This is a genomic window from Desulfoconvexum algidum (assembly GCF_055382125.1).
In genome coordinates this window covers 1614382-1671621 of record NZ_AP042394.1, presented here as the reverse complement: position 1 = coordinate 1671621, position 57240 = coordinate 1614382, and the positions used below count along the sequence as shown (strand labels likewise).

Sequence of the window (57240 nt, the reverse complement as noted above, 5' to 3'; positions counted from 1 at the left end):
CATGAAATTTTGCCCCAAAAAATCTAAAAACGGGGAATAGCGATCCACCATCTTGGGTTCATGGTCGTGCATGTCTGCAAACAATTTTATAATATAGGTTTTGATGGAAAAATGGGGAAAAACGATTTGACCTGGAAGATCCCGGGATGCCGATTGCATTTGAATCAAGAATAGGGCCATATTTTCCCCGATCTCGGCCGAACCAAGCCAGCCGGGTCGCGCAAGCCCGGTACTGTCCAAAAAAGGGGAGATCTGAAAACAATTCTCCTTGAAAAAGGGGAGGAACTCGCCTCGCTGGGTTCGTTGTCCCCCCAATGCCTGGACAAGACCCTGGCCGTTTAAATGGTCAATTACGCGCGATACCCTCTCCCGGACAATAAATTTTTCCCTGGGAAATTTTTCCAGTAAAAAAAGCCGCCCTGAAACCGTTTCAATAACGGCCCGGGAAAGGGAACGCGCAGGACTTCCCTGTATATCAAAATCTTGGCAAACCTGCTTAAAGCAAATTCCCCACTGGTCTTTGAGCCATTGAAGAAACTCCCTGTCGTTTGTCTCAAATAATTCGTTCAATGGCCGCTTCTAATTGCTCTTTTGGCAACGCTCCCACCAGGGTTTCCACCACCCTCCCGTTCTTGACTAGCAGCATGGTGGGAATACTGGAAATGGAAAAGCGAGATCCAACCCCTGTATTTTCATCAATGTTCACCTTTGCAATCTTTACCCGGGCCTGGTATTTTTTAGCCAGAGCCTCCAGAACAGGCGCCACACTCTTGCAGGGTCCGCACCAGGGTGCCCAGCAATCAACCAGCACCGGCACCCCGGATTTCATCACCGCTTGTTCAAAGGTGGCATCGGTCACTGCCACCACCTCGCCCAGATCTTCCAGGGACAAGCGGGTCCCGCATCGTCCACAGGTTGGTTTTTCCTTTACCCGGGCGACGGGTACCCGGTTTTTTGCCCGGCAGGAGGGGCAAACAATAATAATGGCATCAGACATAGACGTTCCCCCTTTAAATCATGGCCGCAATACTTTTTCCATATTCCTGGCATGCCTTCATCCCGCCTTCTACCCAGCTGGCCTTGAGCATCAGGGGGCCTGCGGCAACCATGTTCATGCCATAAAGATTGGCCATGGTATCAAAAATTCTTCCCGGCGCTTCCCCACTCCAGCCGAAGGCACCAAATGCCCCGCCGGGTTTTCCTTTCAATTCTGCTCTTTCTGCAATAAACAAAAACTGTTTCATGGAGGTAATCATTTCCCCATGATAGGTCGCCGATCCAAAAACATACCCATCGTATCCCTTTAGGTCTTCTTCGTTTTTTATCTCATTTATTTTTTTGACATCAGCCTCATGCCCTGCAATGCGAATGCCTTCTCCAATAAGATTGGCAATCCCCTTTGTTTCATCGGATCTGGTTGCAAAAACGATTAAAAATTTTCCCATGAACCCTCCTTAGAATAAGATGCCCAGACGATTTTAAAAAAACGTCTCACAAATGATGATTAAAATAATATTCTTGAATCTGCCATTTTAATGGTCTTTGTTCCGGTCATGAACATGGCTTTTTTTAGTGTTGCATGAACATGTTCCAGGTGAAGCTTGACACCAAGGGTTCCGCCGCCGACAGCAGCCCGGATAATATCACGACCCAGGAGCACGACATCGGCCCCAAGGGCCAGCATTTTTAATACATCATACCCGGTTCTCACCCCGCCGTCCACCGTAATGGTAACATTTGGCCCCACCTGTTCACGGATCAGGGGCAGAACCTCTGCAGTTCCAGGCGTGGCATCCAGCACCCGGCCCCCGTGATTGGAAACCCCAATAACCGAGACCCCTGCGTCCACACATTTTTGGGCCTCATCCGGCCGCATGATTCCCTTGGCAATAAAGGGCAGAGATGAAAAGCGCACCAGGTCTTCAATATCCTTTACACTTTTTTTGAATACCGGCTGGCCATGCCGCGCCATAACGGTGGAACCGGCGCCATCCAGATCCACTCCAACGGCCTTGCATCCATAGGATTCGGCCCGTTTTATCAGTTCTTTAAGCACCTCCTGGGATCTGGGTTTAAATATGGGAATGCCATATCCGCCGCAGTCTTGCATGGCCGCAAGGGAGGGATGATTCTCCTGGGTATAAAACCAGGTATCTCCCCTCAACCCGATGGTGCCCGCCTCTTTGGACCCCAAAAGGACGGATTTACAAAAACTGATTTCATCAAGTGCATCATTATACTTTTCCGCCCCGGCCGTGGAAGAGGCCAGCACCGGAAAATCAAGGTCCATCCCGAGAAAAGAACAGCGGGTATCCGGCTCAAAATGCTCCCCGACCACGGACATATTAAACCGAACATTGGCAAGAGCTGTCCCATTGGCCCGAAAAGACTGACCGGATCCAGCACCCCCAAGACCAATGGGCTTTCCATAGGCTTCCTTCTGGCAAATTTTATCAAAATTTCCGTCACATGAGGGATAGACCGCACAGATGCCCTTCATTTTTGTTCTGGCAGCGTCCCGGACCGCATCCAGGGTCTTCGGGATAGATTGTTTGTCCATGATCATCCGCTCATCGGATTGACAGGTATCGCAAACACTGGGTTTTTCTTTACTTGTAAATTCAGAATGACAAACAGAGCAATACCACAGGCTCATTGGTTTTCTCCTTTAAAATTTGGATCCGGTTGAACATCTCATCAAAAGAAACAGATCTGGCTTAAAGATATCATTCATTTACTCTTTGGCAAAGCGATATTCAACCAGAAGCCTATCTTTTAATACCCCCAGTCGTCCATGGAATCAACCTTTTTTCGTTTTGTAAATAATCTCCAAGGATATCTTTTCTTCATCGCTTCATCCATAGCCCATAGTAAGCATATAGCATAGCAAAAAACAGGCCATTTTTTATTTTTCCCATAAAATAAAGCAGTCCCCAGGTTGAATGACTTTAACCTTGCCAAAACGGTACAAAATATGCAAAATAATAAAGTATCGGATAATACGATCAGACGATACAATTTGGACAACAAGATGGTAAGATTCTATAAACTGTTGCTCCATGGATTCTGAACGTTCAAACCACTTGTTGATACACAGACCTTAAACTAAGGAGATCATAATGGCCACGGAAAAACCCACACTTTATGCGCTGAGCACCTGCAGCCATTGCAAGTCAACAAAAAAGTTATTAACCGAATGTAATGTTGAATATGACTATATACAAGTAGATGACCTGGAGGGAGAAGAACGCAAAGCCATTTTGGCAGATATCAAAGCCTTAAATCCACGCTGCTCTTTTCCCACCATCAAAATCAATGAAACGGTGATTGTCGGATACAAGGAAAAAGAAATTAAAGCAGCATTGGGGATAAAAAATGAAAGTTGAACAGCTTTATGCGGCATTAAAAAAATCACAGGAAGCTCGCGGTATCTATTTTAATAAAGACAAAGACCTGGTATTTGAACTGCTGGAAGCGCTGTTACTCAACAAGGAGCGTTACGGGTATATGGCCTGCCCCTGCCGTCTGGCCTGCGGGAACAAAGAACGAGACAAGGATATTGTCTGTCCCTGTGATTACAGGGAACCGGACTTAGAAGAGTTCGGCACCTGTTATTGCGCCCTGTATGTATCAGCAGCCCTGAACAACAATGAAAGACAGGCCCAATACGTTCCGGAAAGAAGACCCCCTGAAAAAATATTTTAAGATCAATATTTTAATGTCTAGGAGATAACCATGAACGAAAATGAGAATGTGTGTACACCTGTATTAAATACCGGCCTCCGGGGAATTGAGGTGGCAAGCTCCAAGATATGTGATGTAAGGGGCAAGGAAGGCAAACTCATCTACCGGGGTTATTTAATTGAAGGCTTGGCCAAAAAGGCAAGCTTCGAAGAAATCTGTTTTTTACTCCTCTATGAACGGTTGCCCCAAAAAAAAGAATTGGCGGATTTTGATCAGAGTTTAAAAAACAAACGCCGGGTCGCGGAAAATATATTCCCCTTTTTAAAATCCCTGCCCCGGGACATGAACCCCATGGATGTTCTCCAGATGGCAACCCCCCTGCTCATCCAAACCGATGCGACCGCAGGAAAAGAGGGCATGAAAAACACCCTTTACAGCGCAGAAAACCTCATTGCAGGGTTGCCCACCATTACAGCGGCCTGGGACCGCATCCGGAACAACAAGGAGCCCATTGCACCGGACAATAGCCTGAACCATGCTGCCAATTTTTTGTATATGCTCAATGGAGAAGCGCCGGACAAGGAGACCGCCCATTTTTTTGATGTAAGCCTGGTCCTCCATGCCGAGCATTCCTTTAATGCATCCACATTTACGGCCCGTCAGGTGGCGTCCACTAAAGCCCATATATATGCCTCCATATCCGCGGCCATCGGCTCCCTTTCCGGAGCCCTCCACGGCGGGGCCAATGTCCGGGTCATGAAGATGTTAAAGGAAATAAATACCATTGATAGAATTGACAGCTACATTAATGATATTCTGGATAAAGGGGGGCTTATCATGGGCCTTGGCCATGCCGTATATCAGACCGATGACCCCCGGGCCAAGATTATCGACCCCATGTCCAAACGCATGGGGGAATTATCCGGGGATACCCGATGGTATGAGTTGACAAAGGAACTTGAAGTCAGGGGGAAAAAAGCCTTCATGGAACAAAAAAACAGGGAAATCTTTTGCAATGTAGACTTTTACTCCGCCTCCCTGTTTTATGCCATGGGCATTACAACGGATCTGTTTTCCCCCTTGTTTGCCATCTCCCGGGTCAGTGGATGGAGTGCCCACGTCATTGAGGAACAATTTGCCATGGCAGCACCAAAACCCTCCCTTTATAGGCCGGGAGCCGCCTATGTGGGGGATTATTGCGGACCGGATGAATGCGTTTATACAGAAATTGAGGAACGGTAAATCTTAATCTCCAAATTTTATAACTACTTTTATAACTATTCTTATACAAAGGGGAAAAAATGAAGAAATGGCAGTGCAGCGTTTGTAAATATATTCATACGGGAGAGACGCCTCCTGAAAAATGTCCGGTGTGCGGGGTCGGCAGTGAAAAATTTGTACTCATTGACGCCGGGGATGACGCCCCTGCCCCGGTAGCTGAAAAACCTGCAGCTCCGGCAGCAACAGCGCCCTCTAAACCTTCGACACCAGCGCCTGCAAAACCCGAGAACTTGTATGAACGAATCATCGGCTTCATGATCAAGCACCATGCCCATCCGGTATCAGTCCATTTTCCCAACGGCATCCTGCCGGTTGCGGTCGTCTTGTTTCTTCTGGCCTGGGTGTTTAATACAGAACTTTTTGCCAAAGCCGGATTTATCAATCTGGTCTTTGTGATCCTGGCCCTGCCTTTTGTTTTGTTTTCAGGCATCATTGAATGGAAAAAGAAATATAACCAGGCCCTTACCACGATTTTTAAAATAAAAATCATGGCAGCCGCCCTCACGACAACGGCCTGCATTATATCCGTGGTCTGGTATCTGATGAATCCTGATGTGCTGTCCTCTTCCAATGCCTGGATTTTTATTCTGGTCAATGTGATCATGCTGGCATCTGCCGGCATTGCAGGGCTCATCGGCGGGAAACTGGTCTTCAAGGACTAGGTCCCACGGATCAGATCTCAAGGACAAGCCCAACAGGACAATGATCCGATCCCAGGATCTCATTATCGATAAAGGCCTCTTTAACAAGGCCTTTGTCGATGAGATCCTGGGTCACAAAGAAATAATCGATGCGCCACCCGGCATTGTTCTTCCGGGCACTGAACCGATAGGACCACCAGGAATATTTGATGGTGTCCGGATGAAAATGACGAAAGGTGTCCACATATCCCATCGCCACCATTTTATCTAAGACATCCCGTTCAACCCTCAAAAACCCCGACCGTTTTGAATTGGGCTTGGGGTTTTTCAGGTCAATATCATTGTGGGCCGTATTAAAATCTCCTGTGATGATAAGGCTTTTGCCTTCATCCCGCAGCCCTTGGGCATATTCCAGAAACCAGTCATAAAAGTCCAATTTATAGGCAAGCCTTTCATCACTCATCTGGCCGTTGGGAAAATAGATGTTAAAAAGGGTAAAGGTATCATAATCCATCTGGATCACCCGGCCCTCTCCATCAAACCTGGGATTTGCAAAATTGGTAATCACCTTTGCCGGAACCTGTCTTGAATAGGCGGCCACCCCGCTGTACCCTTTTTTCACCGTGGAATAATTCCAGAAGGATTCAAAGGAAGGTAGATTTATCATTTCATCGGTGCGCTGGTCCGCTTGAAGTTTGGTTTCCTGGAGCATTAAAATATCCGGGGCCATGGTTTTTATGGACTCGAAAAAATCTTTTTTCACCACAGCCCGCAGGCCGTTCACATTCCAGGAAATCAGTTTTATGGTTTGTTTTGGTGTCATGGGGGATACGTCCTTGTTTAAAAATTAAGGGGATAGATCATGATCCCTTTCGGAGCATGATCCTGGCATCGGCGATGACACACCGCTCCTTTGTGCAGATAACCGGGTTGAGATCAATGGACTGAAAATTTTCCGCCAGGTCCATTATTAAAGATGAAAATTTTACCAGAAGATCGGTAAGCCGCTCCATGTTCACCCCGGGTTTTTTGCGGTACCCCTTGAACAGCTGTTTCGCCTTGAGGGAATTTACCATGGAAGCCACATCCCCAGGGGTTACCGGGGCCATTCGGATGGCAGTATCATTATAAATTTCCACAGAGGTCCCGCCCAGACCCAGGACTATCACCGGCCCGAACTGAAAATCGTTTTTAGCACCAATGATTATTTCAAGGCCTTGCACCATTTCCTCCACAAGGATCTGTTCACACCCCTGGAGGGTTTTGAGCCGGGTCATCTCCTGTTCAAGCCTTCGTTCATCATAAATGCCCGTGACAACGGCATCAAATTCAGTTTTATGGAGAATTTTTTCCGATACAGCCTTGGCCACCACCGGCCCCGGGGAATGTTTTAAAAATTGCCTGGCAACATCAATGGAATCGGTTAAAACAAAACTGGGGACATCAAATCCCTGGTTTGCCATGATCTGTTTGGCATCGGGTTCCAATACCCACCCACGGTTCTTTGAATTTTCAAGAAGACCCTTGTCCAATTGACTTAATTTGGTCTTACTTAACCTGGTCTTACTTAACTTGGTCTTACTTAACATGGTCTTACTTAACATGGTCTGCACCTCTTTAACGCCTTTGCCATGAGCACGGCACCTTCCACTGAAGATGCCACGGGAATGTTGTTGAGCTCAAACCCTTCGATGATGATCTTGTATTTGTCTTCATTGGGAACATAGGCAATCATGGGTTTGCCTTCGTTCCTGGCCACCTGGGAAAGCTTGGCACCGATATCAGCTGAGATACCCGGAGAATAGGGCAGCAGCAGGGCCAATATGCAATCAATGTTTTCATCCCGGGCCAGATGGCGCACCGCCGTCTCGATATCGCTGTCCACACAGGACCCGGTCAAATCCATGGGATTGGTCAAAGAGGCAATATTTTTGATTTCAAGGGAGAGGTTCTCCCTTATATTTCCAACGGTTTGAGAAGAAATCCCGGGAATATTCACCCCCTGTGCAGCACAGGCATCTGCCGCCACTACCCCGTGGCCGCCGCTCAGGGAAACAATTCCCACATCCCCCCGGATTCCCTTGGGATAACAGCTTAGGGCCTCGCAAAAGGAGGTCAGTTCATATTCATTGTCAGCTTCAGCCACACAATATTGTTTCATGATTTCGGAAAAAACCCGGTAATCTCCGGCCAAAGAAGCGGTATGGCTGGAGACAGCAGCCATTCCCTTTGGACTTTTGCCTGCCTTTAACACCACAATGGGTTTGGAGCAGCGTTCCGCCCGACGGATAAATTCGCGTCCCTCTCCTTGCTCAAATCCTTCAATGTAAAAGGCAATCACCCGGGTTCCAAGGTCAGCCTCAAACCAATCCATCATGTCAATTTCCCGGAGAACGGCCTTGTTGCCGATACTCACCCCCAAAGAAATACCAATTCCCTGGCCTGCAAATTTTACCATCTGGTCCACAAGCACACCGCCGCTCTGGGAAACAAAACCGACATTCCCTCGTTCGGGCCGGACAATGCGTTCCCCGGGAAGAAAAAAGGTATCCACAACATCCGGGGCATAAATTCCCAGGCAATTGGGCCCCACAAAGGGGAAATCTGCCTCTTTTGCAATGTCGGTCACCCGTCTTTGAAGCTCGTGGTTACCGGATTCGGCGAAGCCACCGGAAACGATCACGGCCCCTTTCACCCCATTTTTAATGCAGTCTTCAACCACCCCGGGAACAAACTGGGCCCGGACGGCAATGACAGCCATGTCCAAAGACCCTTCAATATCCCCCAGTTGCCGATACAAGGGTTCCCTGTTCAACAGCCCCCCCTTGGGATTTACGGCATAGGTCTTGACTGGGTACCGCAAATGGTTTTTTGTATAAATAACATTGGCAGGATGGCTGTCATGGGTAGTGGAAACACCTATTACCGCCATTGAGGTGGGTCTGAAAAGGTATTTAAGATCCATTGTTCTCCCTCATTTGATTTTTTTTGTAACCCCTATTTCACCAGCAGGCGATAACAGGTCCATGAAACGGGTTGATCAAAGAAAGGTTATGGGCGGTAAAATGCCATCCGGCAGAAACCTTCCCTTAAAAGAACAGGGGAATTGACTGAATTGCCAATCCCCCTGCAATATTGGATCAATGATCCGATTAATTATCCTGGTCAGCCAGGTAATCGTCATACATGGTTTCAAGACCCAGTTTGTGCTTGGATTCTTCCTGAACAAGGATCAAAAAAAGTTTTTTGGCATCTTCATTGTCTGTCTGTCCGGCAAGATCCGTATAAAGTTTAACCGCAATTTCTTCTTTTTTCATGGCAAGTTTAAGGATTTCAGGCATGGGCATGCCTTCTTCATATTCTTTTTCCACCATGTAATCAGAAATTTTGAGATCTGTGATTGTCTTGAATTCATAGGCATCAATTTTTTCTTTATTACCGGAAATATCAGATAAAAGGGCCACATGTTTTTCTTCTTCCTTTGAAAAACGTTCAAAGGTTTCCTTGAGGGGAGCACGGGTTGCCTGCTTTGCCAGGGACGCATAAAATTCAACCGCTTCTTTTTCTCTGTCAGTGGCAAAGGTTAGTATTTCATCAACTGATCCGAATTTCATGTTTCTTTTCCTCCTGATTGGGTTTAATTAATATTTATCTTCTCAATAAATTATTACAAATAATTTCATAACACCAGTAATAGCACTCATGCAAAAACAAATTGTATACCAAATTTTAAAAAAATTAAAGACCCCGGAGAATAGATTTTTATTGTTTCTCAAAAATATGGGGCTGGGCTGCGCCTGATCTCTTAAATTCAAATTCAAATCCCAGTTCGGAATGAATTTTATACCCCTTCTTCATCCTTTGACTCATAAGCAGATATTTCATCCCAGACAACCTCTTCACACGCCGCTGCTTCCTTTGCCAACGCATCATATAAGATTTGTTCTTCTTGTGAATCCCAGGGGATATCATCATAGGGGGATACAAATTCAATCTGACTGATCTTAAGCCCCTCCTCTTCAATGGCAGCCTCAATTCTTGGAATGGCCCCCCGGACATCCGGGGCTTTTAAAAACAAATAGACAAAACCGCCCACACAGTCTTCATAGGCTGCCGGATCTAAAATATCAAATTCAACGCTTGTCCAATAAAGGTTCATCATTTTCTCCATTTACAGGGTTTAATTAAATTTGCGGGCGATATTTAAGCTGAACACCCTTTAAAAAATTGCGAAGCACCTGGTCTTTGCAGGCGCGGTAATGCCTGTTCTCAGGTTTCCTGAAAAACGCACTCAATTCGGGCTTGCTGATACGCACATCTGTCATATTCATGATGTCGATAATATCCTCTGCCTTCAGATCCAATGCAATTCTTAGTTTTCTAAAAATAATATTATTGGTTAACACCTGTTCAGGCTCGGGCTGGGGGCCTTCTTTTTTCCCCCGTCTATCAATGATAAACCCATTTAAAAAAACGGCCAGCTGAACATCGCCGCATTCCTGAAATGCCGGGTCATCCTCTTTTTTCAGCCAGTCGCTGATCTGACTCCGGGTCACCGGAAGCTCTGCCAGGCCAAACACAGCCATCATTTTTGAATCGCTATAATCAAAGGTATAGCGGATACGGCGAAGGATATCATTATTGGTCATACTCTTTTCCTTATCTATACTTAATAAATTATGTCACCCTTTATATCACACGGACGAAGGTGCGTGTTAAATAAAAAACCCGTGCCCTTAAAAGAAGCCTTTGATTTTTCAATAAATTGACCCGTGGTATAAGAGGAGACCACCTTTCTCCAAAACATTCGGGCATCCTTATTCTTTAGGGTGACGGCGACTTCCCAAGGGCCAGGATGCTTGTCAAAACTATATTCGGCCAATTTTCTCCCCTGCCCGCTTCGTCCATGCTGTTTTTGAATATAGAACTCTGCCATGGCAAAACCATCACCATTGAACCGCAAGTGTTGATTGACCTGAGCAAAGCCAACGATCGATTCTGATTCCTTGAGAACATAAATTACTCGCGCTTCTGCCATGAAGTCGTCTTGTAAATTCTTGATCCCCCCTTCACACCAGGCATCAAAGTTATAAATGGTATAAAATTTTCGCATCCACCCCAGATACTCTCTGAAAATCGGAATTATGTCTTGGATGGTTTCCAGCCGGGCAATCATGATCTCCTATTTTTTTTCCCCCTGGGGTTGCCTTTTTTGGAAGATTGGGGAGAACGGGATCCAGGCCTGGGCGAATTTTTACCCGTCTTTTTGCTATTCCGGGTAGATCGGGATTTTGTTTTACCGCCCGGCGCTTTATCACCGGGTGTTTTATCCCTTTCTGTTTTGGCCCGATCTGTTTTGGCCCGATCTGTTTTGGCCCGATCTGTTTTGGCAGTGACCGCTTTACCACGCTGCTTTGTAATTTTTCTTTGATCGACAATCTCTCGAATGGCCTTGTCTGCCTTTTTTTCACTGGAAGGATTGTTGGGTCGCAATAGCACAAAATCAGGAACCACGCCCCCAATGGTAAACCCACTTACCTCTTCCCTGGGAATCTTTTGCTTGAGCAGGGCTTCAATGGCCTTTAAATGAGCCCTTTCTTCAGGACTGACAAGGGAGACGGCAATGCCACTGACCCCTGCCCGCCCGGTCCGGCCGATGCGGTGGATATAATCTTCGGGAACTTGGGGCATATCGTAATTTACCACATGGGGCAGATTGCTGATATCAAGCCCCCTTGCCGCCACATCTGTTGCCACCAGGGTACGGATTTCCCCGTTCTTGAACTCTTTGAGGGTGCGGGTTCTAAAGGACTGGCTCTTATTGCCATGGAGGGCAGCAGCAGATATTCCTTTTTCAAGCAGCCTCTCGGTGAGCTTGTTTGCCCCGAATTTTGTGCGGACAAAAACCAATATCTGACTCCAGCGTCCCTGGGTTATCAGATGGATGAGCAGGTCCCGTTTATGGGATTTGTTCACCAGGTGAACCTTCTGGACTATGGATTCTGCTGCTGTATTGCTGGGGGTTACCTCTATATAGTCCGGTTCCGCCAGCATTCGTTTGGCAAGATCCCGGATCTGTTGGGTATAGGTGGCGGAGAACAGCATGGTTCTGCGGTCTTCCGGAACCAGTTCCAGAACCTCGGAAATTTCCTTACTGAATCCCAGGTCCAGCATTCTATCTGCCTCATCAAAGACCAAAAATTTTATCTGGGATAAATTCAGATCCCTATGACCGGCAAGATCCAAAAGCCGGCCCGGTGTGGCCACAAGGATATCAATCCCCCGCTTGAGCCGATCTATCTGGGGGTCGATGTTAACCCCGCCGTAAACAACAGTGCACCGAATAGACACCCGCCGTCCATAAGCCTTGATACTATCCCCCACCTGGAGAGCAAGTTCCCTGGTGGGCGCCAGGATAAGGGCCCGGGGGTGTTTCCTTTTGTTATTGCCCCGGCTCAACAATTCAACCAGGGGCAGGGCAAATGCATCCGTTTTTCCCGTTCCTGTCTGAGCCCGGGCAAGAATATCCCTGCCCTCAAGAATTGCCGGAATAACCCGGGTCTGAATGGGAGTGGGAGTGGTATACCCCTTGGACTTAACGGCATTAAGCAATTCGACCCGAAGGCCAAGTTCATCAAATGACATGAATTATCTTCTCTTAAATTTTATGGTTTCTCCTGCACTGGAACTTATACCATAATTAGGCAAGAATGTCCCATCATTTCCAGGACATTTAAGGTAATCGCATGTAAATCGCGGATGAAAAGCAACGAATCCCCGCCACCCCGGGAGAAATTCCCCCAGGGTATCGGTAACGGCTGTTAGATCAAAGCACTGTTGAGCATGAGATGGCAAAAAAGATTTGCCCAGTCAACGATGAGCGCATTGGGCAAGTTAGATTTTTTTTTTCTTCAGGGCAATGGTAATGCAAACCACAGCGCCTCCCCAGGTAACGCCCAGACCAAGAACCATCATAACGATTGCAGATGTTGTCATGTTTTGTCTCCTCTTTTTTTTTACGCTAATTATTTCCGGGCTTTTTTCAAGCTGTCTGCCTGAAAAATAAAACTTAAAACCAGAATGATGATTACCAAAAACCACCCGAAAAATAAGAGTGACTTCATGGGATATCCGCCATAGGGAGTTTTAATGTCCCCCACAAGGTTGGCAATACTCATATACCCAAGAACGGCAGGAGTGATGATTTTAATGCAGAAAACCCACCAGGCACCAACCCTAAAATCCGATATCTTGTTAATATGGTCCTGAATGACCTCCAGCCGACACACCCAGGTGAGGAAAATAATTTCAACCAACCCTGTAGCCAGGACCCCAAAATTATTAATAAACCGGTCCACGATATCCAGGACCAGCAGACCGCTGTGGGTTGCAAATATAACCCCTGAAGCAAGACCAACCAGACAATAAATCGTCACTGCCTTTTTCCTGTTAATATCAAATTTTTCCATGAGAGACGCCACTGAAACCTCACAGATGGAAACCATGGAACTGAGTCCGGCAAAAATCAGGGCAAGAAAAAAAAGAGTGCCAAACAAAACAGGACCGGGAAGGCTGTTAATGGCCCTGGGGATGGTCACAAAGGCCAGTCCCACACCCGAGCTGACCACCTTGTCAACGCCAACCCCCTGGTTCAGTGCCATGTTACCCAGCACGGAAAACACCAATACCCCGCACAGGATGCTGAATCCGCAATTTACAAAGGCGGTGATAAAGGCATTATTAGTAATGTCAGACTCCTTTGGCAGGTAACTTGAATAGGTCAGCATGATGGCGAATCCAATACTCAAAGAGAAAAATATCTGGCCATAGGCAGCCATCCAGACCTTGAAATTAAGAAGAGCGCCAAAATCAGGCTTAAACATCCAGTTCAACCCCTCAAGGGAGCCTTCAAGGGTCACGGCCCTGATGGTAATAATCAGGATCATTATAAATAAAAGGGGCATAAAAAATTTACTGGCAGCCTCAATCCCCTTTTTCACCCCTTTAAAGAGCACAAACCAGCAGATACCCCAGGCGCCGGCAATCGAAGCAAAAATTGGCCAGCGAATCCCCCCGAATTCCAAGGGACTGTCCGACAGCTGAAGATAGGATTTAAAAAAGAAATCCCCGGTGTCCTGTCCCCATCCTAGGTTAAAGGCCAGGAAAAAATAGGATATCGACCAGCCCACAATGGCCACATAATAGATGGAAATAATAAAAGACACCAGGATCTGCCACCATCCCAACCATTCCCATTTGGAAGAAAGCCGGGCAAAGATCTGGGGGGCAGACCCTCTCATTTTATGCCCGGTTCCAAATTCTAGTATCATAAAAGGGATACCGGCCGTCAACATGGCAAAAAGATAGGGGATAAAAAATGCCCCGCCACCGTTTTCATAGGCCACATAGGGAAACCGCCAGATATTTCCCAGGCCGATGGCCGACCCGATGGCAGCCAATATAAATCCTGTTCGGGTTCCCCATTGTTCTCGTTTTTTCAAAAGACTCACTCCTTATTTATTAAAATAAACCAATAAAAAACGAGTAAATACAGCATTTTCTATTTTTAGTCAAAGGCTAAAAAATACTTTTCTAATTGGCAGGGATTTTTTTACAACCGAGCATTATGGATCTCGATGAAGCATACCGGCACCCCCATCGACCTCAGACCAATGCCTTTTTCAGGGGACAATTTTCAACAATTTCCCTGCCCTGGCGGTAGGCGTGGAGTATTTCCATGGATTTTAGGGCCAAAGCCTTACGGACTTCCCGCCTCTTTCCTTTTATCCGGGGAATAGGCATTGAATCATAGGCAGTGGTCTGATGGCGCATCCAGGCAATAGCAGCTGCCCCGGCGCGTTGGGCAATGGGAATTCTCTTGGTTCTGGCAACGGTTCCACTGTTGACAGGGGTGGCATGGGCGGTAATTTTTTCCCCCAGAAGCCTTGCCTCTTTCTGATATCGTGGATGAAAATTGAGGAAGCCGATAACTTCGGCAAGAAACTCACTGACATAGGCCTCCTGCCGTGCCTTTTGCCGGGCAAGATCCCTGTGTCGTTGTTTTGCATATTCAGGGGTTGACCGCCTGGCCTGGATCTCTTGTTGGGAGTTCAAGATATCTGCCCCATTGGCCCAGATTCCCTTTGAGATCATCCGTCTGCCCTTGCGGACCTGTACAACCCAGACCTTTCCCTTGGATTTTACGCTTTTGGTAATGGCAGCATCACCAGCAGGAAGAAAGGCCCAGTCTTCCGGCGGCATCAGTGCATCCCCGGATTCAGAAAGAAGAGACCCCTTTGTCTGGCCGGGCACAACGATTTTGTGACCATTCCCCTTCACCCACCGCACCGTTTAACTTTGTAGCCCAGCAGGCCCAATTCCTTTTCCAGCATATCCCTGTGATCCCCCTGGATTTCAATGATCCCAGCCTTTAAACTACCCCCGCTCCCACACTTTTGTTTAAGGGTTTTTGCTATTTTTTTTAATTCATCCTTTTCCAGGAGCAATCCGGTTATCAGCGTGACACCCTTTCCTTTTCGCCCCTTTGTTTCCCTCATCAGCCGGACAATACCATCACCTTCAGGGAGGGATACATTTTTCCGGCAGCTACAATTTTCCTTGGGGTTGTTACACCGGGGACACATCCTTCCAAATTCCGTGGAAAAAACCAGGCCCCCTTTGTTCCGAAAACTTTTTGCCATATTGTCACCCTATAATTCTCTGTAGCTTAATTGAGTGTAAATGCCAGATACTTGATAATAGCGCCCTTGGACTGTGCCGCCTGTTCAAAGGCCGAAACAATGTCACGCGCACCCAATTGGTTGTCCTTCGCTCCATAGATATCACCTTCATGGATGTCATCTTCATGAATATCATCCACTGCTGCAACCTCCTGCCCCCCCCATGCGTGGACAGATTCCCGGGTATAATTAAAAAGCGATTCACTGTCGGTTTTTAAATGGACCTGCCCTCCGGGAACCAGCAAGTGGGCATAGGTATCTAAAAACAAAGGAGCAGACAACCGATTCTTGATGCTCCGGTTCTTTAAATGGGGGTCAGGGAAGGTCAACCAGATCTCATGAATAGACTGTTGAATAAAAAAATCTTGGATGCGCTCAATCCGCGCCTGGATGAACATTACATTTTCAAGGCCCCGGGCCATGGCCTTTTCAGCCCCCACACAGATGCGATGGCTCTTGCTGTCAATTCCCAGATACAATTTGCCGGGATTTACAGCGGCAAAGCCAAGACTATGTTCTCCCTTGCCGCAGCCAAGTTCTAGCACTTTTTCCATGTCCCGGTACCCCTGTGCATACCAGGGATACCCCATGGGCAATTTTGATTCGCCAAACTGGGTAAAGGTCACATTGGGCAGATGTTTGACACGTTCATACTTGTGAAGTTTTGTTTTTGCCATTATAACCTGCCCATACTTTCATTTATTCAGGCAGTTTGCCCTTTAATAAATCCCCCAGTCCGGCAAAGGGATTATCCGAAAAGTCCTTGTCCGGGGAGCTGACTTGGGACCTGTCCTCGGGCCCGTCAGCATAGGCATCGGCAACCTGGTCACGGGAATGTTCATTGTCATGGCAATAAATGCACAGCAGCTCCCAATTGCTGCCGTCTGGGGGATTGTTATCATGGTTGTGGTCTTTATGGTGAACTGTCAGCTCTTTGAGTCGTTTACCTTCGAACTCCCGACCACAATGGCCGCAGATCCAAGGGAACATTTTGAGGGCTTTTTCCCGGTAGGTTTTTTCACGATCCCGCTGGCTGTTGTGGGCCTCTGAAACAATCTGTCTGATATTTTTATCATCCGCTGAAGACATTATAGATCCTCCCTGGCATAATTCAAAACTTTCATCATCTTAAAAGGTCTTTTCCATACCATATTCCAGGGATGGGGTCATTCTTTTTTTATGGAAATCATCTCCTTTTCCTATCTATCAAAAAAATCACTTTGTCTACTCTGCTGGTAAAGTTTGAAGGATGCATTAAAGGCAGGCTGCATCAAAAAGCGTTTACAGGCGATCTTGTATTCCTGGGTATAGGATTCCATTTCACGGTATGGGCCCAAAAGAAATTTGTGACCCATAAGCGCCTCTTTCAAAAAACCCATGCTACCCACGAACTGAGTTTCATTTTGTGATAAAACAATTTGGGGTTCCTATTTTTCTCTGCAAAAAAAGGAAAAGACCTTTTTCGACTTATCTTCGGGTATCCGATATGTTAAAAAATGCGCCTGTGAAATTTTGATTACTGAAATTTCAGACAATAGGTCCCTTTGCAGGATGTACACCTTAGGGCAAATAAACAGCCGAAGGCACCGTTTAAACCTCCCAATCCGTATCCAAGTCTGTGGATGGATATAAAAAAATAGGTGGTGGATTTGAGGAACTCATGGGGCTTGCCTTTTTCAAAGGAAATCTGGTATTTTATAGGGTGGCATTTAAGCCTCGCCTGGTCATAAAGTTAATGGCCCTGCTGATGAAAAAGAAGAACTATAGCCCCAGGCTTATGACTGGAAAAATAAGAACCGAAAATTGCTTAGAATCCAGAGAAAAGGAAAAAATGGATATTCGACAAAAAATAAATATCATTCTCATCGGCGTGTTAACCATTGGTTTGCTAACTGGCTGTAGCTATCTGCAAGGTGAACCAGCACTGATTCCAATGAAATCATTTTTTAAAAATCCGGAAAAGACCGGGTTCCAGCTCTCTCCGGATGGCACGTCACTGGCATTCATGAAACCCTGGAAAAACCGGATGAATGTGTTTATTCAAACAATAGGGGACCCCGGCGAAAAAAGGGTCACCCGATCAACGGCAAGGGATATTGCCGGTTTTTTCTGGGCCAACAACAATCGTATCGCCTTTCTCCAGGACAGGGGCGGCAATGAAAATTTTCATCTGTTTGCCGTAGACACGGATGGAAGCAATCTAAAAGAGTTAACCCCCTTTGAGGAGGTCCGGGTCCAGATTGTTGATGACCTGGAAGAGATAGAAGATGAAATGCTCATCGGTATGAACAGGAGAGACCCCCGTGTATTTGATGTATACCGTATCAACATCGATACCGGCAGGATGGAGATGATTGCCGAAAACCCGGGAAACATCCAGGGATGGCTCACGGACAATGATGGCAGACTCAGAATGGCAATGGCCACAGATGGTGTTAACCAATCTCTGCTGTACAGGAAAACGGAAAAAGAGCCGTTTAAAACCATTGTCACCACAAATTTTAAAGAGAAACTCTCCCCTTTGTTTTTCACCTATGACAACCGGTTTGTCTATATGGCATCCAACCTTGGCCGGGACAAAACCGCTGTTTACAAATATGACATTGCTGACAATAAAGCCCTGGAATTGATCTATGAACACCCGGATGTCGATGTTTCCCATCTTTTGAGAAGCAAAAAGCGCATGAAAATCACCGGAGTGGCCTATGTGACAGACAAACGCCATTATCATTTTTTTGATGACCAAAGAGAGGCGCTCCAGGCAGATCTGGAAAAACGCCTTCCCGGTTATGAAATCAATATTGCCAGCAGCAGCCGGGATGAAACAAGGATCTTGGTGAGAACCTACAGTGATAAATCCCTGGGGGCCTATTATTTTTATGATTTAACAGCCAAAAAATTCATAAAAATAGCGGATGTGAGTCCATGGCTGGATGAAAAAATGATGTGCGATCAAAAACCGATCTCCTATGAATCCCGTGACGGGCTGACCATCCATGGCTACCTGACCCTTCCCAGGCGTGGTGGGACTCAAAATCTTCCGGTTGTCGTGAATCCCCATGGCGGCCCATGGGCAAGGGATTACTGGGGCTTCAATGCCGAAGCCCAGTTTCTTGCAAACCGTGGATATGCAGTGCTGCAGATGAATTTCAGGGGATCGACGGGCTATGGTAAAACTTTCTGGCAGGCTGGCTTTAAAAAATGGGGAAAAGAGATGCAGAATGATATCTCCGACGGTGTGGCCTGGCTGATAGGCAAGGGGATTGCCGATCCAGCCCGGATCGGTATTTATGGCGGCTCCTACGGCGGCTACGCAACCCTTGCTGGGATGGCATTTACCCCGGAGCTCTATGCCTGTGGCGTTGACTATGTTGGCGTTTCCAATATTTTCACACTGCTTTCAACCCTGCCACCGTACTGGGAGCCTGGCAGACAAAAATTCTATGAAATGATTGGTGATCCGGTAAAAGACCGCGCGCTTTTAGAAGCTATTTCCCCGGTATTTCATGCCGATAAAATCAAAGCGCCCCTGTTGGTGGCCCAGGGGGCAAATGACCCCAGAGTTAAGAAAGCCGAAGCCGACCAGATTGTCAACGCCTTAAAAAAACGCAATATTGACGTTCCCTATATGCTCAAGGAAAATGAAGGCCATGGATTTCATAATGAGGAAAACCGATTTGATTTCTACCGGGCCATGGAACTATTCCTGGGCAGGCATCTCGGAGGTAGAGTGGAGAAGATAGCAGGGTAAAATCCCCGTTCCCTTCTCCACAGCTGCGTTTGCAGGGTTAAAAAATAAAAAATTCGCTTGCAGATGCTGTTTTAAAATGAATATCCATTTTGCCCCCGTCAAATTGATAAGGCACAAGTTCAAAAATAAATCACCCTAGTATAAATATGAAGTGCAAACCAATAAATTTTAAAAAAATTACTTAGTCAAACACGCTGTGAATTTTTTAAATAACCCTTTTGCAAATTTTTTCTCATAGATTTCATCTTTGATAATACTTAATGACTCATAAGGTTTCTTTTTTTTTCTGAAAAGTTTGCTTCGATAGGTGAGAGATTCGTAACTGTCTATCAACCCTATAAGCTGACCGTATGCTGATATTCGGTTTAATCCTTTTGGGTAACCACTACCATCAAGGCGTTCATGGTGTTCCATAACAACTGTAGGAATGGCCATGTCAAAATTTGTGTTCTCGATTATAGTAGCATGTCCTAACTCTGGGTGAGTCGTGTACGTTTCAAACTGCTTGTCTGTTAATCGCTTCGGGGTTTCGATCAGTTCCTTTTCAATTTTGGCGCAACCAATATCGTGAACCAGTGCCGCCATAGATAACTGTTGGGTATCAGTTTCTGAGAGTCTATGAAAAAAACAAAATTGCAAGACCAAAGCGGTGACATTAACCGTATGCTCTATCAAGACGGATGAATTAGAACCTAATTGGGTTAGCAAAGCCATGGCTGCATGGTCTTTACTGTATCGTCCTATAAGGATTTCAACCGTTTCTGGGAGAGAATTTATATTTTTTTCCTGCCCAGGTGTTAGGGCTTCATTTACTATATTCGTTAATGCTTGGCGAATTTCTCTTAACCTGCCTTCGGATACCTTTTTTGCAAAATCCTTATTTAAAGCTTTTGTAAGTTCAATCCTTGCTTTTTCCTTGTCGGCATAATGAATATACATACTAGGATGATTCCCCGAACTCAAGCGGCTATCATCCAAATAGTCGCCCTTTTTTTTATATAGGCGATATTCTTTGTTTGCGGTCTTGTAGAAAAAAGGTATGTTTTTGAATAATGGAATTTGGGATTTTTTTATGAGAATATAATCTGTCATGGTAGCGAACAACCTAAATCATCTGATTCAAAAAAAATATTATTTTGCGTATTGGGATGTAGTCCAAGTCGCTATCACATCAATTTAAAAGGTTGATACTAAACTGAGGTAGCCTTTGTCAATCAATACAATTTTATTTGATCTCTTTTCGATATACTGAGGCAGTTCCTGTTTCAAGTTCATCATTCCTGAAAGTCATAGAAATTTACACTCTTGGCAGTATTTTTCAATTTTTTCAAAAATTCCATTGATCCAAATTTCCAAAATTCATGTGATAACCCGGCACTTCGAAAAATTTTCAGAGCAGGAAAAAATATCCAGTTTAAAATACTTAAAAAGGATGTTCTCGATGAAATTATATTCGGGAGAAAAAGATTAAACCTGAGATCAGAATTTTCCCTATAACCGATGCCGGGGCAAGGTTGGTTGTTAAAAAGGCAGGAAATTTAGTGAATGTCAAAGTCAGGCCACATGATCTTCGAAGACATGCTGCAATATGCATCTCGTTCCGGCACACCGCTTGAGATTGTCAACAAGGTGTTGTTACGCCATTCAAAGCTCATATAATCTATTTTGAATTCAAACGTTTTCATCATTATATTACAATTTCTAAACAACGTTGGCGTGTATCTTTTCCCGATTTTTTCTTGTTATTTCTGGCTCCGCAGTTTACATATCACAGAGGTATGTCTCCAACCACCTCATTTCACGATGATAACATGATATGATGAGGTTTTTTATGTCACACGAGTTCAAGACCTTTCTAACAATGGCCCAGGCCATTGATGCTGTTGCAACTGATTTCGGACAGTACGGTCCCCAACCCGACCTGTTTCGTAAAATCGGCCCTTTGATTTTGGGAAATGATTTTAAAACCGGCATTTTAAATGGAGTCAAAAGAGCATGGGTTCGCTTGAATAGGAACCAGCCATTTACACCGGTGGATGATACCGCCTTGGGCTTCTATTTTATTCATGTGCTTGAGACCTCTGAAAAAGATACGGCAAGGATAGCTAAAATATGCGCTCTGGTTTTTCAAACACCTGCCAGACCAGGGGTGGGTGAGGGAGAATCCGGGGTATGGATTGACAGCCATATGAACGAGTTTGTCTGTAAACGATGCGGAAATTGTTGCCGCAAATTGGGAAATGTATGCCTCCGGGAAGACCGACAATTATGGGAGCGCCTTGGACGCAGAGATATCCTCTCCTGGGTGAAAGAGGAACAATTGGACGCCGGAGGGGTTCAATATCGAATTTGGATTGATCCACAAACGGGAAAACCAGCAGAATCATGCCCATTTCTTGCTCAGACGCCAGGGAAAGCCGCATTCTACTGCGCTATCCAGGCAGTCAAGCCTCTGGTGTGCTGGGAATATCCATTTACAAAAAAACATGCCCAGCATACTGGATGCAAGGGCTTTGAAGTCAATGAACGGAATTGAATCTCGTTAAAATTCACATCATCGGCACGACTGAAGTATAATTTTGGTAACATTTATTATGCAGGCTTTGGAATAATACATACGGGTATAATAATCCTTGACCTCAAAAATACTTCCATATGATATAAAAAATTATGGGAAAGTTGCAATTCTTTATCCTGGGGATTACGAGGTAAGGCGAAAAGCGACAACCGACAACAATAGGTTGGCCTCAATATTCGACTCATTGGCAAAATTAGGTATTCATGCCGAACAGGCAGTTTATAATGATGATTTTTGTAAAGAGGTTTGGCAGCACACATCCAGAGATTATTTTGAAAATGGGAACCAAGGACGTCTTATATCAAACCCAAAATATGGAATGGGGATGCGATACGCTATTGTATTCCAGTATAGATCAGCTTCGGTGTGAGCTACCTAAAAGCCTTGCTTCTGGAAGAGTTCGGGTACTTAAACAGTACCGAGGAAACGGCGGAAATGGTGTATGGAAAGTAGAGTTGCTGTCGGGGGATTCTTTGTCGAAGCATGAAGACATTGTACGTGTCCGCCATGCGAAGCGGGGTAGCATAGACTATATCATTTATGATGACACTAAGCTCATTGCTTTCAGGTAATTTGCTTAAATAGAATCATGTTTTGACTTTTTACAGGTTCATCAAAAAGGAGACTTGAAAAATTGTAGACCAGCACCGGAAAATTGCCAATAACACCTAATAAAAAAGGATCAGGCTTATGACGACAGAGATATATGCAAAAGATATTATGATAACAGATTTTGACAAAGTTGATTATAGAGAACCCATTGAAACTGCTATAAAGATGATTTTTAGTGGAAAAATCAGGAATACCGGAGATAAAACCACAAGCCTTATGGTTATTAATGAAGAGAATCACTTTGTTGGTATTATTACCATGTTTGATATTCTATATCATTTAAGGCCGGGCATTCTGAATTATGGCATGGTGGATGGAAAGGATATTTCTTGGGAAGGGCAGATAAAACTGTTCAAGAAAAAACTTATAAATAAGAAAGTTGGAGATATCATGAGTTCTGAAGTAGTTGGTGCTTTTCCGGAGGAACATCTTATGATACTCTTGGATCGGATGGTAAAATATAAGTATCACAGACTGCCGGTTTTAAAAAACAATGAGCCCATTGGTATTGTGTATATTTCTGATATCTATTTTCATCTTTTTGCAAGGGATGGATTAGTCAATCAACGGGGATTATAAAATAATATCAAAATATTTGTATTACAGGTACTTTTTAAAAAAGAGCTGCCATAGATAGCTCAAACGCTAACTTTTTCTTGAATTTTTAGTCCGGTAAAAGAGTATTGCCTCATCATCTCATATCCACAGTCACAGTTGCTTGCATCTGTTATTCAGCATGTAGACCTTGCAAGTAAAAGTACCGCAAAGATAGTGGGATATGACTCGGAAACCAATGCATATTCCTTTTCGAGATCGGATGGTAATATTATTGTTTCCGTGCCACTGCGCATGGGTGAAAATAATCTGGGCAGTGTGGTGTTTGCCTATGCACCGACATCTATAAACAAAGAACAGGTGCGCTTATTCTTTGTCATGACAGGCCTTGTCCTTGTTTTTTCTCTCCTCTCTTGCATAGGGGCATGGTACGTTTCTTCGATCATCACCCATCCGATTGACCAACCCATCTTGAAGACACGGTGAATTCCCGGACACAAAACTTACTGAAGAACAAAAAGAATATGCCCAGATTGTAATGACCAGTGCTGAAAATCTATTGATGCTCATAAACGACATCCTGAATTTTTCAAAAATAGAGGCAAGCAAACTGGAGTTTGAAAAGATCCACTTTAATCTGCGTAACACCATGGATGAGATGGTAAGGCTCATCGCTCCCAGTGCCCATAAAAAAAACTTGAATTCCTTTGCATGGTGGATCCTGAAGTTCCCTCTTTGCTTCAGGGCGACCCCGGAAGACTGCGTCAGATTTTAACCAATTTGGCTTCCAATACAATCAAATTTACACAAGCGGGTGAAGTCAGCACCATGGGCTCTCTTATCCAAAAACTTGAAGAAAGGGTCAAACTCCGGTTCGAAGTCAGCGATACGGGTATCGGCATTCCAGAAAATCGAATAGATCAATTGTTTAAATCATTCTCCCAGATGGACGCCTCCACCACACGCCAATACGGCGGGACTGGATTGGGATTGGCCATTTCCAAAAGTCTCGTAGAAACCATGGGGGGCAAGATTGGTGTGGAGAGTATTGATAGACGAGGATCTCTGGCATTGCTCTTTTTCAACATCATAGGGGATATCCATAAAAAAATATTTTCAATACACCCTATCAAGTTTATCCCAAAGCCACCATTTTCTTACTAAAAAAAATTTGCCTGGTCGAATAGGAGCGGTTTTGCAACCGCTCCTTGGCGTTTGCTTAAAAATTAGGCAATAGCGCCCATGAAACTACTAACAACAGAGTCGTCATAACTTCCGGTTAAATTTGTCATTATGGATTCCATTGCAGTAGCATAGGCCTGGGTCGCAGAACTTTGGGTCAAGCTCGTCTGACTCGTCCCCTCAAAACTGCTCATCCTGGCTTCATGTTCGTCCATTCCCTGCTGAATTTCATCCTGTGACAGCAAGCCATCCTCATCCAGGTCCAATTGTGAAAATATTTCACTGGCCAGACTGGTTTCTTCGGCACTAATGCTGCCATCTCCATCTGTATCCTCCTCTGCAAGGAGGGCTTCCAATTCAGACTCCTCTGTGGACTCTGTCTCACCAGAGGGTGGGGGAGGGCCCATTGGAGGTGGACCCATTGGAGGTGGGCCATTGGAAAAGACTTCTTCCAGTTCCTCAGTACTCAAATCACCGCTTGAGTCTGAATCCGCATCTGCAAACATGTCTTCGGACATGGGGGTTTCATCAATGGTCAATACCCCATCCTGATTGGCATCATCGTTTTCCATGATGCTCTCAATGCTGGATGAATCAAAAGAACTGGAATCCGTACTCTGGCTTTTGCTCATGTTCATGGACTGGTAAGAAAAACTTGATTGTCCAAGTCCTTGAATACTCATTTTATTCTCCTTTAAAATTTATTGAAATTAAAAAGTTAATCTAAATTAACCTTACAATATCAAGCCACCACAATCTTTATTCTCCTCCTTTTTTTAAATTGATATTCAACACCAGGCCCAAAATAGGCCTTACCTGATTCTAATATATACAAAAAGAATGCCAGGCATCACAAAGGCGCAACCACTAGGATAAAGTCCCAATAAATTGTTTGGGTTTTTGTCTAAAACTGCCTGGAAAATTTTTATAATGATTTTCCAGTGCCTGGGCCGGTGTTTTCTGTCTTAACGTTCGTTGACAAAGCTGGGTATTATAGGCGAATATATTATCCATTAATCCGCTGCCGGTGTCCAATTTCAATCCGGTTGTAAAAAAAGGGGAATCCTGCCTTCGAAGATCACCGTATATTTGTCTAAGCTTTTCCAGGGTGGTGTCTGGAAATATTTTTTTACGATGAGATTGAAGGTTCTGAACCGAACAAAAATTTTGAATAAGATGAGCATGGAACCGGTTAGACTCTGAAAAATCAGTATCTGAAAGCACAATGGGATCACAAAAAACAATGCCAAGGACAGTTAGGGGAAAATGATGGATCGCATTTTTTAGAAAATGGAGGGGACGCTGATGAAAAGAGGAAGAAATATCTGCATGGAGCAACCTGAAGGAGCAATCAAAAAGGATGTGGATGCTAAAAGGCGTTCCCGTGCCCGGTAAAAAGGGAAGTTGAACGTTTGTATAATAAAAAAAACTGCCCCTGTCATCATCCAAACAAAAAGGAAGGCCTTGCTGAATGGGGGTGAGACGGGGAATATCATATTTTTTCAAACATCGGTTCAGAGAAGACCTGGAACAATTGGGCAGGATAAAAGCCCGAACAATTTGACGAAGATCATCAAGCCCGGAACGAAGGCATAACCGGATTAAAATAACCATAAGCTCCTGGACCCGCGTTAAAGCGGTTATCCGTCTTTCAGAAGTATGGGGCTTATCGAAAATAAAGGATCGCTTCTTCCATCGTCTGACAGTGGTTTCACTAACACCAAATTTTAGAGCAAGATCTGAGATATTCATCTGGGTCTCGAGTTGGATAAAAGCGCGCTGGGCAGGTGTGGTTGTGGCATTTTTATGGAGGTGCATTTTCATAGCAAAGTCTCATTATTAATTTTTCCTAACAAACATCTGGAACTTATAAAAAAATATAAATTTTCAAGTATAAGATCCAACAATATCATTGTTTCTTTTTCAGCAAAATTTACCCACCAAAGGCGGAAAAATAGTCCCCCTTGGAAATACTATTATTTGTCCTTGAAACTCATAATTCAATCCCTGGACCTATTCCACATATTATTAACACATTTCAACGGACAGATACCCCGGGAAACCTATCCCTACCTCACAACAGGTTTGCCTATCTCTTCCTAACCTCGTCAATTGATATTTCGCTAATTTATATACCGGACTTTTTGATAGTGAAGGCTGGCTGGCTCGTAAGAACGATTTATGCGTGCTTCGATGATGTAAAGATTCAAATTCCTTGTGTTCATCAATTTTAATTTAGATATTCCAGGTAATATTAGTATCTAAAAAGTGGTTGATATCAGCCACTTGAATCATTGATTATTTTTAGATCATAAAATGAAATGAAGAGCCATATTTTCTAAATTTTGTTAAAGAACTTTTGGATTAGCCTTTTTCAGCAGAGGAACAGTGTTTTTCAACAAAAATTTGATGAAGTATATTGCCTTGAAATACTTAAGACAGGAATAATAATCAATGCGGCGAAGAAATTGGAAAGACTAAGTTTTTTATATTAATTACCTGATTTTGCGGAGATCCTCTTCACGGCGGTACCTATGTATTAACTTTAGTGTTTGTTTGAGGAGGTACACAAGTCAAGCGAGGTGAAGAGTGTATGCTCTGAATTTGACCCTTAGCCCCGAAAATCCTGAATTTTGGAAAAGTGCCGATCCCTTGATCGATTAAATAACGAAAAAGGAATTTTGGTATTTATATCAGATTCATCAATAAAAAAAATACACATATTCTTTTCCCATATATGCCACCTCTTCCTTTAAAATATACTTTATTTATAATCAGGTTGCAACTTTTGCTCCATAATAATAGCCTTGATCAGACTGCTCTATTCTGACAATTATGGCCTCATCAAGGAACGGTATCTTTGCTTTAGAATCAGATGATTTAATCTTAACCACCTCGTGAAACCTCAAACGTCCATTGCTTTTAAACCCGAGACCTGCTTCACTTACATCAAGAGTTTCTCCTGGATACTCTTCTCCGTCATCGGATGTTACAATGATTTTTGAATTCATAACAGCTCTATCGTCGGTTCTAATACTATTTTTGCTCACTTGATGTTCCATTGAAGCTTGTAAACTTCTAATTTTAGTATCAATCAGAGCCTTAATCTCTGCCTTTTTCATCTTTCCGTCGGGAAAATTAATTCCGATTGAATCTTGTATCTCCCTCATTGCTTTTGCTTGGAGAGATAATGATCCGACAGATAAATTGAGTTCATCGGCAGTTGTAAATCTTTTAATAAGTGCTTTCAATTCTTCTTTGAACATTTTGAATGTTGCAATAACAATTGCAGGCCAAATTATAACACCTATAAAACTAACAAATGAATTCTCTGCCATTTTAATTCTCCTTTTGATTGAAAATTCTATAAATTTTTTTTACATTAACCAGCAATTTTGCAGAGCAAGAAGATATTCACAGCGGCTAGGCGGTATCCAGCAGAATTAAGATTTTGATAAATGAATAACACTGTTTTGAATTTGTGTAAAGAAACATTCAATTATATTTGACCAGCCAAAATCAAATGAATCAAAATCCTGTTACGTCAAGTTGGAGACAACATTGACTGGATAAAACTCAACGTTTTTGCATGATTGGCGTCAACTTTAATCCAGGTTTCCGGTTATATATTCTTTTGGTATCCATAACAATTCCGGCCGGTGAATACTCCACCCTCGGATAATCATTATTGACTGTGGTAATCTAATTTTTCAGTCAACAATAATATAAAAAGAAAGGGCCAGGCAGCTTAAAGCTACCCAGCCCAAATTTGTCAGCATCATTTAGAACATCAGGATCAAGATTAACAACAGCCAGAATATCAGAATTAACAACACCAGTAGCAGCAAGAACATCAACTTCAACAACAACACAAACGGCAGATACAATAAAGGTTCGAAAGAGCAAGGTCAAGTGAAATTTTTACAGGCTCAAAAATGTTTGCCAGGATCTTAACAGGAAGCCCAAAACATTTTTTCTTCAGTCATTTTTAAAATTCAGCCAGTTCCTAAAAATGCCATTCACCCATTACGAGCAGACCTATTATAAAATCTCTTGACCCCAGCTCATGTAATCAAACACATCAATGACAATACGGATCGGGCAGTTCTCTATCCCTTCATCCAAAGAATTCACAATTGGATTGGTATCCTAAACTATTCCAGGCTCCGAATACTCCACCATCGGATAATAATCCTTGAGTGCCAGTTTTATCCTTTTAGAATTTGGGACGGCCAAGACTATGAATACTAATCTACTCCGGTCGGGTTTTGCTTGCAGTCACTACTGGAAAAAGAAGTCAACTCCTTTGATCTATAGGGATGCAGCGACTGTAGATAGACATAGGGCTCGCTTTTGGAGTTGCTTAAAACCTCACCGAAAGATAGAAAAACTCTGGGTAAGCCTAACCAATTTTCCGTTAACTTCAAAAGGTGATACTCTTACGCCTAATTTGTTCCCATTCATTTTACTTTCGTAATAACACTCTTGGATTTGACCCTTTATTATTTGCTCGAAAATATATAGTCCCTAAACATACGAGCTACAACCAACGATACATGAACCAAACTATAAATCCTGAGGTCAATCGGGGTATGTGTCTTAAACTTGTGGTGAGATGTCGCATGGGCCTTGACAAACTGACATGATGTCAATAAACTATATCATTCTGTCAAAAATTAAAAAATCATTGTCTCCGCTGCGAGTAAGTCCGCAAGCGGTACTCAAAATTAGCAAATCTGAGCGTACGCGTGCTGCAATCCTCAATTCAGCCTTAGATTTCATCTGGTTGCATCCGTTCCGTGACATGACAGTTAACTTGCTGATGGTTCCGACGGGGGTGGGCCGGTCGGCTTTTTATCAATATTTCAAAGATCTGCATGAAGTGATGGCGACTTTGCTGGAGATCCTGCAGGCCGATATCTTCGAGGCTTCCAAGCCCTGGGTTATGGGCGTTGGTGACCCCGTCGCTCTGTTGCATGAGGGCCTCGCCGCGATGACTCGCGTCTGCTATTCACACGGCCCTCTTGTGCGGGCAGTTGCCGATGCGGCCACTTTTGACGAGCGCTTTGAAAAAGTTTGGAACCAGTTCCTGAGTGGGTTTGACGACGCGTCATGTGACCGCATTGAGGCAGACCAGAAGCAGGGACTGATAACGGCTTTCGATGCCCGTCCTGTCGCAATAGCGCTCACTCGTCTTGATGCCTACACGATTATCGAGGCTTTCGGACAGCACCCGAGGAAGCAGCCGGAACCGATTAAAGATACGTTGTCTCGAATCTGGATTGCCACGCTTTATGGCAGTGAGTGGGTCGGGAAAATATCCTCGAATCTCGTCCGTACATAAATCAAAAGGAGAAAATAAGATGAAGCACCGGATGTTGAACATACTCGCCATTACGGCACTGGTAATGAAAGCAAAACGAAACATTACAGCCGCTCTGACCATCCTGGTGACCCTCAGTATGCTGACCCTATCGTCGGCCCACGCGGAGGATCTCGTTCAGGTCACCGCAGACAACTACGTCCGTGCTGAGACCGATCTTCAAATGAAGGGGTACGCCGAGACCATGGACTGCTTCGGCAAGTTCAATCACAACCGGAAGCACTATGACGTCGATAATCAGGTGACCGTTCGCGGAAATCGTGACACGATATACTCATTCGGAGTCTTCGATCTTACCTCGCCCCTGACCATCACGATGCCGGACCCGAAAGGTCGGTATCAGTCCTTGATGCTGCTCAACCAGGATCACTCCATCCCGCCCGCCATCTTCGGTCCTACCAAGAAGACCTTGACGGTGAAGAACATGGGAAGCCGGTATGCGGTCCTGGCCATTCGGACTTTTGCCGATCCCAATGACCCTGCCGATATGAAGGCCGCCCATGCGCTGCAGGATGCGGTCAAGGTCGAGCAGGCCGACATCGGTAAACTCGAGCTTCCGAATTGGGACAAGGAGGGTGTGGAGACGTTGCGGGAGGCGCTCAACGTGCTGAACGCCACCATGTCCGACACCTCCGGATATTTTGGCGAGAAGGACAAGCTTGATCCCATCCACCACCTGCTGGGCACTGCTTTCGGATGGGGTGGCCTCCCAAAGGAAGCCGCCATATATGTCAATTTTTACCCTGAGATGAACGACGGCAAGACCCCCTACACGATCACCGCGAAGAACGTGCCGGTGGATGGGTTCTGGTCCGTGACCCTTTACGACAAGGAAAGTCGGATGCCGATTAACGAATTAAACGCCTACTCGTTCAACAACGTTACGGCCAAGAAAGCCGACGATGGCAGCATCACCATTCATTTCGGTGGTGATCCCAAGGCGGACAACTACCTTCCAATCGTAGAGGGCTGGAATTTCATCGTGAGGCTTTATCAGCCGAAGAAGGATATCCTGGACGGAAGTTGGACATTCCCGGAGCCGAAAGCGGTCAAATGAGAATTAACTATTCGCGTCGACGCGGATGATCCGACTATTAAGAAAAAGGATATATCATGAATAAATCATCAATAAAAGTAGGCCTGAAGGTCATTAATACACATGGCGCGAGATTATCGATAGCGATTCTGTCACTGGCGTTACTCGCCGGAATGACCGCGTGTCAAAGCATACAGAACTCTAATATTTACCCTCAAACAACCGAACTACCGGATGGTCTTCATACACCTGATCGAGTGGAGACTTCAATCGGAACCTTGAATTTTATGGATGGGGCTCCACTTCCTGAAACCGCAGAATTGGTTTACGAAAACCTGGATAGAATGCGTGGTGTGGATGTATTCTTAAAATGTATGTCTGCAGCCTCTGTAAGGCAGCTCATTTTGGGACCTGAAGCGCTTGGGGCTAACCACAATAATAAGGTTCTTATTTATGACAAATTAATGGATTCGAAACCTTATTTCTTAACGGGAAATACCTCGACACTTTATGTATTACCAACCTTTAATTTGAAAGAAACCGGAGCAACGGTTGTTGAAGTGCCACCGGGTATGCTGGGCGCTTTTAATGATGCATGGTTTAGGTACATGCAGGATGTGGGTCCTATGGGTCCGGATAAGGGAAAAGGCGGAAAATTCTTATTACTACCACCTGACTACGAGGGAGACATTCCAACAAGTTATTTCGTGGTAAAATCTCTTACTTATAGAGTTTGGACATTTATGCGTGGCTCCATTGCTGAAGGTATGGAAGCTGCGGTTAAAAACATAACAGACAACCTGAAGGTGTATCCTTTAGCACAAAAAGACAATCCCTCTAAAATGGAGTTTATTAGTGGATCAGGGAAACATATAAATACAATCCACGACAACGATTATCATTTTTATGAGCATGTAAATGCTGTTATTCAGGAAGAACCCTTGGAAATGATTGATGCAGAAACCCGCGGACTATTAGCTTCAATTGGTATTGAGAAAGGCAAAGAATTTAATCCTGATGAAAGAATGAAACGCATTTTAACTGATGCCGTTGCCATAGCAAATGCAACTGCCCGATCAATAATCTGGTACCCAAGGGTAAGTGGAAGTGTTGATAACATGAAAGGCGTACAAGTTTACCCAGATACAAACAGTGCCTGGTTAATGGCATGGGTTGATAAAAATGTCTTTTTTAACGGTAAAGACGGACAGACCATGAATTCAGATGCAAGGGTTATGTTCTACTATCCTTACACCGCTGTTACACCGGCAATGGCCGTTACTGTTCCCGGAGCTGGTTCTGATTATGGTATCGCCTTTGTAGATGCAGAAAAACAACCTATGGATGGTGCACTTACCTATAAAATCCATGTTCCGGCTAATCCGCCTGCCAAAGATTTTTGGGCAGTAACAGTATATGACACACAAACACGTTCACAACTACAGACAGATCAGAAATTCCCGACAGTTGGCAGTCAAACCGAAGGTCTAAAAATGAATGACGATGGATCGTATGATGTCTATCTTGCTCCTGAAGCACCAGCTGGTTTTGAGAACAATTGGTTACAAACCATTCCCGGAAAAAGTTGGTTCGTAGGGTTTCGAATGTATGGTCCTTTGGAAGCATGGATAGATAAAACCTGGCGCCCCAGCGAAATTGAACTCGTTAAATAATCAAAGGAGAATTAGATATCAAAACGCAATCGACTTTACAGCGAACCCTGAAAGTCTTGTTTATAACCGGGATTGCTGTCTTTATTCTGGCGACGGCTCATGCAGCGGAGGCTCCTAAGGTCACCGCCAACAACTACGTCCGTGCCGAATCAGACCTCCAGATGAAGCTCTGGATCAAGAATATGGACTGCTTCGGAAAGTTCAATCACAACCGGAAGCCCTACAAAGAGCAACGGGTGACTGTTCGGGGCAACCAGGACACGCTGTACTCATTTGGCGTGTGGGACCTGAGGTCGCCGGTCACGGTTACACTTCCGGAAACCGAAGGGCGCTATCAGTCTTTGATGATCGTGAATCAGGATCATTCGATCTGGGGGCTTTACGGCCCGAAGACAGGAACTCTGACAGAAGAAAAGGTCGGCTCACGTTATGTGTTCCTGGCCCTTCGGACCTTTATGGATCCGAACGATGAGCAAGACATGAAGGTGGCGCACCAGCTCCAGGATGCGGTCCTCGTCGAGCAGGCCGATATTGGGAAATTTGGTGTGCCCGATTGGAAAAAAGAAGAAGTTGAGCAGATGCGAGAGACGATCAATGTGATTTCCGCCACGGTCCCGGAGACCTCCAAAATGTTTGGCAGGAAAGAGACCCTGGATCCGGTCTACCACATGCTGGGCGCAGCACTGGGATGGGGCGGATTGCCGGCAGAGGCAGCCACCTACGCGGCCGTGTTCCCCGAAAAGAACGACGGCAAGACCCCCTATACGCTCACCGCGAAGGATGTCCCGGTGGATGCCTTCTGGTCGGTCACCCTCTACGATGACGAGGGGTATATGCCGGACAACGAGTACAATGCCCACTCATTCAACAACATCACAGCTAAGAAGGCCAAAGACGGAAGTATTACCATCCACTTCGGCGGTGACCCCAAGGCGGATAATTTCCTGCCGATCGTACCAGGATGGAATTACCTCGTCAGGATGTACAAACCGGGGCCGGAAATCCTGGATGGAACCTGGACATTCCCGGAGCCGAAAGCCGTTGAATAGTGATTACATCTTTAGATCCTTGTGGGCAAAGTGCTTTCCAATTAAGTGCAAAGGAGATTGAGGTGTCTGAAACGATAAAAGAAAAAGGTTTGACGGTGGACTCTTAAGTTTTGTCTTGAAATACTAGCGACTATAGATGGTATATATGGTCGCTTTTCATGAATTGGAAACAGGCAGGACTGGCAGAAGAAGTGCTCGCTGAGCCACCTTGGGTGGTCTGGTAAGTCTTTTAATGTGTAGCTCTCGCTTTTTGAAAATCATTCCGGTCACAAAATGTATCTATATTATTTTCTTTCCAGATTCAAAATTCCATTATATGGGATAGGCCAAAACCAGATTTCCAAATCTCTCATGAAATTTTATTGGGAAAAAACCGAATATTAACTTTTGGTAAGATGGGCGCCACATGCCTTCTTATCCACGAAACTCCTGTTTAAGATTCAGACTACACATGATTAATAGACTGGCAACCTGAATCAACAAATTCTCTTTCAACATTGATAACTATAATCCGTATTAAAGAACGTTTTCACGTTCATATCTCTGGTTGCCTGTAGTCAACGACGTTTATTCTAAAAAATTTGTATTGTGTGGTCATTATATTATAATCTTTATTCTTTTTTGATCCCAGGTCTGCTGGGTTCACTACTGACCTAAAAGCAAGACAAGCCGGAAGCCGCCGTAGGAGTAGCGGAAGGACGGGCGGAACCTGCAGCGGAAGGTAGCACGGCAGTTCCTCGGAACGCCGTCCCAGGACCCGCCACGGAAAACCCGACCCGAGCTCCCAGAGGTTGATTCCGGATTATTCCTGGAATGTTTGCTGTAAGCATTTCCGTCATACACATCCTCGCACCATTCCCACACGTTACCGCTCATGTCAAAGATGCCAAGGCCATTAGAGGCTTTTGTCCCAACCGGGTGGGTTTTGTTGCCGCTGTTACCGTCATACCAGGCAACCCGGTCAATATCATTGCCCCCGGCATATGTCTGATTCTTTCCCCCGCTCCTGGCTGCATACTCCCACTGGGCTTCACTGGGAAGGGCATACTGCCGGCCCGACTGCCGGTTTAGCTTCTTTTTAAAATCCTGGGCATCCTGCCAGGAAACCTGTTCAACCGGAAACTCATTTCCAGATTTAAATTTTGACGGGTTGTTACCCATAATCCGTTGCCAATGGCCCTGGGTCACTTCGTATTTCCCCATCCAGAACCCATCAACACAGACTTGATGTGCCGGTTTTTCATCTGATTGACCGGAATTGTTCCCCATCTGAAAACACCCTCCCGGCACCCACACAAATTCTATGCCGGTGACCGGGTCTTTCCAGTTGTCGCCTACACCGGGGGTTGACAGCCTGACAACAATTGATTCCTGATTTGCTTTATCCTGAACATCAGGGGTGCTGGATGACGGGGGAAGGATTCCTTTGGCCAGATAATAGTCGGAAAAAAGGGTTGTCGACACCCACGGCACCTGTTTTTTGTCTGTCTTTTCCATGACATCCAGGCCGGTCCTGTTAAACAGTTTTTGGACATCCAAATCGAAATTTTGAAAATTTTTCATTAGGGCTTCGGTATATGTTCCATTTCGCCCAACCCCGTCAGAAGACACATCACCAGGCTCCGTGGCATAGGCAATCACCGTGCCCAGGGGAGCATCCAACTGGGCAAACCCTTTCTGGGATGTCCTGAAACTGCGTTTAAAAGGGTTGTCTCGGCAGGCATCCACCATGACGTTTTTAGAAACATCTGTTTTTAGCGCCACATCAAACCCGAGTTTTTTTAATACCCGCGCCATATCCCTGGCATCATTTATCGGGTTGGTCAGCGGTGCAGAAAAGTAGTTGCCGTTACCGATCACCAGAGGCGTCCGATTGGCAGCACCGGCTTCAATTATAGTTAAAACCAAAAAGGATAGAATCAGGAGTCCAAATACTTTCATTCTCTTCATAGACAAGCCTTTTTTAACAATCAAGCTGTTCATTCAAATGATTATTGTATATATCGAACAAAGGTAGGAATTTTCAAGAGAATATTAATATTAATTAATGTAAAGACAGCGTCGCGCCACAGATGATGCTTCTATTCTATTTTATAAAAAAATTTCCAGAATACCGCATATGGTATCGACAAACTTTCTATCCTCAGATTTAAAAATCAATATGGGAAAAGCCAAGAAAAAACCAGCCACATATAAAGGATATAAATCTTATTTTGAAACCTGAATCAATCCTTTTTTTGAAATACACCCAATCCAGCTTCATGAGCTTCAACTCGACACCCTGGACAAATTGCGGGACTTAATGGAAGCCGGGTCAGAAAAATTGTCCAGACTATGTTCATTACAAACCGGACTTTTTCTCGTACACGGATTGCCGGTTATTCATTCTCTTCCTTCCCGTTGAGCTCATGGGGTATCATATATTTCTGAATATGTTGCAACATTGAAAAATATTTTCCCCGATATCTTGGAATCAAGAACAGATGATACTTGCAATCCAAAATCGTATGATTTAATATATTGTTTTGTTCATTGAAAGTCTCCTTTTTTGTGATTTTTATGATCTTTGAACGGTTCACAGCATAGGAGACTTTTTTAAAAAGTTACCGCAAATGTAAAACTTTTGGGCGTCTTTCTGGCAAAGCCAAGGGGGCTGCTCTTTATTAATTACAGGAGATTGGTTATACCAATTCCTGTAGAATTAGGAACTCATATGAATCTGAAAACCGTTGAAGAAAGCTCAGTAACCCTTTCCTTGCTCATGCAACCCCAGGATGCCAATCCAGCCGGACTGATCCATGGTGGTGTAATCATGAAACAAATTGACAACGCAGCGGGCGCAGCAGCCGTGAGGCACACCAAAAGAATCTGCGTGACCGCATCCATTGACCGTCTGGACTTTCACAACCCTGTCCAAATCGGTAACCTGGTGACCTTTCAGGCAAGCATTAACAATGTGGGAGAAACGTCCATGGAAATTGGGGTTCGGGTTGAAACCGAAGACCTGCTCACGGGCAAAATAACCCATACAGGATCAGCCTATCTGACCTTTGTTGCCCTTGGAAATGACTTCAAACCAGTGCCCGTGCCCCGTCTTGACCTGAAGACCGACAATCAGAAACGGCGAAACAGAGAAGCAATCAGGCGCCAGAAGACAAGGCTTGCTGAAAAGAAAAGTGAAAAAATCTGCCAGACCAATGCCGAACGTTGTCTATCCTGATGGAGAAAATTTAATCCTGGGGGCAAACAGCAGATGTTGGCCATCGCAAGGGCCGTGATGACCAAACCCAAGGTGCTGCTTTTATACGAGCTTTCCCTGGGCCTTGCCCCCATTATTATCCAGCAAATTTTTGATATTATTGCCGATATCAATAAACAAAATGGCACCACGTTACAGCCATGACATCTCATATGCCGCCGGAAACAATCATCTCATTTCTAAATTGAGAGTTGAAAAGTGTATCCCATTGACTCATACGATAAATGTAATGGGTCATATTGCCCCTTAAACCGGCATCCGCTTTTATATCAACCCGGCCAAGCAATCCATTGAAAAATTTTTTATTTTTTTATTTTTTTTATTTTATATCAATTGGTTATGACAATTCCTAAAGACGAAGAACCGCAGATCACCTCGATAAAAAACATCCGGGCCCTGTTATTGCTATACCCAAAGAAAGAAGTTCAATGTTTTTTTAATTAATAACAAAATTTTATTTAAGGAGCTTGACATGTCAAACGGAGAAGCAGTTTACGGATTTTATATTCCCACGGTAACACTCATGGGTATTGGGTCGCACAAAGAAATTTGTGCCCAGATGAAAAGCCTTGGCGTAAGTAAACCTTTTCTTGTGGCAGATAAAGGAATTACTGCTGCCGGACTTACCCAGAAGATTTGTGACATCATTAAACAGGATATGGGTTCAGATACCGTTGTATACGATGAAACAATTCCAAATCCCACGGATAAAAATGTTGAGGAGGGTCTTGCCCTTTATAACAAGAGTGGGTGTGACATGATCATTACCCTTGGGGGGGGGAGTTCCCATGACTGCGGTAAAGGCATTGGTCTGGTGGCCACCAACGGCGGAACCATCCACGATTATGAAGGTGTTGATCAGTCCACAAAGGCAATGCCGCCCTTTATTGCCATCAACACCACCGCCGGAACTGCAAGCGAGATGACCCGGTTCTGCATCATTTCCGACACCAGCAGAAAAGTTAAAATGGCCATCATTGACTGGCGGGTAACCCCGAATATTGCCATTAATGACCCGTTGCTCATGATGGGTATGCCAAGCTCACTGACAGCTGCCACCGGCATGGATGCGTTGACCCATGCCGTTGAAGCCTATGTTTCCACCATTGCAACGCCCATAACCGATGCCTGTGCCATTAAAGCCATTGAACTGGTTGCCCAGAATCTAAGACAGGCCGTTGCCAATGGCAATGATCTGGGGGCAAGGGATAAAATGGCCTATGCAGAATATCTTGCAGGAATGGCCTTTAACAATGCAAGCCTGGGTCATGTCCATGCAATGGCCCATCAGCTGGGTGGGTATTACGACCTTCCCCATGGTGTTTGCAATGCCATACTGCTTCCCCATGTTTCCAGATTCAACCTCATCGCTAACCTCCAGCGATATGCCGACATTGCAGTTGCCCTGGGAGAAAATATTTCAGGACTGTCCCTTCGGGATGCCGCTGAAAAATGTTTGACCGCTATCCAGACCCTTTCCGCAGATGTGGGTATTCCTGCAAATCTTTCATCCCTTGGCGTAAAAAAAGGGGATCTTACGATCATGGCCGGCAATGCACAAAAAGATGCCTGCGGGGCCACCAATCCAAGAATTCCGACCCTGGATGATGTTGTGACAATTTACACGGCTGCATTATAGGCTGGACAACCAGCGGGTTGTTGACCCAGACAGATAGATAATACAAATGCCCCTTTCCCCTAGAAGGTCAGGGGCATCTTTACTGATTCAAAGAGGCATTCAGATAAATGCTTTCAGGGACCAGAAAATCAATGGATTATAAGGACAAACCTTATGGGTAAAATACTGAGAATAAACACCAAAGAGAAAAAAAACAGGGTTGAAGAAATTCCGGATTCCCTTGCCGGCTTGGGGGGAAGAGCGTTGACCTCTAAAATGATTCTGGATGAAGTGCCAGCCACCTGTCACCCTCTTGGCCGCCAGAATAAACTGGTCATTGCCCCGGGGCTTTTATCCGGAACCCCAGCTGCCAATTCAGGACGGCTTTCAGTGGGGTCTAAATCCCCCTTGACAAATGGCATCAAGGAGAGCAATTCAGGCGGACTTATTTCACAAAAGCTTGCACGGCTTGGCATCTCAGCCCTTGTTCTGGAAGATAAACCAGACGATGACGGCTATTCCATGATTGTGATAAAAAAAGATTCTGTTGAAATCCTTCCTGCGGATGAGTATGTGGGCATGGGTAATTATGAAATAATGGAGAAACTCTGGGATAGATACGGGAAAAAAACCGGGCTCATGACCATTGGCCAGGCAGGTGAACAACGCCTGATGGCAGCCAGTATCCAGCAGGCAGATCCTCAGGGCAGACCCGGCAGGGCCATGGGAAGGGGAGGACTCGGGGCTGTAATGGGGTCCAAAAAGATCAAGGCCATTGTTGTTGATGACAAGGGCTGTGACCGGCTACCCCAGGCAGATCCCGAGGCGTTTAAGGCTGCCAACAAGAAATGGGTTGATATACTCAGGAACCATCCTGTAACAGGCCAGGGCCTTCCAGGTTTTGGAACCGCCGTGCTGGTGAATCTTATCAACGAGGCAGGTGCCTTACCCACGAAAAATTTCAGAACCGGCCGGTTTGAGCATGTCGGTGATATCAGTGGCGAAAAAATGGTTGAAAACATTATTGCAAGAAAGGGAGTTGTTGCGGAAGGGTGTCATCCCGGCTGTGTAATTAAATGTTCCCAGGTTTACAATGATAAGGATGGCAACTATCTCACCTCAGGTTTTGAGTATGAAACGATCTGGGCCTTTGGCGCCCACACCATGGTCAAGGACCTTGATGACATCGCCCTGATGGACAGGCTGTGTGATGATTACGGCCTGGACACCATCGATACCGGCGTGGCACTGGGTATGGTCATGGAAGGCGGGCTTCTCGAGTGGGGGGATGGCAAGGGCTGCATTGAATTGATCAAGCAGGTGGCTCTTGGCACCGGTTTCGGCAAGATTCTTGGAAATGGCGCAGCCTTTACCGGCGGGGCTCTGGGTGTGGACAGGATTCCCGTGGTCAAGCGCCAGGCATTGCCGGCATATGATCCGAGATCTGTAAAGGGAGTTGGGGTGACCTATGCCACCTCTCCCATGGGGGCAGACCACACAGCCGGTTACGGGGTCACCGCCAATATCCTGAGTGTGGGCGGTACGGTTGATCCCCTGAAAAATGAGGGTCAGGTGACTTTGTCTAAAAATCTCCAAATTGCCACTGCGGCTATTGATGCTGCAGGCCTCTGCCTATTTGTTGCCTTTGCTGTTCTGGACAACGACAACGGGGTTCAGTTGATCGTTGACATGCTCAATGCCCAGTATGGCATTGCCCTGACACCGGAGGATGTTGTTCAACTGGGGACCTCTATTCTGGAGAATGAAAATGAGTTCAATCTCAGGGCAGGGTTTACCAAAAAGGACGATCAGCTCCCCGAGATGTTCCAGGAGGTATTTCCTCCCCATAACACCCAATGGACATTTACCGAAGACGACCTCCAGGAAGTCAAAGTTTAAGGCAGGACACCTTATTCAATAATAATCCCTTGTTTAGACTGAGTGAAGCGATGACAGGGGGCAGAAAAATTTTCCTGCCCCCTGTCATCTGGGATCAATTTTCAATGCAATTATGGGTTATCCAATAGTTTCCGGTACAAGGTTTTTCTGCTGACACCCAAAATTTCCGCTGCTTTGGACCTGTTTCCATCCACATGCTTGAGTACCTTTATGATATGATTTTTCTCCAGATTCTTAAGGGTGGGAAAGGGTGTCGCTGCAAAGGCTTTACTCCCATCCTCAGTTTCAAGAAGTTCAAGGGGCAGGCTGCGCTCGGTGATGATATGATTTTCCGCAAGAATCATTCCCCGTTCCATTACATTGTGAAGTTCCCGGACATTGCCGGGCCAGTCATAGGCCATGATCCGGTGCATGGCATTTTTAGCCACCCTGGCAGGCGGGGCACCATGGCTCATCTGACCCAGAAAGTATTCCACCAGTACGGGGATCTCCTCTTTTCGCTTGCGCAGGGGCAAGATATTTAGGGTAAAGACGTTGAGCCGGTGAAAAAGGGCCTCGCTGAACCTCCCCTTTGCCACCTCTTGTTTAAGGTCCCGGTTAGTGGCAAAGACAAATCGGATATCCACCTTTATTTCATTTTTATCCCCCACAGGCCGAAATGTCTGATTCTCCATGACACGCAGCAAAGATGCCTGCACTCCCACCGAGAGTTCTCCGATTTCGTCCAAAAAAAAGGTGCCCTTGTCAGCCAGTGCAAGGAGCCCCTCTCTGGATTTTTCGGCTCCGGTAAAGGCACCTTTGCAGTAACCGAACAATTCACTTCGTATTAACTCCTCCTGCAAGGTGGCACAATTTTTTGTTATCAGCGGGTTGTCTCCCCGAAGGCTCAGGCCGTGCAACTGTCTTGCCACCACATTTTTACCGGTGCCGCTTTCACCGGTTATCAATACCGGAACGCTGGTTGGTGCCACTTTACCGATCAGGAACCGAACCTCCTCCATGGCAGCGGAATGGCCCACGATCTGTTCTGGATACTGCCTTTTTTGCAGGAGACCCTGCTGTTTTAAAAATTGTTTCTTGTGAAGGTATCCCAGTTGGTAGGCCTTTTCAATCACCTGTTCCAGACGTTCCAGGTCAAAGGGCTTTGTTAAATAATCACAGGCACCGGTTTTCATAGCTTCAACGGCATCATCAACATCACCGTACCCGGTAATTAAAATGATCTGAACCCCCAAAACCTCTTCCTGGAACCTGGACATCAACTCAATGCCATTGGCATCGGGAAGGCTGATATCCAGGATGATGATCTCAAACACATCCTTTCTGATAGCGGCAAAGGCTTCTCTGGCATTGCCGGCTGTTGTTATGCTGCGCCGGGAAGAACCCAGTTCTTTTTCAAGAAGCCGGCGGATGGATTTCTCATCGTCCACCACAAGAATATTGATGGGACATAGCGGTTTACTCATTTTTTACATCCGGATTTGGAAAGTTGATTTTAAAATCGCTTCCAAGGGTTTCTTTGCTGTTGACCAGAATCTCTCCCTTGTGTTGTTTCATAATATTATAACAGGTGGACAGGCCGATGCCGGTTCCTTTGTCCACGGGCTTTGTGGTAAAAAAGGGGTCAAAGAGTCTGTCCATATGCGCCGGTGCAATGCCGCAACCATTGTCTTTGATCGACAAGGTCACCCACCCCCCCTGTTTTTTTGTACTGATTTCCAGCAGGCCGTCATTTTCAATGGCATCAAAGGCATTACAGATGATGTTGAGCATGACCTGTTTCAGTTCAGCAGCATTGCCTTGAATGGCGGAGGCCGGATCGAAGTCAAACTTAATTTTCAGCAAAGGTTTTTGCTTCAATCGATAGCGCAATAATTTGAGAACATCGGTGACCAGGGTTTTTAAATCCACACGAACAAAGTCTATTTTTTTTCTGGGGCTGAATGTCAATAAATTGGCAACGATATCACGGCATCGGTTGCACTCGGTGATAATGGTGCCAATATATTCATCAAAATCCGCCATGAGTTCCCGGTTTTCCGGATCATTTTTCAGGCAATCCTTAAGTTTGGGCAGTCGACGCTTGAGTCCGACTGAAAATCCGCTGATGGCGGTCAAGGGGTTGTTTATTTCATGGGCAACACCGGCTGCAAGGAGTCCAACTGTGGCCATTTTTTTGGAATAGTAATATTTCTCCTGGTACTCTTTTTCCAGGGTCACATCCCGCATGAGAAAAAGGAATCTGAATATCTTTTTGCTGGAGTCTTCCATGGGGGACACAGAGACTTCAAATTGATGGTTTTGATTGTTAATTTGATACAAAGACAGTTGGCGGCATACCTGGCCGGTTTTTTTGGCAGTGCTTATGGGGCAGTCCTGGCAGGGGTGTGCCTGATTCTTAAAAATTTCATGGCACAACCGGCCTTCGGGATTTTTACAATTAAACACCTCTAAAAACAGGCTGTTAACCGATATGATGGTAAAATTTAAAGATATAATGGCCATCACATCTGAGATACCGTCTAAAATGGCCTGCAGTTGCCGCTGCTTTCGCTCAAGCTTTAAGTTCGTTGCCTGGAGCTCGACAACTTTATTTTTTACCTCTCCGAAAAAACCCAATTTGGTAAATTCAAGACCAACGATATCTTCAAGGGTTGTGGGCTTGTCCATTACCATACTCCATTACAAATTTGCATCATATCCTCAACCGTTGCCGTTCTTGGATTGCTCAAAAGGCATGAATCATAGGTGGCCATTTTACAGATCTGGGGTAATGTTGAGCGGTCCGGCACAATGTCCCGCAATCGTGTTGACACATTAAGGCTTTGAAAATAAACTTCAAGTTTTTCAATGCCGGCCAAGGCAGTTGCTTTGTTGGTTGCCAGTGATTTGCCCAGCACAGCCTTGCCAATTTCTGCAATTTTATCCGTACACTCACAAAGATTATACCGCATGACCTGGGGAAGAAGTATGGGGTGAATCGTACCGTGTACCGCATCCAGCATTCCACCGAGGGTATGGGCAAGGGCATGTTCGAGCCCCAGGCTGGCATTGCTGAAAGCCATGGCCGCAGACGTCCCTGCCATGCTCAATTTTTCCAGATGGTCAATGGATCCGGTTTCCAGGGCCAGGGGAAGGTATTTTATGATCTGCTCAATGGCTTTAAGGGAGTGGACTTCGGTCATGGGAGATGCGATCCTTGAGACATGGGCCTCGACAGCATGGGACAGTGCATCCACAGCCGCAGCAATGATGAGTTCCCGGGATTTTGTGGTCAGAAGCAAAGGATCAATAATGGAAATATCTGGGACCAGTGTCCGGCTGATAATCGACATCTTAACCTGTCGTTCCATGTCCGTTATGATGGTAAATTGTGAGATATCAGATCCACTGCTTGCCGTTGAAGGAATGAAAACCATGGGGGGAAGGGGGTGCTGTATGCGGTTGGCACCTTCATAGTCATTGACACGACCGCCGTTGCTGGTAACCAGGGCGATCCCCTTTGCCGCATCCATGGGGCTTCCTCCCCCCAGGGCAACCACCACGTCACAGCCATGTTTATTGTATAAAAGCGCCCCTTTTTCTATCTCCCAGTCCCGGGGGTTGGAAGATATGTCGGAATAGTAAACCCAGTTGAGGTGCTCTTTTTTAAAAATTTCAAAAACGCGTTCAACCCATCCTGATTTTTCCAATCCCGGGTCAGAGACAAAAAATATTTTTTCGGCACCCAGACGTGTGGCGCAGGTCCCTGTATATTTCAAGCTGCTGCGACCAAAAATGATTTCTGGAACAGAAAATTTCAAGATTTCCATCGGTATCCCTTTTATAATGATTTGACCCAACAAGCGAAAAAGTTTATCATATCATAATCAGTTTAAATTTGCATTTATTGATATAAAACAATACCTTTAATTTTCCATTGTCCCCCATGGTCACGATATTTTGATAGGAACCGTGACCTGACGGCAATCCAATGGATCGACAATCGGATTGCATCTTTCCAAAGAAATGTCTATTCATAGAATAGGAACGATTTGTATCCCCGATCATTTTTTAAAGGAGGCGCTTTATGGTACAAAAAATCAAACAAGCCGTCATGGCATCCTTCGTTGCAGATGCACTGGCATTAGGTGTTCACTGGGTTTATAGGGTATCGGACATTGATGAAAAATATGGACGGCTGGAATCCATGGTGGCACCTGAAATTGGCCGGTGGCACCGGGGGAAAAAAAAGGGAGCCTTTACCCACTATGGTGACCAGAGCCTGGTGCTGCTAAAATCCCTTGCCAGAGCAAAAAAATTTGACCTGAATATCTTTGCAGTAAACTGGCAGGATTTCTTCCAAAATTATTCCGGATATATAGACCAGGCCACCAAGGAAACCCTGATAAATTTTTCAGCAAACAAATCCCCCGATAAAGCCGGTTCCCTATCATCGGATCTCGGAGGAGCCTCCCGCATGGTTCCCCTGGCTGCCTTTTACCATGATAAGCCAGATGCATTTATCGCAGCCTGCCGGGACCAGACCCGCATGACCCACAATCATCCCCATGTTTTAGCCAGCGCCGAATTGTTTGCCAGGGCCTTTCTTAAGGTGTTGGCCGGCAGCAAACCCTCTGAGGCGATACGGACCGCAGCGGATGCCATGGCGGCAGACCCACAAATCAAACAGGCAATAAAAAATGGACTTGCCAGTAAAACCCAGGACACCAGAAAAACCATTGCAGGGTTCGGTCAGGAGTGTTCCGTGGAAGCCGCCCTTCCCAGCACCATTCATCTGATTGCAAAATATGAAGACAACCTGAAGGAAGCCCTTGTTGAAAATATCATGGCGGGCGGGGACAGTTCTGCCCGGGGCATGTTCCTGGGATTTATCTTAGGTGCTTACAATGACCCGGATGCGATTCCCGGGGAATGGATCAAGGACATGATCCATTCCCAAGAAATTTTTGAATTGCTTGGATAAAAAAACGGCAGTTAAAATCAAGCGCCTTGGCCATTTTGTCCAGTTTATGATGTTCTTGGTTCTATTATAATTGACAAAAAAGTTTTCCCCTGTAAATTTTGGGAGAAATCTGGGTATGCTGTTTGAACAATCGAGGGAATGAACTGATATCAGAATATCCAACAGACCCTGTTATTTTATCGATGGTCTCGTGGGTGGTTTCAAGCCATTCCTTTGCCGCATCAATACGAACTTTCTGCAGATATTTTAAGGGCAGATCACCGATCACTTTTTTGAATCGTCTCTTAAAAAGCCGGACGAATTGCCAGTTAGTGGTGGCCTTTTTCCCATCAAGCAGACCCATTTGTACGGTGATGGGCAAGCAGTACAATATCAGCGAGACCGTCTTAAATGCCTGATTAAGTCAACTATCTCTATGCCGCCATCCATTTTTCTGCCTCAGCTTTCTGATCACGATTAAAAGCTTTTATTTCTATTCCTGGAATTAACAACCCTTCAAATTCACTGGCAACTTGTATCCAATTCTTGTCTGCTAGGACGGCAGCTTTTCTAAATTTTCTTATTAATGTAAACATTGATGGTAACCTGGAGAATTCAATAGCGATTGCCTCTAATGAAGGTAAATGAAATTCAACAACATCATATAGCATTAATCCATTTTCTATATCACAAGAGTTGCTCTCAAGTTCATCAAGTGCAATTTTCATTTCTTCAGAGTTTAATTTACCACTCAACTCGATATCCAAACGATTTGAAGATGTTTTGGTTATCTTAAACATTTAATCTCCGCTTTATTTTTTTAAAAGTTAACGTTCCGGCAAATGAGTTATCGGGCGACTTCAGGCGCCTCTTTTTTTTGCAGTCGGCTGAAATGGTGAGGTTATATTCCCCTTGAAAATAATAACAAAGCTTCTTTTAAAGTATTAACAAACTTATAAAATAAAATCGTTTTCTTCCTCAAATACCGATGCCCTAAATCAATAAATAATTTTTCCCTTAATCCCCTTGAAAGTTCGAGTTGAACACCCTTGCCTGTCTTACACCGGTTACATATATTTTCAGGTTTTATTCCCTGCAATCCAGGTATTTCACAAATCGAAGCATCAAATCCCGCAAGCCTTAATTTCTGCATAATAATTTGTTTTAACGTATGATTCAATCCACCGATATGAACCATTTCCGATTTATCTTTAGCACCATGAATTGAAACTACAATGTCAGCATTATTAGCGGCCTTTAATGCGATTGGCTCATCAAAATTATTGCTGTTTATATGTAATGCTGCATTCCCCGTTTTCTTTAGGCCTTTAAAGCCATAAAACGTATAATCACAACTGGTAAATTCGTCTGCAATATCAATAGTTCCAGGTTCAATGCCTCCTCCGTGAATTGCCATTATAGTGATTTTAGAAGGAAGTTCACGATACAGGATGGTGTAATCTATATCCTCCCTTTCAACCTGCTTCAATTCAAAAATATTCGTGTATTTATCCATCACATTAAGTATCGCTTTTTGTCTTCTCGTTCGTATATAATATCTTCGGTTTGCCCATCAGCATGCTCGTTGCTATCATTTTAACAAACTAAGAGTCAACGGTAGACCTGATCCATTTTTCCTTCTATATTTATATCTGTTGATACAAATTCATTCAAATCTGAATCCAGTATATTTTTAAGCTCAATGAAGTTATCTTCTCTGGTTTCCGTAAATAAAAAACCAAAAACAGAATACTTTTTATAATCAATTTTTCTTAGTTCCAGTGGCTTTTCAAAATATGAAAGTAACTTTTCATAATCAAATGATTTAATCTCATTTATGTCTATGCCTGTTGAATTGTCCAACACGATAATACTGAAGAGCTTGCCTTCTTTTCCTTTGAGAGCTTCTGACCAATTTGGTTTCTTTTGGAGGAAAAAATATAGATACGGGTTAAATCCATACGCTATAAAAGACATATCTGCGGTAGTACACCAACCGCCAAACCGCATTGGATTTACTTCGATAGGTAATAACGCCCCGTCATTGTCTCGTCTAAGCTCAATATGTACTGGAAAATTTTTTACGCCAGCCAATCCACCTATTCTCGCCGCAAACTCTGTGAATTCCTTAAGATTATTTTCAATAATCTCTTTGGACGTCGTGTAAACTCTATCACTAACATCTTCATCTGAAGAGAATGTATGTCTAAAGATGCCTAGGATAACGGGTTCACCAATCGAATTATAATATGCATCAACAGCAAATTCCTCACCCGTAATACACTGTTCAATAATAAATGAACTGGTGTCCAATACCGCTTCAGGATATAGATCTTTGGTTTGATCTATTTCAGCAACTATTGAATCAATAACGTTCCCCCATTCCTCGAAATTTGAAACTTTATAAACCCCCATACTAAAAAAACCAACCGTTGGTTTGATAATAAATGGTAATGGCAATTCATTAAACTGAATCTTTTTTAGGTTTTCGACCCGTACCTCTTTAAAAATAAAGTTTGGGAAAATTGATTTTGTTAGTTCACGAAATTTCAGTTTATCTTTAAAAAACTTTATTTTTTCAGGAAGATCACTAAAAGCCAAATGTTTCGTTATCCAATCTATTGAATTTTCAGACGTCATATAGATGATAGGAATATTTGTCTTTCGAACTATTTCAATAGCCTCATCTTCACCGATTATATTGGTGCCATTATAAAGACCTATCTTTTTTGCTATTTTAGTGCCGACGATAGGTATATTATTGTCTTTAGCAGTCCTTTTAAAAAATTGCGAAACATATGGTTCGTTTACAAAAATCATTATTTTAAGCCCTTAGTTAAATTTACATAAGCATACCCCCCAAACCCCTCGGTTAGCTCAAAAAAGGATTTTTCAGGTGTTAAAATTGTAGTAGAAGCATAAAAAACCTCCCAAACAAATTTTTTTAACGATAGAACATTTTCTCAATTATTGTAAAGTATCAAATTTTACAACCAGATCTATTCAATCATTAAGGATAAGACTCCATGAATTCAACAGGTTTATTGACAAGGCATCTGTCGAGTCTGTTCAGGGTATCTCTACAGGCTTTTAAAAGGGTTGATACGGGAATCGCCTCCTCAAGTTCACCCTTCAGAGCCTCAAAACAGAGGGGGGGCCGCTCGATTCACAAGGACGCCAAACACATCCACCCCTTTGTTTTTAAGGCTCTCGATGGAGAGCACAAGATCAATGTCGCATCCTTGCCATTCTTTTCAAGCGAATTTATGATGGACCTAAAAATTAGTGCTTATTTCATCGCCCCCTGGCGTTTCAAAAATTGACCGTATTCCACCATTTTTGATACCGCAGTGACAGCCCGGGCCGGGGTCGGATAAAAAAGCCCTTTATAACGGCTCTCTCCCACGGGATAAATGGTTTGGTCTTTTTCCTCATCGTAGAGGGAAACACCGTAAACCGGCTTCTGGTAACGTTCAATCAGGGCCACCACAGCCTGGATATATTTCTCTTCCGATCCCAGTGCCATTTTCAGATAGGCATCATTCTCAGCGGCCGAAATAAGCCCTTTGGTGCGGGCAGCTGCGATCACCCGTTTGACAAAAAACTGTTTGCCCAGGATCCCCAGGTTGACCACGGCATCGCAGCCGTCCCATTTAAGCAGTTCCTCCAAAATCAGGGTGGGGATGTCCAGGCCCAGGGTGGCGACGATGTCCACGGGATTGCCACGGCTCCAGAACGCCGGCAGCAGGTGATCGATCCGTTGAAGGATGTCGGGGGTTAAACTGGGGATGTCCAGTCCAACTTGGCTGCACAGGTCAGCGGTCAGGACCCCCCACCCGCCCCCCAGGGTCAAAATGGCGATTCTGTTTCCCTGGGGAATCGGTTGGGAGGCAAACGCGGCCACCACATCCAGGAGGGTTCTCGATTTTGACACCTGAACGATGCCGGCCTGTTGACAGGCGGCATCAAAGACACGGGCGTCGGATGCAATGGCACCGGTGTGGCTGGCGGCAGCCTTTTTTCCAGAACCGCTCTGACCGCCTTTGAGCAGCACCACCGGTTTTTTACGGCTGACCCGTGTGGCAGACTCAAAAAACCTGCGGCCGTCCCTGATGCTTTCCATATAAAGCATAACAATCCGGGTCAAGGGGTCTATTTCAAATGCATCCAGAAAGTCAGGAATGGTGACCATGGCTTCATTGCCGGACCCGCAAAACCCGCGGATACCAATACATTGCTGTTCGGCAAAGGCCAGAAACTGCAACCCCATATTGCCGGACTGGGACACCAGGGCGGTTGACCCGGCCCGGGGTTTTACCGGAAACGGCAGGCAGGTTAAACCGATGTGGGGGTTACACAGGCCCATGGTGTTGGGACCAATGACCAGGATGCCGGCTTTTGCGGCCTCTTTGATCAAGCTCTTTTCCAGGACATCCCCGGCGTCACCGATCTCCCGGAATCCCGAGGTGATGATCAGCATGTTTTTTATACCCTTTGCCTTGAGTTGGGGAATCAACTCAAGCACCCGGGCGGCCGGGATGGTGACCACAGCCAGGTCAACCGGTCCTGGAATATCTGTGACCCGTTGATAGCAATCCTGGCCCAGGAGGGTCCCGCCAGTGGGATTGACCATGTAAATTTTGCCCTTGTATTCCCAGGACATGCTGCTCAGGGGAAGCAGATACCCCCATTTCCCAATGTTTGAAGAGGCGCCGATAAAGGCGATGGATTCCGGATAGAAGAACCGATTGATCCGGTGGAAATCCACCGGCAATGTTGTTGTTGTTATTTTGTTCCCACCCCCCAGGCAGACCAATGCATCCACAGCCGTGATCTCTCCTGCGGCATCGGCCATCAGCGGGTTTATATCGACCTCTTCAATCTGCGGCTGCTCCATGGCAAGGCGGGACAACCCCAACAGAATGCGCTTGATCTCTTCCCGATCAACAGCTGATTCCCCCCTGAAAGCCCCCAGCAGGGACTGGGCCTTGATCTTGTTGAGCATCTCTTGGGCATCGGCGGGGGCCAGGGGGGCCAGGCGAAAGACAACATCCTGTAACGCCTCTGTTAAGACCCCCCCCACCCCGAACATGATCACCGGGCCAAACACCTTATCCCGAAAAAGCCCTGCAACAAACTCCCGTCGTCCGGCCAGGCAGGGCTGGACCAGTATTCCTTCCAGCTCTTCACCGGCCTCTTCCATGATGGATGTGACAGCTGCAGTCACGGCCCGGGCATCCCACAGGTTGAGGTGAACCAGTCCCCGTTCGGTTTTATGCTGGAGCGTTGCCCCAAAGCCTTTTACGACCACGGGGAATCCTATCTTTTCGGCGGACGCCAGGGCGGTTTTTGTGTCATGGGCGGTCATCTCTCTGACCACGGGCACCCCATAGGATTTCAGGAGTTGTTTGGACTCCCTTTCATTCAACGTGCGCTGATCGTCTGTGTCTGCCTGTTTCAGCAACTTCTGTATATTCATAATTTTCCTGCTTTTCTTTTCATCTGGTTATTTCCAATTTGATTTTCATCCCGTTCTCTGGCGGTCCAAAGCCCGGAAAAAAAACCTCCAGATCGAAGACATAGCAAGTCATGTGCCGGATCTTTTAAAAAATAAATTTACATAACCCTTTAAAATAACAGAGTAACCCACATATGGGTTGAAAAGCCCCTCCCCTTTGGCATGGGGACTTCTGTCGGGTGTTTTTACAGCGTGTAAAGAGTTGTGATGGCAGCGGTGAAACAGCCTACCCTCCAACACAGATCCTTTTTTTTAAAAACAGTCATACAGGCGTCATCTGCCGTTACACAGCAACGCGGCGGGACAAGTTTTTGATCCGTCACTAACTATGGCAGATTCTGATGGGGGTGCCCTGGATGTTAAGGATCCGGGCACCCATGGCCCTCACCGGGCCCAGTTCGTGGCTGGCCATGAAAATGGTCAGCTTTTTTTCCCGATTGAGGCGGAGCAAATATTGGGTAATCCGGTCCTGCCACACCCTGTCCACAAAGGCAAAGGGTTCGTCCAGAAAGATCAGGTCCGGGTCAACCGCCAGGCTGATTGCCAGGCCCAATAGCTTTTTCATTCCTCCGCTCAGCTGGTGGGGCATGAAGTCTGCGGCCTCTGACAGGCCCAGTGCTGCCAGCAGGGTTTTGATTTTGTCTTCCTTTTTTTCCCCCGGACCCATGACAAATCGCAGATTGCCTGCAACGCTTTTCCAGGGTAGGAGAACGGTCTCTTGGAAGGCGAATCCCTTTTGGAAGGCGTGATCTTCAACCCGACCCCCATCAGGCGGTTCAATGCCTGCGGCAATGCGAAGCAGGGTGGATTTTCCCATGCCCGAAGGTCCGGACAGGCAGAGCATATTTCCCTTTGTAAGATTCAGGTTCACCCCTTCCAGAACCACTTTTTTCCCATAGGCCTTGCCAATTTTGTTAAGCACCAGCATCATGTCCTCCTTGTTTTCGGGCCAGATCCCTCAGGGGCCTGATCCAGAACAGCTCCATGACCACCCCCGTACCCACCAGGACCAGGGCCCAGGCGAAGAGGCCTTCCATGTCCATCATCCGGTAGGCCCAGTAAATCCTGGCCCCCATACCCTGATCCGCTCCCAAAAATTCAGCCACAGCAGCAATCTTGAGACAGGACCCCAGTGCATAGGAAAACCCGGCCAGAAAATGGGGGAAAATACCCGGAAGAATGAGGTCTTTGAGAATGGTAAATCTGTCCACCCCGTGTACATGGGCCAGGTCAAAAAAACGCTTGTCCAGATCTGCCGCAGCCATTGCCGTGGCAAGAAATACCGGGGGAAAGAGGGAAGCAATGACCACCAGGATGGGGACCATATTGCCGGTACCTGCCCAGACCATGATCAGGGTGATCCAGAGAATGGGCGGGGTGGCCTGGAGAATGGCAGCCAGGGGCATGATCACATCCATGACCCGCCGATTTCGACCCGCAGGTATTCCGGCCCCCAGGGCCAGGAGTACGGTTATGCCTAATGCTGCAGCCCCCCGGAACAAGGTGATGGAGAAATGTATCCAGAATTCGGAAGTGAGTACCAGCCGACCCAGACAGACCATGGTTCCACAAGGAGAGGGTACCAATGCCGCCCCGAACATTAGATTGGCTCCCAGCCAGACCACGGTTAAAATTATCATGGACAATCCAAACCCCATGGTCACCTCCAGAAAATCGTGTCCGGCAGAACCATCTCTTTTCCGGGCCCGGTCGCCAGACAAAGGTATTGCCGGATTTCGTCCCGAATCTCATAGCTCTTTTGGGCCAAAAAGAGATCCCGGGTCAAGGATTTTCGGATCAAATCCCGGGACACAAAGGATTCAAAGGCCGTAGGCAAAGAGGCAATGCCCTGGGCAGGATCATTTGAAAGCACCAGGGCCGAGGCCAGGATTTCTTTGGCCAGAAAGGCGATGAGCTTTGGATACCTGTCAGCGGTTGCGGCGTTCACGGCAAGTCCGGCAATGGGCATCCTGGCAGGCCCTTTGGTATACCTGCCATATAGATCTTCCAGGCTCTGGCCCTGCTTGAGGCCGGGGACTTTTTCCAGGAGGGTGGTGACCAGGGGTTCGGGCACCAGGGCAGAGGTTATATCCCCTTGGATCAGTTTGACGGCCAGCTGCCGGGGCTCATGGGAGAGGAAGATAATTTTTTGTCTGTCCGGTAGAATATGCCTGAGAATGGGAATTGCCGGGGAACCGGGCGGGGCAAAGGCCAGGGAGTCGCCATAGAACTCATTGAACCGGGCCGGGGCGGCCCGGGTGGAGACCAGGTAAAATTTGCGCCATCCCGTGGTGATCATGAGCCGGACAGGGGCCCCCCTGCGGGCCGCTTGGACAAAGCCGTCGGTGTGGCCCAGCCAGAGGTCGCCTTTGCCGGCCAGGAGGATGCCCCTTAGATCATCCAGGTTTTTCCACAGTATGACCTTAATATTGCATTTTTCCAGAATCCGGCCCTTGTCCACGGCATGCCAGAAAGCGATCTGGGGGGTAGTGGCAAGACCGGTGGTATAAAATGTCAGCACCGGCAGATCTGGATTGTTCCCCAGGGTAAACATGGTTTCAGGGGTCCGGGTCAGGGCCTGAAAGGCACCGGCTGAGACCAGGCCGGCCGCGAGAATCAGTACCAGAAAATGGATGGATCGTTTCATGGGTCCCATGGGTTAGAATTCCATTTTCCATGCCGCAAGGGCGTTGAACCCGGGTTCGGATAATTCAATCCCCCGGGAGGTGGACAGGTGGTTGGCATAATCCACATCAAAGATATTGTCCAGGCCGATCATGAACTCATGGCGGGTCTGGACAATGGTAAATCGGTATCCGGCCCGGGCATTGACAGTGGCCCATCCCGGGGTCTGGGTTTCTCCTGCTGCGATTTTGTCCTGTTTGGCCGCCCATTTCAGATTGACCTCCCCCCACAGCCCGGGTCCTTTGTCGTTATGGGCTATTCCGGCCATCCCGTTTAAAGGCGGCACAAAGGCCAGGTCCGTATCATTGGTTTCATCCGTCCCCCGGGTATAGGCCAGGGTGGCAAATACCCGCCATTTGTCCATGTGGTATGCTGCCTCAAGTTCACCTCCCAGGAGCCTGGCCTTGTTCACGTTTTCCATCTGATAGATATTGGTTGTCCCCGAGACAAGTTCTTCTGTGATCATATCCTTGAGAAAATTGGCATATACGGCCCCGGAAAGACTTAATTTTCCGGCCCGGTAGTGAAGCCCGTATTCGAAAAACCAGGACCGTTCCGGGTCCAGGTCGGGATTGCCGTAAATTTCCCCGCCGGAAAAGGCCAGGTACTTATACCGTTCCATGAGGTCTGGGGCCCGGTAGGCTGCCGCCGTCAGAAGGGTCATGGACCAATCTGACGCCGGACGCCAGGTCAGGCCGGCATGGGCATCCCAGCTTGTGTCCCAATTGGATTGGGCGGTGCGTTTCAGTGTGGGAATAATGGCCGATGACGGGGGGACAATCCAGTCGTAAAGTTCATCGCTTTTGGTTTTAATATAATCCATCCGGCCGCCCAGATTCAGGATGATGGACTGTGTGATGTCCATATCATCTTCCATAAAAAAACCCGCCGAGGTCTGCCGGGCATCGGCCAGGGGGGTATCAATACCGATGAGGCCCGAGGCCAGAGTCTTTTCCCTTGAGGTTTCCATGGCCCAGGACCAGACGTCCAGCCCTGTGACCAGGTTGTGGGATCCCAGGTGAAGCACATTCTGCCACTTGGCGCCGAGGGTCTCATGGAGACCCCAGGGCTTGATGCTGTCCATGGAAGAGCCTTCGGGAAATTCCATGGTCACATCCCGTTCAATCTCCTGGTAAAAGAGGGTGAGATCGGACTGGGAGAGGACAGGGGATACCGGGCTTATGTGATGGGCCAGGCGAATCAGGGTCCGGTGGGAGTCGGGGTAGGTGACGGTGGGGCCGACAGGCAGGGCCAGGCCCTTGCCCGGTATTCCGATGTCCTCTCCTTTTGAATACTGGATGTTCATTTCGGTAATATTTTCGGGATTCCATTTAAATCCAGATTTGAGGCTGAGATTGCCGTCCTCAAAAAAACTGTTTGCCTGTTCATTTCCGGATCCAGTGTCATAGGAATCATAATCTCGTTTGGCCCCAAAGGCATAGATCCAGAAATTTTTCGAGTTCAGGGCCGTGTCCCCGAATGCGGTGAATCCCTTGGGATTGGAACCTGTCACGGCACCAAGGGTGGTGGCGGTATCGGTCTGGGTGGAAAATTTTCCCTTTTTGGTGATGATATTGATCACCCCGCCCATGGCCCCGGATCCGTATAGAGCGGATACAGGCCCCTTGAGCACTTCAATGCGTTCAATTTCATTGGTATTGATGAAACCGAATCGGCCATTGATATCCGTGGCCGTATTTACCCGGCAGCCGTCAATGAGAAAGACCACCCGGTTCCGGCCCATGCCCCGGATGTTGATTTCAGATCCCCAGGCCGAATCCGATATTTTTTCCACTCCTGGAATCTGGGACAGGGTATGGGTGACCGAAGGGTCCTGGGCCTGGAACAGGTCCTGGGCCTCCATGACCGCAGTGCCTCCCGGGGTCAGACAGATTTGGCTTTCCACCCCCCGGGCCGTGACCAGGATATCTTCTAACTGACAGGGGTCTGCCGCCTGGAGACAACTTGCCTGAACGAGGAACAGGCAAGCCATGGCTGCCGGCAGGAAAAATTTTTTGAGTGTCATGATGGACGAAATTGAGTCGGGAGTTGAAATGTCGAATAGGGGGTCTGTTGCCATGTCTATTTCCTTTATGAATGAGGTTCTGTCCGGAATACATAACAAGATTCGTGCCATTTGCAGAAAAAACATGGGGTGGAGAGTCAGCTGTTGATGCTGATTAGAAATCACTGGTTTTGACCGGTCCGGTTGCGGCCATATTTTATATCGGAACGGCAAAGAATCTTTACACCCTGTAAAAAAAAACAACACCTGTGACCGATATTTCGTCCTAGGTTAAATTCCTCAACTCTGCATTGCTTATGGGTTTTTACTTTTTTTTTGGGGCCTGGCATACCCATTGCTAAAAGAGTCATCAGCGGGCACTACCGGATTCGGGGTTTGACCCGATCGGTGGTTCAAATTTGTTTTAATCGAGGAACACAAATCAAGGAAAAACCACATGGCAAAAGTAATCTTCGGGGTCTGGGACGGCAATGTCATCGACAATCGCGGGAAAAAGATATTTGAAATTGAAGAGCACCCGGAGTTCAGCGATTTTGATGCATTTAATCCTGGCAATCCCATCAAGGCCTTTTTCGGGGCCCATGGATTTTTTATCTTTGAAAAAAACGTCAACCTTCTGGATGCGGCCCTCCAGTATATGGAACGGGTGGCAGAAGAGTCCTGCGGCAAGTGCACCCCCGGCCGGGTGGGCACACGAATCATCACCTCCAAGCTCAAAGACCTGACCTGTGGCCGGGGAAATCCTTCGATGCTCGAAGAAATAAAAATCGTGGCCGAGCATGTCCGGGCCACCTCACTGTGCGGCCTGGGTCAGACTGCCACGGTCTCCCTCCTGGAAATGCTCACATTCTTCAGGGAGACCCTGGAGGCTGAAATCCCAAAGAAGGGGGAAATCATTGCACACCAGCCCTGCTCTACCTATGTCACGGCCCCATGTATCGAGGCCTGTCCTTCCCGGGTGGATGTGCCCCGGTACATTGACTATATCAAGGATGGTAAGTTTACCCATTCCCTGGGGGTGATCCTTAAAAAATATCCCATGGCCGCAACCTGTGGCCGGGTATGCGTGAGGTTCTGTGAACTGGCCTGCCGCCGGACCCAGGTGGATGAAGCCGTGGGCATCAAGGTATTGAAACGGTTTGTGGCCGACCATGAACAAGAGATGACCGGCCAGGGGTTTGCCTCCTATATGATCCCGAATAAAAAAGACCCCGACCTTAAGGTGGCGGTGATCGGCACCGGGCCTGCCGGCATCTCCGCGGCCTACCATCTTCTGCTCAAGGGGTATCCCGTGGACGTCTACGAGGCCAAGTCCGTGCCCGGGGGCATGGCGGCCACGGGCATCCCTGAATACCGGCTGCCCAAAGCGGTCCTGACCAAGGAGATCGGCATCATCGAAACCCTTGGCGGCCAGATCTTCTATAACCGAAAAATGGGGAAAGATTTTACCCTGAAAAGTCTTTTTGGCAACGGGTACACAGCCGTCTTCTTAGGGGTAGGCGCCCACAGGGGCAAGAGGATGGGGGCCCTGGGAGAGGATCCAGACCTTGAGGGCTATGATTTCGGGGTGGATTTTCTTCTTCGCATTAACCACGACCACATTGACAGGGGTATTCCCATGAAGCTGGGGGACAAGATGGTTGTGGTGGGCGGTGGCAACGTGGCCATGGACTGTGCCCGTTCAGCCTTGAGAATGGGGGTGAAAGAAGTTCACTTGGTCTATCGCAGAAGCCGAAGCGAGATGCCCGCCGACCATGAGGAAATCGAGGCGGCCGAAAAAGAAGGGGTGATCTTTCACCTCCAGGTCAATCCGGTCCGGGTCATGTCCCTGGATGGGCGAGTCACCGGGGTTGAATTGATTGAAATGGAACTGGGAAAGCCCGATGAGACCGGTCGCAAACGTGTGACCCCAAAGGAAGGGACTGAATTTGTCCTGGCGGCCGACCATGTGATACCGGCCATCGGCCAGAAGGTTGAGCCGGGATTTATCTCACCGGACCAGGACCATGTGGCCTTTACCCAGAGGGGGACCATTGAGGTCCAGGACGATTCGCTCATGACCACCCGCAAGGGCGTATTTGCCGGCGGCGACTGCGTGACCGGTCCCGCTACCCTGGTCCAGGCC

At 46.2% G+C, this 57240-nt stretch carries 56 protein-coding genes and 1 pseudogene (2 of these 57 cut by a window edge); 21 read left to right on the top strand and 36 right to left on the bottom strand.

Annotation, left to right across the window (positions count from 1 at the left end; genetic code table 11):
* The 4 genes in view from ACZ45G_RS07655 to ACZ45G_RS07640 are tightly spaced (at most 59 nt apart) and all read right to left on the bottom strand, a layout consistent with a single transcriptional unit that may run on beyond the window.
* A protein-coding gene (locus tag ACZ45G_RS07655; RefSeq protein WP_464176651.1) for an aminoglycoside phosphotransferase family protein crosses the window boundary here: on the bottom strand, positions 1 to 570 show its 5' portion. The gene continues 429 nt to the left of window position 1, outside the view; only the first 570 of its 999 coding nucleotides appear in the window; the start codon lies at positions 568 to 570; the stop codon falls past the left edge of the window.
* On the bottom strand, positions 554 to 997 hold the full coding sequence (gene trxC, locus ACZ45G_RS07650; protein ID WP_464176649.1) for a thioredoxin TrxC: 444 nt from the start codon (positions 995 to 997) through the stop codon (positions 554 to 556). Before trxC ends, ACZ45G_RS07655 begins: the two co-directional genes overlap by 17 nt.
* A gap of 13 nt (positions 998 to 1010) precedes the next feature.
* The gene (locus ACZ45G_RS07645) at positions 1011 to 1445 is read right to left on the bottom strand and encodes a flavodoxin domain-containing protein (RefSeq protein ID WP_464176647.1); all 435 of its coding nucleotides are present in this window, start codon (positions 1443 to 1445) and stop codon (positions 1011 to 1013) included.
* Between the two features lie 59 nt (positions 1446 to 1504).
* Positions 1505 to 2656 carry an alpha-hydroxy-acid oxidizing protein gene (locus tag ACZ45G_RS07640; RefSeq protein ID WP_464176645.1) on the bottom strand — a complete coding sequence of 384 codons (1152 nt, stop codon included), beginning with the start codon at positions 2654 to 2656 and terminating at the stop codon, positions 1505 to 1507.
* Between the two features lie 463 nt (positions 2657 to 3119).
* On the opposite strand from ACZ45G_RS07640, the gene ACZ45G_RS07635 reads away from it, so the two are divergent.
* From ACZ45G_RS07635 to ACZ45G_RS07620, 4 genes are read left to right on the top strand one after another with little or no spacing between them, the layout of a single operon-like run.
* Positions 3120 to 3386 (top strand): glutaredoxin family protein, encoded by a 267-nt coding sequence (locus ACZ45G_RS07635; RefSeq protein ID WP_464176643.1) that lies wholly within the window; start codon positions 3120 to 3122, stop codon positions 3384 to 3386.
* Positions 3376 to 3705, top strand: coding sequence for a ferredoxin-thioredoxin reductase catalytic domain-containing protein (locus ACZ45G_RS07630; RefSeq protein ID WP_464176641.1), 330 nt, complete (start codon positions 3376 to 3378; stop codon positions 3703 to 3705). The genes ACZ45G_RS07635 and ACZ45G_RS07630 overlap by 11 nt, the downstream gene beginning before the upstream one ends.
* Before the next feature lie 30 nt (positions 3706 to 3735).
* Positions 3736 to 4926, top strand: a complete 1191-nt coding sequence (locus tag ACZ45G_RS07625) for a citrate/2-methylcitrate synthase (RefSeq protein ID WP_464176639.1) — start codon at positions 3736 to 3738, stop codon at positions 4924 to 4926.
* Positions 4927 to 4985: 59 nt separating this feature from the next.
* A complete protein-coding gene (locus ACZ45G_RS07620; protein ID WP_464176637.1) occupies positions 4986 to 5627 on the top strand; it encodes a rubredoxin-like domain-containing protein in 642 nt (213 codons plus the stop codon).
* Between the two features lie 10 nt (positions 5628 to 5637).
* Here the strand turns inward: ACZ45G_RS07620 and ACZ45G_RS07615 are convergent, their stop codons facing one another.
* The 15 genes from ACZ45G_RS07615 to ACZ45G_RS07545 all read right to left on the bottom strand — a co-directional run bounded on the left by ACZ45G_RS07615 (position 5638) and on the right by ACZ45G_RS07545 (position 16701).
* Positions 5638 to 6429: an exodeoxyribonuclease III gene (locus tag ACZ45G_RS07615; protein ID WP_464176635.1), complete on the bottom strand. Its 792-nt coding sequence runs from the start codon at positions 6427 to 6429 to the stop codon at positions 5638 to 5640.
* 37 nt (positions 6430 to 6466) lie between these two features.
* Positions 6467 to 7210 (bottom strand): acetate--CoA ligase family protein, encoded by a 744-nt coding sequence (locus ACZ45G_RS07610; protein WP_464176633.1) that lies wholly within the window; start codon positions 7208 to 7210, stop codon positions 6467 to 6469.
* Positions 7204 to 8571: a CoA-binding protein gene (locus ACZ45G_RS07605; RefSeq protein ID WP_464176631.1), complete on the bottom strand. Its 1368-nt coding sequence runs from the start codon at positions 8569 to 8571 to the stop codon at positions 7204 to 7206. The genes ACZ45G_RS07610 and ACZ45G_RS07605 overlap by 7 nt, the downstream gene beginning before the upstream one ends.
* A gap of 187 nt (positions 8572 to 8758) precedes the next feature.
* Complete coding sequence (locus tag ACZ45G_RS07600) at positions 8759 to 9220, bottom strand: ferritin family protein (protein WP_464176629.1); 462 nt, start codon at positions 9218 to 9220, stop codon at positions 8759 to 8761.
* A gap of 227 nt (positions 9221 to 9447) precedes the next feature.
* The gene (locus tag ACZ45G_RS07595) at positions 9448 to 9768 is read right to left on the bottom strand and encodes a hypothetical protein (RefSeq protein ID WP_464176627.1); all 321 of its coding nucleotides are present in this window, start codon (positions 9766 to 9768) and stop codon (positions 9448 to 9450) included.
* 22 nt (positions 9769 to 9790) lie between these two features.
* Entirely contained in the window at positions 9791 to 10255 is a 465-nt protein-coding gene (locus ACZ45G_RS07590) for a YehS family protein (protein ID WP_464176625.1), read from the bottom strand.
* Positions 10256 to 10275: 20 nt separating this feature from the next.
* Positions 10276 to 10782: a GNAT family N-acetyltransferase gene (locus tag ACZ45G_RS07585; protein WP_464176622.1), complete on the bottom strand. Its 507-nt coding sequence runs from the start codon at positions 10780 to 10782 to the stop codon at positions 10276 to 10278.
* Positions 10779 to 12251, bottom strand: a complete 1473-nt coding sequence (locus ACZ45G_RS07580) for a DEAD/DEAH box helicase (RefSeq protein ID WP_464176620.1) — start codon at positions 12249 to 12251, stop codon at positions 10779 to 10781. The genes ACZ45G_RS07585 and ACZ45G_RS07580 overlap by 4 nt, the downstream gene beginning before the upstream one ends.
* A 249-nt stretch (positions 12252 to 12500) precedes the next feature.
* The gene (locus ACZ45G_RS07575) at positions 12501 to 12602 is read right to left on the bottom strand and encodes a methionine/alanine import family NSS transporter small subunit (protein WP_464176618.1); all 102 of its coding nucleotides are present in this window, start codon (positions 12600 to 12602) and stop codon (positions 12501 to 12503) included.
* Positions 12603 to 12631: 29 nt separating this feature from the next.
* Positions 12632 to 14107 carry a sodium-dependent transporter gene (locus ACZ45G_RS07570; RefSeq protein ID WP_464176616.1) on the bottom strand — a complete coding sequence of 492 codons (1476 nt, stop codon included), beginning with the start codon at positions 14105 to 14107 and terminating at the stop codon, positions 12632 to 12634.
* 163 nt (positions 14108 to 14270) lie between these two features.
* Positions 14271 to 14945, bottom strand: coding sequence for a DUF2293 domain-containing protein (locus ACZ45G_RS07565; protein ID WP_464176614.1), 675 nt, complete (start codon positions 14943 to 14945; stop codon positions 14271 to 14273).
* Positions 14942 to 15307 (bottom strand): translation initiation factor Sui1, encoded by a 366-nt coding sequence (locus tag ACZ45G_RS07560; protein ID WP_464176612.1) that lies wholly within the window; start codon positions 15305 to 15307, stop codon positions 14942 to 14944. Before ACZ45G_RS07560 ends, ACZ45G_RS07565 begins: the two co-directional genes overlap by 4 nt.
* Positions 15308 to 15333: 26 nt before the next feature.
* Complete coding sequence (gene trmB, locus ACZ45G_RS07555) at positions 15334 to 16023, bottom strand: tRNA (guanosine(46)-N7)-methyltransferase TrmB (RefSeq protein WP_464176610.1); 690 nt, start codon at positions 16021 to 16023, stop codon at positions 15334 to 15336.
* A gap of 22 nt (positions 16024 to 16045) precedes the next feature.
* Positions 16046 to 16435, bottom strand: coding sequence for a YajD family HNH nuclease (locus ACZ45G_RS07550; protein WP_464176608.1), 390 nt, complete (start codon positions 16433 to 16435; stop codon positions 16046 to 16048).
* Positions 16436 to 16545: 110 nt separating this feature from the next.
* Positions 16546 to 16701: a hypothetical protein gene (locus tag ACZ45G_RS07545; protein ID WP_464176605.1), complete on the bottom strand. Its 156-nt coding sequence runs from the start codon at positions 16699 to 16701 to the stop codon at positions 16546 to 16548.
* Between the two features lie 476 nt (positions 16702 to 17177).
* Here ACZ45G_RS07545 and ACZ45G_RS07540 point away from each other — a divergent pair, with 476 nt between their 5' ends.
* A complete protein-coding gene (locus tag ACZ45G_RS07540) occupies positions 17178 to 19097 on the top strand; it encodes a S9 family peptidase (protein WP_464176603.1) in 1920 nt (639 codons plus the stop codon).
* 177 nt (positions 19098 to 19274) lie between these two features.
* Here the strand turns inward: ACZ45G_RS07540 and ACZ45G_RS07535 are convergent, their stop codons facing one another.
* Positions 19275 to 20189 carry an HD-GYP domain-containing protein gene (locus ACZ45G_RS07535; RefSeq protein WP_464176601.1) on the bottom strand — a complete coding sequence of 305 codons (915 nt, stop codon included), beginning with the start codon at positions 20187 to 20189 and terminating at the stop codon, positions 19275 to 19277.
* A 739-nt stretch (positions 20190 to 20928) separates the two neighbouring features.
* Between ACZ45G_RS07535 and ACZ45G_RS07530 the strand changes: the two genes are divergently transcribed.
* The 6 genes and pseudogenes from ACZ45G_RS07530 to ACZ45G_RS07505 all read left to right on the top strand — a co-directional run bounded on the left by ACZ45G_RS07530 (position 20929) and on the right by ACZ45G_RS07505 (position 24006).
* Positions 20929 to 21633: a YkgJ family cysteine cluster protein gene (locus ACZ45G_RS07530; protein WP_464176599.1), complete on the top strand. Its 705-nt coding sequence runs from the start codon at positions 20929 to 20931 to the stop codon at positions 21631 to 21633.
* A gap of 266 nt (positions 21634 to 21899) precedes the next feature.
* Positions 21900 to 22247: a hypothetical protein gene (locus ACZ45G_RS07525; protein ID WP_464176597.1), complete on the top strand. Its 348-nt coding sequence runs from the start codon at positions 21900 to 21902 to the stop codon at positions 22245 to 22247.
* A gap of 118 nt (positions 22248 to 22365) precedes the next feature.
* The gene (locus tag ACZ45G_RS07520; protein WP_464176595.1) at positions 22366 to 22866 is read left to right on the top strand and encodes a CBS domain-containing protein; all 501 of its coding nucleotides are present in this window, start codon (positions 22366 to 22368) and stop codon (positions 22864 to 22866) included.
* 135 nt (positions 22867 to 23001) lie between these two features.
* Positions 23002 to 23328, top strand: coding sequence for a hypothetical protein (locus ACZ45G_RS07515; RefSeq protein WP_464180073.1), 327 nt, complete (start codon positions 23002 to 23004; stop codon positions 23326 to 23328).
* Positions 23329 to 23347: 19 nt separating this feature from the next.
* Positions 23348 to 23617 (top strand): annotated as a pseudogene (locus ACZ45G_RS07510) (hypothetical protein); the annotation flags it as partial.
* A complete protein-coding gene (locus tag ACZ45G_RS07505; protein WP_464176593.1) occupies positions 23554 to 24006 on the top strand; it encodes an ATP-binding protein in 453 nt (150 codons plus the stop codon). The pseudogene ACZ45G_RS07510 and the gene ACZ45G_RS07505, both read left to right, overlap by 64 nt.
* 62 nt (positions 24007 to 24068) lie before the next feature.
* On the opposite strand, the gene ACZ45G_RS07500 is transcribed toward ACZ45G_RS07505, so the two are convergent.
* The 3 genes from ACZ45G_RS07500 to ACZ45G_RS07490 all read right to left on the bottom strand — a co-directional run bounded on the left by ACZ45G_RS07500 (position 24069) and on the right by ACZ45G_RS07490 (position 27362).
* Complete coding sequence (locus ACZ45G_RS07500) at positions 24069 to 24707, bottom strand: EF-hand domain-containing protein (RefSeq protein WP_464176591.1); 639 nt, start codon at positions 24705 to 24707, stop codon at positions 24069 to 24071.
* Positions 24708 to 24891: 184 nt separating this feature from the next.
* A complete protein-coding gene (locus ACZ45G_RS07495) occupies positions 24892 to 25848 on the bottom strand; it encodes a transposase family protein (RefSeq protein WP_464176589.1) in 957 nt (318 codons plus the stop codon).
* A 950-nt stretch (positions 25849 to 26798) separates the two neighbouring features.
* A complete protein-coding gene (locus tag ACZ45G_RS07490; RefSeq protein WP_464176587.1) occupies positions 26799 to 27362 on the bottom strand; it encodes a PilZ domain-containing protein in 564 nt (187 codons plus the stop codon).
* 1304 nt (positions 27363 to 28666) lie between these two features.
* Between ACZ45G_RS07490 and ACZ45G_RS07485 the strand changes: the two genes are divergently transcribed.
* The 4 genes from ACZ45G_RS07485 to ACZ45G_RS07470 are packed head-to-tail and all read left to right on the top strand — an operon-like array spanning position 28667 to position 33165.
* On the top strand, positions 28667 to 29368 hold the full coding sequence (locus ACZ45G_RS07485; protein WP_464176585.1) for a TetR/AcrR family transcriptional regulator: 702 nt from the start codon (positions 28667 to 28669) through the stop codon (positions 29366 to 29368).
* Positions 29369 to 29387: 19 nt separating this feature from the next.
* Entirely contained in the window at positions 29388 to 30464 is a 1077-nt protein-coding gene (locus tag ACZ45G_RS07480) for a DUF1214 domain-containing protein (RefSeq protein ID WP_464176583.1), read from the top strand.
* 56 nt (positions 30465 to 30520) lie between these two features.
* Positions 30521 to 32116 carry a DUF1254 domain-containing protein gene (locus ACZ45G_RS07475; protein WP_464176581.1) on the top strand — a complete coding sequence of 532 codons (1596 nt, stop codon included), beginning with the start codon at positions 30521 to 30523 and terminating at the stop codon, positions 32114 to 32116.
* 56 nt (positions 32117 to 32172) lie between these two features.
* Positions 32173 to 33165: a DUF1214 domain-containing protein gene (locus tag ACZ45G_RS07470; protein WP_464176579.1), complete on the top strand. Its 993-nt coding sequence runs from the start codon at positions 32173 to 32175 to the stop codon at positions 33163 to 33165.
* 645 nt (positions 33166 to 33810) lie between these two features.
* Here ACZ45G_RS07470 and ACZ45G_RS07465 read toward each other — a convergent pair.
* Positions 33811 to 35115: an SUMF1/EgtB/PvdO family nonheme iron enzyme gene (locus ACZ45G_RS07465; protein WP_464176577.1), complete on the bottom strand. Its 1305-nt coding sequence runs from the start codon at positions 35113 to 35115 to the stop codon at positions 33811 to 33813.
* 763 nt (positions 35116 to 35878) lie between these two features.
* Here ACZ45G_RS07465 and ACZ45G_RS07460 point away from each other — a divergent pair.
* The 4 genes from ACZ45G_RS07460 (at position 35879) to ACZ45G_RS07445 (ending at position 39941) form a co-directional block, all read left to right on the top strand.
* On the top strand, positions 35879 to 36385 hold the full coding sequence (locus tag ACZ45G_RS07460; protein ID WP_464176574.1) for an acyl-CoA thioesterase: 507 nt from the start codon (positions 35879 to 35881) through the stop codon (positions 36383 to 36385).
* 33 nt (positions 36386 to 36418) lie between these two features.
* Positions 36419 to 36568: a hypothetical protein gene (locus ACZ45G_RS07455; protein WP_464176572.1), complete on the top strand. Its 150-nt coding sequence runs from the start codon at positions 36419 to 36421 to the stop codon at positions 36566 to 36568.
* 328 nt (positions 36569 to 36896) lie between these two features.
* On the top strand, positions 36897 to 38063 hold the full coding sequence (locus ACZ45G_RS07450) for an iron-containing alcohol dehydrogenase (protein WP_464176570.1): 1167 nt from the start codon (positions 36897 to 36899) through the stop codon (positions 38061 to 38063).
* Between the two features lie 153 nt (positions 38064 to 38216).
* Positions 38217 to 39941, top strand: coding sequence for an aldehyde ferredoxin oxidoreductase family protein (locus ACZ45G_RS07445; protein ID WP_464176568.1), 1725 nt, complete (start codon positions 38217 to 38219; stop codon positions 39939 to 39941).
* Between the two features lie 110 nt (positions 39942 to 40051).
* Here the strand turns inward: ACZ45G_RS07445 and ACZ45G_RS07440 are convergent, their stop codons facing one another.
* Genes ACZ45G_RS07440 through ACZ45G_RS07430 form a run of 3 tightly spaced genes read right to left on the bottom strand, consistent with a single transcriptional unit; the run spans position 40052 to position 43753 of the window.
* A complete protein-coding gene (locus ACZ45G_RS07440) occupies positions 40052 to 41407 on the bottom strand; it encodes a sigma-54-dependent transcriptional regulator (RefSeq protein ID WP_464176566.1) in 1356 nt (451 codons plus the stop codon).
* On the bottom strand, positions 41400 to 42611 hold the full coding sequence (locus tag ACZ45G_RS07435; RefSeq protein WP_464176564.1) for a two-component system sensor histidine kinase NtrB: 1212 nt from the start codon (positions 42609 to 42611) through the stop codon (positions 41400 to 41402). The genes ACZ45G_RS07440 and ACZ45G_RS07435 overlap by 8 nt, the downstream gene beginning before the upstream one ends.
* Positions 42611 to 43753 carry an iron-containing alcohol dehydrogenase gene (locus ACZ45G_RS07430; RefSeq protein WP_464176562.1) on the bottom strand — a complete coding sequence of 381 codons (1143 nt, stop codon included), beginning with the start codon at positions 43751 to 43753 and terminating at the stop codon, positions 42611 to 42613. The genes ACZ45G_RS07435 and ACZ45G_RS07430 overlap by 1 nt, the downstream gene beginning before the upstream one ends.
* Before the next feature lie 257 nt (positions 43754 to 44010).
* Between ACZ45G_RS07430 and ACZ45G_RS07425 the strand changes: the two genes are divergently transcribed.
* Entirely contained in the window at positions 44011 to 44907 is an 897-nt protein-coding gene (locus tag ACZ45G_RS07425; RefSeq protein WP_464176560.1) for an ADP-ribosylglycohydrolase family protein, read from the top strand.
* A 64-nt stretch (positions 44908 to 44971) separates the two neighbouring features.
* On the opposite strand, the gene ACZ45G_RS07420 is transcribed toward ACZ45G_RS07425, so the two are convergent.
* From ACZ45G_RS07420 to ACZ45G_RS07380, 9 genes are all read right to left on the bottom strand, one after another.
* Positions 44972 to 45250: a helix-turn-helix domain-containing protein gene (locus tag ACZ45G_RS07420; RefSeq protein ID WP_464176558.1), complete on the bottom strand. Its 279-nt coding sequence runs from the start codon at positions 45248 to 45250 to the stop codon at positions 44972 to 44974.
* Positions 45251 to 45320: 70 nt separating this feature from the next.
* Positions 45321 to 45686 (bottom strand): SpoIIAA family protein, encoded by a 366-nt coding sequence (locus ACZ45G_RS07415; RefSeq protein WP_464176556.1) that lies wholly within the window; start codon positions 45684 to 45686, stop codon positions 45321 to 45323.
* A 101-nt stretch (positions 45687 to 45787) separates the two neighbouring features.
* A complete protein-coding gene (locus tag ACZ45G_RS07410; protein WP_464176554.1) occupies positions 45788 to 46402 on the bottom strand; it encodes a poly-gamma-glutamate hydrolase family protein in 615 nt (204 codons plus the stop codon).
* A 95-nt stretch (positions 46403 to 46497) separates the two neighbouring features.
* Positions 46498 to 47706, bottom strand: a complete 1209-nt coding sequence (locus tag ACZ45G_RS07405) for an ATP-grasp domain-containing protein (RefSeq protein WP_464176552.1) — start codon at positions 47704 to 47706, stop codon at positions 46498 to 46500.
* Between the two features lie 469 nt (positions 47707 to 48175).
* Positions 48176 to 50365: an acetate--CoA ligase family protein gene (locus ACZ45G_RS07400; RefSeq protein ID WP_464176550.1), complete on the bottom strand. Its 2190-nt coding sequence runs from the start codon at positions 50363 to 50365 to the stop codon at positions 48176 to 48178.
* A gap of 361 nt (positions 50366 to 50726) precedes the next feature.
* Positions 50727 to 51335 (bottom strand): ATP-binding cassette domain-containing protein, encoded by a 609-nt coding sequence (locus ACZ45G_RS07395; protein WP_464176548.1) that lies wholly within the window; start codon positions 51333 to 51335, stop codon positions 50727 to 50729.
* On the bottom strand, positions 51319 to 52062 hold the full coding sequence (locus ACZ45G_RS07390; RefSeq protein ID WP_464176546.1) for an ABC transporter permease: 744 nt from the start codon (positions 52060 to 52062) through the stop codon (positions 51319 to 51321). Before ACZ45G_RS07390 ends, ACZ45G_RS07395 begins: the two co-directional genes overlap by 17 nt.
* A 2-nt stretch (positions 52063 to 52064) precedes the next feature.
* Positions 52065 to 53060 (bottom strand): substrate-binding domain-containing protein, encoded by a 996-nt coding sequence (locus ACZ45G_RS07385; RefSeq protein WP_464176544.1) that lies wholly within the window; start codon positions 53058 to 53060, stop codon positions 52065 to 52067.
* A gap of 3 nt (positions 53061 to 53063) precedes the next feature.
* On the bottom strand, positions 53064 to 55169 hold the full coding sequence (locus ACZ45G_RS07380) for a TonB-dependent receptor plug domain-containing protein (protein WP_464176542.1): 2106 nt from the start codon (positions 55167 to 55169) through the stop codon (positions 53064 to 53066).
* Positions 55170 to 55551: 382 nt separating this feature from the next.
* Here ACZ45G_RS07380 and ACZ45G_RS07375 point away from each other — a divergent pair, with 382 nt between their 5' ends.
* Positions 55552 to 57240, top strand: the 5' portion of a protein-coding gene (locus tag ACZ45G_RS07375; protein ID WP_464176540.1) for an FAD-dependent oxidoreductase. 306 nt of this gene lie beyond the right edge of the window; 1689 of the gene's 1995 nt are visible here — the first part of the coding sequence; it begins with the start codon at positions 55552 to 55554; the stop codon falls past the right edge of the window.

What these genes read in the sequence shown, in the direction of transcription:
- trxC (WP_464176649.1), bottom strand. Translation starts at nt 997, where the DNA reads ATGTCTGATGCCATTATTATTGTTTGCCCCTCCTGCCGGGCAAAAAAC.
- ACZ45G_RS07645 (WP_464176647.1), bottom strand. Translation starts at nt 1,445, where the DNA reads ATGGGAAAATTTTTAATCGTTTTTGCAACCAGATCCGATGAAACAAAG.
- ACZ45G_RS07640 (WP_464176645.1), bottom strand. Translation starts at nt 2,656, where the DNA reads ATGAGCCTGTGGTATTGCTCTGTTTGTCATTCTGAATTTACAAGTAAA.
- ACZ45G_RS07635 (WP_464176643.1), top strand. Translation starts at nt 3,120, where the DNA reads ATGGCCACGGAAAAACCCACACTTTATGCGCTGAGCACCTGCAGCCAT.
- ACZ45G_RS07630 (WP_464176641.1), top strand. Translation starts at nt 3,376, where the DNA reads ATGAAAGTTGAACAGCTTTATGCGGCATTAAAAAAATCACAGGAAGCT.
- ACZ45G_RS07625 (WP_464176639.1), top strand. Translation starts at nt 3,736, where the DNA reads ATGAACGAAAATGAGAATGTGTGTACACCTGTATTAAATACCGGCCTC.
- ACZ45G_RS07620 (WP_464176637.1), top strand. Translation starts at nt 4,986, where the DNA reads ATGAAGAAATGGCAGTGCAGCGTTTGTAAATATATTCATACGGGAGAG.
- ACZ45G_RS07615 (WP_464176635.1), bottom strand. Translation starts at nt 6,429, where the DNA reads ATGACACCAAAACAAACCATAAAACTGATTTCCTGGAATGTGAACGGC.
- ACZ45G_RS07610 (WP_464176633.1), bottom strand. Translation starts at nt 7,210, where the DNA reads ATGTTAAGTAAGACCATGTTAAGTAAGACCAAGTTAAGTAAGACCAGG.
- ACZ45G_RS07605 (WP_464176631.1), bottom strand. Translation starts at nt 8,571, where the DNA reads ATGGATCTTAAATACCTTTTCAGACCCACCTCAATGGCGGTAATAGGT.
- ACZ45G_RS07600 (WP_464176629.1), bottom strand. Translation starts at nt 9,220, where the DNA reads ATGAAATTCGGATCAGTTGATGAAATACTAACCTTTGCCACTGACAGA.
- ACZ45G_RS07595 (WP_464176627.1), bottom strand. Translation starts at nt 9,768, where the DNA reads ATGATGAACCTTTATTGGACAAGCGTTGAATTTGATATTTTAGATCCG.
- ACZ45G_RS07590 (WP_464176625.1), bottom strand. Translation starts at nt 10,255, where the DNA reads ATGACCAATAATGATATCCTTCGCCGTATCCGCTATACCTTTGATTAT.
- ACZ45G_RS07585 (WP_464176622.1), bottom strand. Translation starts at nt 10,782, where the DNA reads ATGATTGCCCGGCTGGAAACCATCCAAGACATAATTCCGATTTTCAGA.
- ACZ45G_RS07580 (WP_464176620.1), bottom strand. Translation starts at nt 12,251, where the DNA reads ATGTCATTTGATGAACTTGGCCTTCGGGTCGAATTGCTTAATGCCGTT.
- ACZ45G_RS07575 (WP_464176618.1), bottom strand. Translation starts at nt 12,602, where the DNA reads ATGACAACATCTGCAATCGTTATGATGGTTCTTGGTCTGGGCGTTACC.
- ACZ45G_RS07560 (WP_464176612.1), bottom strand. Translation starts at nt 15,307, where the DNA reads ATGGCAAAAAGTTTTCGGAACAAAGGGGGCCTGGTTTTTTCCACGGAA.
- trmB (WP_464176610.1), bottom strand. Translation starts at nt 16,023, where the DNA reads ATGGCAAAAACAAAACTTCACAAGTATGAACGTGTCAAACATCTGCCC.
- ACZ45G_RS07550 (WP_464176608.1), bottom strand. Translation starts at nt 16,435, where the DNA reads ATGTCTTCAGCGGATGATAAAAATATCAGACAGATTGTTTCAGAGGCC.
- ACZ45G_RS07545 (WP_464176605.1), bottom strand. Translation starts at nt 16,701, where the DNA reads ATGGGTCACAAATTTCTTTTGGGCCCATACCGTGAAATGGAATCCTAT.
- ACZ45G_RS07540 (WP_464176603.1), top strand. Translation starts at nt 17,178, where the DNA reads ATGGATATTCGACAAAAAATAAATATCATTCTCATCGGCGTGTTAACC.
- ACZ45G_RS07535 (WP_464176601.1), bottom strand. Translation starts at nt 20,189, where the DNA reads ATGACAGATTATATTCTCATAAAAAAATCCCAAATTCCATTATTCAAA.
- ACZ45G_RS07530 (WP_464176599.1), top strand. Translation starts at nt 20,929, where the DNA reads ATGTCACACGAGTTCAAGACCTTTCTAACAATGGCCCAGGCCATTGAT.
- ACZ45G_RS07525 (WP_464176597.1), top strand. Translation starts at nt 21,900, where the DNA reads ATGATGATTTTTGTAAAGAGGTTTGGCAGCACACATCCAGAGATTATT.
- ACZ45G_RS07520 (WP_464176595.1), top strand. Translation starts at nt 22,366, where the DNA reads ATGACGACAGAGATATATGCAAAAGATATTATGATAACAGATTTTGAC.
- ACZ45G_RS07505 (WP_464176593.1), top strand. Translation starts at nt 23,554, where the DNA reads ATGGTGGATCCTGAAGTTCCCTCTTTGCTTCAGGGCGACCCCGGAAGA.
- ACZ45G_RS07500 (WP_464176591.1), bottom strand. Translation starts at nt 24,707, where the DNA reads ATGAGTATTCAAGGACTTGGACAATCAAGTTTTTCTTACCAGTCCATG.
- ACZ45G_RS07495 (WP_464176589.1), bottom strand. Translation starts at nt 25,848, where the DNA reads ATGAAAATGCACCTCCATAAAAATGCCACAACCACACCTGCCCAGCGC.
- ACZ45G_RS07490 (WP_464176587.1), bottom strand. Translation starts at nt 27,362, where the DNA reads ATGGCAGAGAATTCATTTGTTAGTTTTATAGGTGTTATAATTTGGCCT.
- ACZ45G_RS07485 (WP_464176585.1), top strand. Translation starts at nt 28,667, where the DNA reads ATGATGTCAATAAACTATATCATTCTGTCAAAAATTAAAAAATCATTG.
- ACZ45G_RS07480 (WP_464176583.1), top strand. Translation starts at nt 29,388, where the DNA reads ATGAAGCACCGGATGTTGAACATACTCGCCATTACGGCACTGGTAATG.
- ACZ45G_RS07475 (WP_464176581.1), top strand. Translation starts at nt 30,521, where the DNA reads ATGAATAAATCATCAATAAAAGTAGGCCTGAAGGTCATTAATACACAT.
- ACZ45G_RS07465 (WP_464176577.1), bottom strand. Translation starts at nt 35,115, where the DNA reads ATGAAGAGAATGAAAGTATTTGGACTCCTGATTCTATCCTTTTTGGTT.
- ACZ45G_RS07460 (WP_464176574.1), top strand. Translation starts at nt 35,879, where the DNA reads ATGAATCTGAAAACCGTTGAAGAAAGCTCAGTAACCCTTTCCTTGCTC.
- ACZ45G_RS07455 (WP_464176572.1), top strand. Translation starts at nt 36,419, where the DNA reads ATGTTGGCCATCGCAAGGGCCGTGATGACCAAACCCAAGGTGCTGCTT.
- ACZ45G_RS07450 (WP_464176570.1), top strand. Translation starts at nt 36,897, where the DNA reads ATGTCAAACGGAGAAGCAGTTTACGGATTTTATATTCCCACGGTAACA.
- ACZ45G_RS07445 (WP_464176568.1), top strand. Translation starts at nt 38,217, where the DNA reads ATGGGTAAAATACTGAGAATAAACACCAAAGAGAAAAAAAACAGGGTT.
- ACZ45G_RS07440 (WP_464176566.1), bottom strand. Translation starts at nt 41,407, where the DNA reads ATGAGTAAACCGCTATGTCCCATCAATATTCTTGTGGTGGACGATGAG.
- ACZ45G_RS07435 (WP_464176564.1), bottom strand. Translation starts at nt 42,611, where the DNA reads ATGGACAAGCCCACAACCCTTGAAGATATCGTTGGTCTTGAATTTACC.
- ACZ45G_RS07430 (WP_464176562.1), bottom strand. Translation starts at nt 43,753, where the DNA reads ATGGAAATCTTGAAATTTTCTGTTCCAGAAATCATTTTTGGTCGCAGC.
- ACZ45G_RS07425 (WP_464176560.1), top strand. Translation starts at nt 44,011, where the DNA reads ATGGTACAAAAAATCAAACAAGCCGTCATGGCATCCTTCGTTGCAGAT.
- ACZ45G_RS07420 (WP_464176558.1), bottom strand. Translation starts at nt 45,250, where the DNA reads ATGGGTCTGCTTGATGGGAAAAAGGCCACCACTAACTGGCAATTCGTC.
- ACZ45G_RS07415 (WP_464176556.1), bottom strand. Translation starts at nt 45,686, where the DNA reads ATGTTTAAGATAACCAAAACATCTTCAAATCGTTTGGATATCGAGTTG.
- ACZ45G_RS07410 (WP_464176554.1), bottom strand. Translation starts at nt 46,402, where the DNA reads ATGGATAAATACACGAATATTTTTGAATTGAAGCAGGTTGAAAGGGAG.
- ACZ45G_RS07405 (WP_464176552.1), bottom strand. Translation starts at nt 47,706, where the DNA reads ATGATTTTTGTAAACGAACCATATGTTTCGCAATTTTTTAAAAGGACT.
- ACZ45G_RS07400 (WP_464176550.1), bottom strand. Translation starts at nt 50,365, where the DNA reads ATGAATATACAGAAGTTGCTGAAACAGGCAGACACAGACGATCAGCGC.
- ACZ45G_RS07395 (WP_464176548.1), bottom strand. Translation starts at nt 51,335, where the DNA reads ATGATGCTGGTGCTTAACAAAATTGGCAAGGCCTATGGGAAAAAAGTG.
- ACZ45G_RS07390 (WP_464176546.1), bottom strand. Translation starts at nt 52,062, where the DNA reads ATGGGGTTTGGATTGTCCATGATAATTTTAACCGTGGTCTGGCTGGGA.
- ACZ45G_RS07385 (WP_464176544.1), bottom strand. Translation starts at nt 53,060, where the DNA reads ATGGGACCCATGAAACGATCCATCCATTTTCTGGTACTGATTCTCGCG.
- ACZ45G_RS07380 (WP_464176542.1), bottom strand. Translation starts at nt 55,169, where the DNA reads ATGGCAACAGACCCCCTATTCGACATTTCAACTCCCGACTCAATTTCG.